Origin of the sequence: Massilia sp. CMS3.1 (genome assembly GCF_051262535.1) — a bacterium.
Taxonomy (GTDB): Bacteria; Pseudomonadota; Gammaproteobacteria; order Burkholderiales; family Burkholderiaceae_D; genus Telluria.
The window spans coordinates 1-57,671 of record NZ_JBIMES010000003.1; the positions used below are offsets into that span (position 1 = coordinate 1).

Here is a 57,671-nt window from a genome sequence, read left to right on the forward strand (position 1 = left end):
ACCGCTAACGGTGGCTTTGGAGAACGCTTCAGTACACATCCCTTCGGTAGCGGCCCTCGGCCGCCAGCGCATCGAGCGCGTCCACCCCGAGCGCAGCGCCGAGCGTCTCATGCACGCCACTGGCCATTCCCTGCAAACTGCCGCAGACATACACCGCCGCTCCGCGCGCGATCCAGTCGCGTAGCGCCTCACCCCGCTCGGCCAGCACATGCTGCACATAGCGCGGCGCGCTGCCGTCGCGCGAGAACGCGAGGTCCAGGCGCGCCAGGGCGCCGCGGTCGACCCAGCCTTCCAGCTCCTCGCGCAGCAGGAAATCGTGGCGCACGTTGCGTTCGCCGAAGACCAGCCAATTTTCCATCTCCCCAGCATCGATGCGTGCCTTCAACAGCGCGCGCAGGCCGGCCAGACCGGTACCGTTACCGATCAGGATCAGCGGGCGCGCCGCGTTTTCACCGAGGCGGAACCTGGCATGGGCGCGCACGCGCAGGTTGACCGTGGCGTCCACGCCAGCGTCGAGACAGAGCCAGCCCGAGGCGGCGCCGGCGCTGCCGTCGGCATGCTGCTGCAGGCGCACCAGCAACACGATGCGGCCTTCGCCCGGCACGGAAGCGATCGAGTATTCGCGCGGCTGCGCCGGGTCGCCCGGCGCGCGGACCTGCACCAGGTCGCCCGCTTCCCAGTCGGGTAGAGCGCCATCGCGCGGCTGCAGGGCGATGCGATACAGTGGCGCGCCGGCGCTGCCCGGATTGAGCCGGGTGCGTTCGACGATGCGCCACTCGCCATAGCTTGGCGCTTCCCAGTCGGGCGCGTCGCTGGTGCCGGCCAGGCGGCTCAGCTGGTGCTGCCAACCTGCGATCGCCTCCGGATCGCCGCGGTCGACGTCGATGCGCTTGAACAGGGCAGTGGCGCCGCGCGAGGCCAGCCAGCCGTCGAGGGCGCGCCCGAAGCCGCAGTAATTGGTATAGCTGCTGTCGCCCAGCGCCAGCACGGCGTAGTGCAGTTGCGAGAGGTCGGGCGCGCCCGCCATCGTCAGGCCGGCAAAGCGCGCGGCGCTGTCGGGGGAGTCGCCTTCGCCATAGGTGCTGGCGATGAAGAGGACGCGCGAGGCGCCGGCCAGCGTGTCGGCATCGAGGGCCGACATGCACATGGCACGCGCCGACAGCCCGCCGGTCGAGAGCGTGCTTGCGGTCTGCTGCGCCAGGTAGTCGGCGTTGCCGGTCTGGCTGGCGTGGACCACGAGCCAGTCGGCCTCGCCAGCCGCCGCGGCGGGTCTAGTATTGCGCAGCATGGCCGCGCACAGGCCGCCCCAGGCGAAGATCAATGCGATGGCGCTTCCCCAGCGCGCGGGATCGATCGTGAACATCATTGCAGCATGGCCTGCCAGGCGGTGGTAGTGCGTTCTTCGAGGCCGCCGGCGCGCCGCAACAGCAGGCGCGCGGCCAGCTGGCGCTCTTCGGCAAACGCCAGGCCGGCATCGGGGCCGAGCACCGTGATCGTGGTCGACAAGGCATCGGCCGCCATGCAGCTCGGGTGCAGGACGGTCACCGAGGCAAGGTCGTTCGCGATCGGATAACCGCTGCGTGGGTCGAGCGTGTGCGAAGCGCGTAGCGAACCGTGTTCGAAATAACGCCGGTAGTCGCCCGAGGTCGCGACCGCCAGGCCGTGCAGGGCGGCGACCGCCGGCGTGCTGTCCAGGCCGGGCACGCCCTCGAGCGTCACCCACCACGGCTGGCCATCGGGCTTCATGCCGGCCCCGCGCAATTCTCCGCCGATCTCGACCAAGTAATGCCGCACGCCGTGCCGTTCCAGGCACCAGCCCAGCCGGTCGACGGCATAACCCTTGGCGATCGAAGAGAAGTCGAGCAGAGCGCCGCCCGGTTGCAGCAGGCGCGCACCCGCGCGGTCAAACTCAGGCGACAGCGAGGCGCGCTGCGCCAGCCCGGACTGCACCGCGCCAGGTGCCGGCGCATAAAAGCCCGGCTGGTCATAGCGCCGCTCGGGACCGAAGCCCCACAGGTTCACCAGCGCGCCGGCGAACGGATCGTAGGCGCCGCCGCTCGCCTCGAAGACGCCAAGCGCATACTCGAGCACGTCGACGAAGCGCGGCGGCAGCGCATGCCAGCTGCCGCCTGCTGCCCGGTTGTAGCGCCCGAGCGTCGAGTCGGGATCCCAGTGGCTCATCTCGGCCACGATGCCATCGAGCTCAGCCTGCATCTGCTGGCCAAGATGGCTGCGCACGCCTGGCGGCTGCAGCAAGCGTGCCGACCAGCTTGTGCCCATCGTCGATCCGGACGCGTCATGCAGCACGCTGCCCTCGGGAACAAGGGCAGGATCGATAGCGAGGGGAACGAGGACCTGGCGCAACGGACTGCTTACTCGGGCAAGGCTTCGAGCGTGGCCGTGTAGGCGTAGCGGCGGGTCTCCGCCGGGCCATCCTCCGGTGCCGGGCCCTTGCCCGGGTTCGGCGGGTAAGCCGCGTTCATCCAGTACATGTTCGCGGACGGCAGCTTGAAGCTGGCCTCGCCCTTGGCATCGGTGGTCAGACGGATCTCGCCGGCCACGCCGCGGTAGCGCACGCCGCCCGGCACCAGGCTGAACGGTAAATTAGGCAGCGGTTTGCCATCCAACAGGAAGCGTACGCGCACGGTTTCGTTGGCGCGCAGGTCGTTCGGGTGGGTCAGCGGCACCATCTCCAGACCGGTGTTCGTCGGCTTCAAGGCGCCGTCGCTGGTCTTGTGGGCGGTGACGAAGGTTTCGATGCGCTGGTGGGTGAGCGTTTTGCGCACGTCAAGCGCGCCGGCCGGCACCTGCTTCGCAAAATCGGCCTCGCTGCCGCGGAAGCGCTTCACCTCATTGCCGACCTTGTAGCTGCCCATCGCATTGTTGCTCACCAGCGCGATGCGGTAAGTGCCTTCTTTCGGTAGTGGAATGTCGACCGAGGAGCGCATCTTGCCGGTCACGGCTTCCGGGGCCGGGGCGGTCGTGCCGTCCGGCGCTGTGACGGTCACCCCGTTCATGCGCAAGGGCATGTGGTCGAAATCGAACAGGCCTTCGGAGACGGCGCCGTCGATCATGACCCAGGCGTCCTTGTTCTCGACAATTGTCGCGCTCGGGAGCATCCACGGACGGTGGGCGCTGGCCGCGCCCGCAGTGGCAGCCAGGATCAGGGCCAGTACGCCATGCTTGATGAAGGAGTTATGCATGTTGGGTCTCTTTATTGGATGTTGATGGAAACGGCGCCGAGCTCTTCCTTGCCGTTGGCGCTGGCTGCGACCTTGCCCTTGGCCGGCAGCGTGAACGGCACGCGCACCAGTTCGCGCCCGCCCGCTTCGCGCGCCGCTTCCACGACCAGCTTGTAGTCGCCGGCCGGCAGCTTGTCGATGCCGGTGCGCGCCGGGCCGAAGCTGATCGTGTGGGTGCCGGCGGCACGGGTTGCGCCCGATACGCCGTCGATCGGCAATTGGGCTTCGCGTCCGGCCTTGCGCCACCAGGTGCGCATGTCCTTCACCCACTTTTCGCCGGCCTTGTCCTTCTTCTTGACGTCGTACAGCACGGCCAGGGTCGAGGCGATGGCGCCGTCGCCCTTTTCGATCCACATTGCGACATACGGCTTGTGGTACTCGGCGACGTTCAGCTGCGGCAATTCGAACTTCACCGACAGGTCGGCGGCCACGGCGCCGCCGGAGAGCAGGGTCAGCGGCAGGCTCAGTGCCAGCGAGGGAGACAGTTTCATGCAATGCCTTCTAGATAGAGGTAGACGAATTAGTGAACGAACAAGAGCGCGAGCACGGCCGGCAGCACAATGCCGAAGCCAATCACGGGCCAGGTCGACGGCCGGTTGGCCGCATGGATCTTCATGATCAGGAAACCGGTGATGCAAAAGACGAGGCAGGCAATGGCGAAGATATCGATGAACCAGCTCCACACCGGCCCGGTATTGCGGCCTTTATGCAAATCGTTGAGCCAGGAAATCGCGCCGCGCGAGGTGACTTCGTATTCGGCATTCCCGTCGAGGCTGACGCGCAGCCAGGCGTCGCCGCCAGGACGGGGCAAGGCCACATACGCGTCTTCCTCGCTCCATTCGGCGGTACGCCCGCGCAGGTCGACCGGAAACGCCTCGTTCGCCCACTGCGCCAGCTGCGTCGGCACCAGGGCCTCGCCATCGGCGTGTTTCTCGGCATGGCTGCGCAGCACCGGCAGCAAGGAGGGAGGCACGGCGGCCTTAATCCGCGTGACCTGCGGCTTCGATTCGATCTGCGCCGCATGATTGAGCGTGAACCCGGTGATGCTAAACAGCAACATCGCCATCAGACAGATGGCCGAACTGATCCAGTGCCACTGGTGCAGCGTCCTCAGCCAGAGCGAACGCCGCACGCCGGGCAGGGCGGCAGGCGCCACTTGAGGAGGCGGGACGGCTGGACCCGGCGGGTTCTGGACAGACATGCAAGCTTCCTGTTGAGTACATAACGCAAATGATAACCATTATCATTTAGGCGGTCAACAAAATTCAGCCCATCCCTTATGCGTCCGGTATGTTGCGTTACAATACCTCCCGCTATTGTGGAGAATCAGAGAGGTTCTCCGGAGTAACATGGGGTGGCAAGAAACCGTCGCCACCCCATCTGTCCTTCCCCACAACTTGATGTGCGATCCGCTAACCGGTCAGGCCGTGTCGCGGAAGGTTAGATTAACCCGCCATACTCGCGAAGCGCGAAGAAAAGGTGAGCAAGAATGAAGCAACAACAATCTGCGAACTCGTACCTGTTCGGCGGTAATGCGCCCTATGTGGAAGAGTTATACGAAGCCTACCTGAACAATCCAGGTTCGGTGCCCGACAACTGGCGCGCATACTTCGACAGCATGCAGAACGTGCCTGCGGTCGACGGCAGTGCCAGGCCCGACGTGATCCATTCGTCGGTCATCGCCTCATTCGCCGAACGCGCCAAGCAAGGCCCGATCCGCACCGTCAGCGCGTCCGCCGAAGCCGACCCGGAAATGGCCCGCAAGCGCGTCGCCGTGACCCAGCTGGTCGCCGCCTACCGCTACCTCGGTTCGCGCTGGGCCAACCTGGACCCGCTGCAGCGCCAGGAACGTCCGCCGATCCCGGAGCTCGATCCGTCGTTCTACGGCTTCACCGACGCCGACCTCGACACCAAGTTCAATATCTCGAATACCTATTTCGGCGGCGAGAGCGCCTCCCTGCGCGACCTGCTGCAAATGCTGCGCGACACCTACTGCCGCTCCATCGGTGCGGAGTTCATGTACGTCAGCGATCCGACCGAAAAGCGCTGGATCCAGGAGCGCCTCGAGTCGATCCGTTCGACCCCGACCTTCTCGGCCGACAAGAAGCGCCACATCCTCGAGCGCCTGACGGCTGCCGAAGGCCTGGAGCGTTACCTCCACACCAAGTACGTCGGCGCCAAGCGCTTCTCGCTCGAAGGCGGCGAGTCGTTCATCGCCGCGATGGACGAGACCATCCAGCGCGCAGGTGAGCAGGGCGTCCAGGAAATCGTCATCGGCATGGCCCACCGCGGCCGCCTGAACGTGCTGGTCAACACCCTGGGCAAGGCACCGGCGGAACTGTTCGAGGAATTCGAAGGCAAGCACGCCGACGACCTGCCGTCGGGCGACGTCAAATACCACCAGGGCTTCTCGAGCGACATCTCGACCCCGGGCGGCCCGGTCCACCTGTCCCTCGCCTTCAACCCGTCGCACCTTGAAATCGTCAATCCGGTCGTCGAGGGTTCGGTCAAGGCGCGCATGGAACGCCGTGGCGACCGCAAGGGCCGCGAAGTGCTGCCGATCCTGGTACACGGCGACGCCGCATTCGCCGGCCAGGGCGTGGTCATGGAAACCCTGAACCTGGCGCAGACCCGCGGCTACGGTACGGGCGGCACGATGCACATCGTGATCAACAACCAGATCGGTTTCACCACCTCCGACCCGCGCGACGCCCGTTCGACGCTGTACTGCTCGGACGTGGTCAAGATGATCGAGGCGCCGGTCTTCCACGTGAACGCCGACGATCCTGAAGCGGTCGTGCTGGCCACGCAAATGGCGATGGACTACCGCACCGAGTTCCACAAGGACGTCGTCGTCGACATCATCTGCTACCGCAAACTGGGCCACAACGAGCAGGACACGCCTGCGCTGACCCAGCCGCTGATGTACAAGAAGATCGCCAAGCACCCGGGCACCCGCAAGCTGTACGCGGAAAAGCTGTCCACGCAGGGCACCATTCCAGCGGACGAAGGCGACAAGCTGGTCGCCGCCTTCCGCGACGCCATGGATGCCGGCAAGCACACGGTCGATCCGGTCCTGACCGACTTCAAGAACAAGTACGCCGTCGACTGGGCGCCGTTCCTGAACAAGAAGTGGACCGACGCCTGCGATACCGCCGTGCCGCTGACCGAACTGAAGCGCCTGGCGGAACGCATCACCGTCGTGCCGGAAAACTTCAAGCCGCACTCGCTGGTCGACAAGGTGCTGAACGACCGCGCCACCATGGGCCGCGGCGAGATGAACCTCGACTGGGGCATGGGCGAACACCTGGCTTACGCCTCGCTGCTGTCGTCGGGCTATGCGATCCGCCTGTCGGGCCAGGACGCCGGCCGCGGTACGTTTGTCCACCGCCACGCCGTGCTGCACGACCAGAACCGCGAGCGCTGGGACCAAGGCATCTACCTGCCGCTGGCCAACGTGTCGGACAACCAGGCACAATTCACCGTGATCGACTCGGTGCTGTCGGAAGAGGCGGTGCTCGGTTTCGAGTACGGCTATTCGACCGCCGAACCGAACACGCTGACCATCTGGGAAGCCCAGTTCGGCGACTTCGTCAACGGCGCGCAAGTCGTGATCGACCAGTTCATCGCTTCGGGCGAAGTGAAGTGGGGCCGCGCGTCGGGCCTGGTCATGATGCTGCCGCACGGCTATGAAGGCCAGGGTCCGGAACACTCGTCAGGCCGTATCGAGCGCTTCCTGCAGCTGTGCGCGGACAACAACATGCAAGTTGTGCAGCCGACCACCGCTGCCCAGATCTTCCACCTGCTGCGCCGCCAGATGGTGCGCCAGTTCAGGAAGCCGCTGGTGATCTTCACGCCGAAGTCGCTGCTGCGCAACAAGGATGCCGGCTCCCCGCTGACCGACCTCGCCAAGGGTGCCTTCCAGACCGTCATCGGCGAGTGCGACAACAAGATCGAAGCCTCGAAAGTCAAGCGCGTGATCGTCTGCTCGGGCAAGGTGTATTTCGACCTGGTCAACGCACGCAAGGCGCGCGGCGTGAACGATGTCGCGGTCATCCGCATGGAACAGATGTACCCGTTCCCGCACAAGTCGTTTGCTGCCGAACTGAAGAAGTTCAGCAACGCGACTGAAATCGTGTGGGCACAGGACGAGCCGCAGAACCAGGGCCCGTGGTTCCAGATCCAGCACAACATCTTCGAAAACATGGACGAAGGTCAGCGCCTGGCTTACGCCGGCCGTCCGGCCTCGGCGGCTCCGGCTGTCGGCTACTCGGACAAGCACGTGGCACAGCAGAAGGAATTGCTCGATACGGCGTTCTCGAAGCTCAAGGGCTTCATCCTGACCAAATAAAAGTTCAGCGCAAACCGGTCGCCGCAAGGCGCCCGGTTTTTTTAAGCGTGTTTCTTAGATAGTTAATAAAGAATAATCAAACGGAGTTTTACATGGCACAAATCGAAGTCAAGGTCCCGCAACTGTCGGAATCGGTCGCTGAAGCAACCCTGCTGTCCTGGCACAAGAAGGTCGGCGAGTCGGTCGATCGCGACGAGAACATGATCGACATCGAAACCGACAAGGTGGTCCTTGAACTCCCGGCGCCAGGCGCTGGTGTGATCGTGCAACTGCTGAAAGCCGACGGCGCAACCGTCCTGGCCGGCGAAATCATCGCCATCATCGATACCGAAGCCTCGGCGCAAACCAGCCCGCTGCCGGTGAAAGCGATCCCGTCGGCTGCGCCGAACGCGCCGATCGATCAGCCAACCGCCGCTCCTGCCGCCGCAACGGGCGGCTCGATGTCCGGCGTGGCGATGCCAGCTGCTGCCAAGATCCTGGCTGACAACAACATGAGTGCCGCCGGCATGGACGGCTCGGGCCGCGACGGCCGCGTCACCAAGGGCGACGCCCTGAACGCGGTTGCCAACAAGCCAGCCCCTGCTCCTGCTCCAGCCGCCAAACCGGCACTGCAGCAAGTCGCCGCGCCGGTCGCCAACCTGGGCGACCGCCCGGAAGAGCGCGTGCCGATGAGCCGCCTGCGCGCCCGTATCGCCGAGCGCCTGCTGCAATCGCAGTCGACCAACGCCATCCTGACCACGTTCAACGAAGTGAACATGGCGCCGGTCATGGAGCTGCGCAACAAGTACAAGGACAAGTTCGAGAAAGAGCATGGCGTCAAGCTGGGCTTCATGTCCTTCTTCGTCAAGGCCGCCGTTGCCGCGCTGAAGAAGTACCCGATCATCAACGCGTCGGTCGACGGTAACGACATCGTCTACCACGGCTACTTCGACATCGGTATCGCCGTCGGTTCGCCGCGCGGCCTGGTGGTGCCGATCCTGCGCAACGCCGACCAGATGTCGATCGCCGAGATCGAAAAGAAGATCGGTGAATTCGGCGCCAAGGCCAAGGAAGGCAAGCTGACCCTGGAAGACCTGTCGGGCGGTACCTTCTCGATCTCGAACGGCGGCACCTTCGGTTCGATGCTGTCGACCCCGATCATCAACCCGCCACAGTCGGCGATCCTGGGCGTGCACGCGACCAAAGACCGCGCTGTCGTCGAAAACGGCCAGATCGTCATCCGTCCTATGAACTACCTGGCGATGTCCTACGATCACCGCATCATCGACGGCCGCGAAGCCGTGCTGGGCCTGGTCGCGATGAAGGATGCGCTGGAAGATCCGGCACGCCTGCTGCTGGACTTGTAATTTCGGCCGTAGAAGTCATCTCAGGAAGTGGACGCGCCCAATTGGCGGCGCTTCCACTCACACATTGGGAGTACTACCATGATTTCCGATGAAATCCGGCGCCTGCACGAACTGCACCAGGCCGGCGCGCTCACTACCGACGAATTCGAACGGGCCAAAGCGAAGGTCCTGGCCGGCGCCAGCCATGATGAGCGCGTCAGCCTGAACAAGGATGATGGCAGCACGGGCTACGGCTTCAATACACGGGGCGGTGCGGGCGACTTCAAGTCGCTGCGCCGCTCGCGTGCCGACCGCTGGCTGGGCGGCGTGTGTGGCGGGCTCGCCGGCACCCTCGGGCTTGACGCCTGGATCTGGCGCCTGCTATTTGCCGTGTTCACCATCCTCACCTCCGGGTTCGGAGCGCTGGTGTATCTCCTGATGTGGATTTTTGTCCCAGAAGAATAAATAAGGAATCATTCATGAGTAACGAGAAACAATTCGACGTCGTCGTGATCGGCGGCGGACCTGGCGGCTACATCGCGGCGATCCGCGCAGCCCAGCTGGGCTTCAAGGTTGCCTGTATCGACGAGTGGAGCAACGCTGCAGGCAAGCCTGCACCAGGCGGCACCTGCACCAACGTCGGCTGCATCCCGTCGAAAGCACTGCTGCAGTCGTCGGAACACTTCGAGCACGCCGGTCACGCGTTCGCCGAGCACGGCATCAATGTGTCGGGCCTGGAACTGAACCTGCCGCAAATGCTCAAGCGCAAGGACACCATCGTCAAGCAGAACAACGACGGCATCCTGTTCCTGTTCAAGAAGAACAAGGTTTCCTTCTTCCACGGCCGCGGTTCGTTCGCGGGCGCCGCTGAAGGTGGCTACACGATCAACGTGACCGGTCCGACGACCGACACGCTGACGGCTAAAAACGTCGTCGTTGCCACCGGCTCGAACGCACGCCAGCTGCCGGGCGCGGAATTCGACGAGCGCCTGATCCTGTCGAACACCGGCGCGCTGGCCATCGACGCCGTGCCAGGCAAACTCGGCGTGATCGGCGCCGGCGTTATCGGCCTGGAAATGGGTTCCGTGTGGCGCCGTGTCGGCGCCGACGTCACGGTGCTGGAAGGCCTGCCGACCTTCCTCGGCGCGGTCGACGAGCAGATCGCCAAGGAAGCCCATAAACTGTTCACCAAGCAGGGCCTGAAAATCAACCTGGGCTGCAAGATCGGCGCGATCACCAAGGGCGAGAACGATGTCACCGTGGCGTATGCCGATTCGACCGGCGCCGAGCAGGTGGCCACGTTTGACCGCCTGATCATCTCGATCGGCCGCGTGCCGAACACGACCGGCCTGGGTGGCGAATCGGTCGGCCTGCAGTTAGATGAGCGTGGCTTTGTGCTTGTCGACGACGAATGCCGCACCAGCCTGCCGGGCGTGTGGGCAGTCGGCGACGTCGTGCGCGGCCCGATGCTGGCGCACAAGGCCGAGGAAGAGGGCGTTGCGGTCGCCGAGCGTATCGCCGGCCAGCATGGCCACGTCAACTTCAACACGGTTCCATGGGTGATCTACACCTCGCCGGAAATCGCGTGGGTCGGCAAGACCGAGCAGCAACTCAAAGCCGAAGGCGTCGCCTACAAAGCCGGCACCTTCCCGTTCATGGCCAACGGCCGTGCACGCGCGCTGGGCGACACCTCGGGCATGGTGAAATTCCTGGCCGATGCCACGACCGACGAAATCCTGGGCGTGCACATCATCGGCCCGGTCGCTTCGGAACTGATCTCGGAAGCCGTCGTCGCGATGGAATTCAAGGCCTCGTCGGAAGACATCGCCCGCATCTGCCACGCGCACCCGTCGCTGTCGGAAGCCATGAAGGAAGCGGCGCTGGCGGTTGACAAGCGTTCGTTGAATTTCTAAGTAAAACCTGGGCGTACCTATCGCGGTACGTCTTTGTAGGGTGGGCACTTGCGCCCTCGCGGATTGGTAGGCATGCCGACCACCGCGTGGGCACAAGTGCCCTTTAAACATGTCATTGAGGCCATTGGCCTCAATGACCCCTACGTTAACCCAAGCATCGTATGAACGTCCAAGAGTACTACCAGCACGCCCTCACCGAGCGCGGCTTCACTTCCGACCCCGCCCAGCAGGCCGCAGTCGACCGCCTCCAGCAGGCGTACGACGACTGGGTCCAGTACAAGGCCCAGCGGTCGTCCGTCTTCAGGCGTCTCATCAACCGTCCCGACGTGCCGCGTGGCGTCTACATGTGGGGCGGGGTGGGGCGCGGCAAGTCCTTCCTGATGGACAGCTTTTATTCGGTGGTCCCGGTGGTGCGCAAGACGCGCCTGCACTTCCACGAATTCATGCGCGCCGTGCACGGCCAACTCGACGAACTCAAAGGCGTGGCCGATCCGCTCGACGAAGTCGCGAAGCGCATCGCCAAAAAATATCGCCTGATCTGCTTCGACGAATTCCACGTCTCCGACATCGCCGACGCGATGATCCTGTACAACCTGCTGACGGCCCTGTTCAATAACGGCGTGTCGTTCGTGATGACCTCCAATTACGAGCCGTCCACGCTGTACCCGGACGGGCTGCACCGCGACCGCATGCTGCCGACGATTGCGCTCCTGAAGGACCAGCTCGATGTGCTGAACGTCGATGCCGGTAACGACTACCGCAAGCGCGCCATGGAGCAGGTGCAAGCCTATTACACGCCGCTGAACGCCGTTTCCGACCACGCCCTGCGCGAAGCCTATGCGAAAGTCGCCGACACCGCCGACGAAAGCCCGATCGTCCACATCGAGAACCGCGAGATCCGCGCGCTGCGCCATGCGGGTGGCGTGATCTGGTTCGATTTCGCGACCCTCTGCGGCGGTCCGCGTTCGCAGAACGACTACCTGGAACTGGCCACGCGCTTCCACACCGTGGTCCTGTCCGGAATTCCCGCGATGTCGGCCGGCCAGTCGTCGGAAGCGCGCCGCTTCACCTGGCTGATCGACGTGTTCTACGACCACAAGGTCAAGCTCATCATGTCGGCCGCGGTCGAGCCGGAGCAGCTCTACACGCAAGGCATGCTGGCGAACGAATTCCACCGCACCGTCTCGCGTATCATTGAAATGCAGTCGCGCGAGTACATGCTGGCCGAACGGCGCGGCGCCGCCGACGCCATCGCTTAGAAAAAGAAGGAAGAAGATGACCAGAGCACAGTCCATGTTGCGCCACGCGGGCGCGGCAATCGTCGCCAGCCTGTTGGCTGCCTGCGCCGCGAACGGCCCCGCACCCGTGAGCGCATCCTTCGTGCCGACCACCTCGGTGGCCCAGGCCGACGAGCGCCTGGCCGCCGTGGCCCTCGAACGCGCCGCGATCGAATCGCGCTATGCCGCGCGCGAGGTGGTTTGCTACGAGAAATTCTTCGTCAACAACTGTCTCGACGAAGCCAAGGAGCGCCGCCGCGTGGCGCTGACCGCCCAGCGCGCGATCGAGGTCGAAGCCGAATACTTCATCCGCAAGAACAAAGTCGAGGAGCGCGACAAGGCGATGGCCGCGGCCGAGGCGAAGTACCAGGCCGAGGAAGCGACGGCAGCGGCCCAGCCGCCCGCGCCGCCGAAGGCGATCTCGCCGGTGCCGCCACCGCGTCCGTCCTCGGTGCCCGGCCGCATCGCCAAGCGCGACGCCCGCGCTGTCCAGGAAGCCGCCCAGGAACCGGCCAATGCCGCCACCCGCGCCGAGAATGCCGCCGCCTTCGAGGCACGGCGCCTCAAATCCGAAGAGCGCCAGCGCGAAGTCGCCCAGCGCAAAGCCGAACGCGCCGCCAAGCGCGCTGCCGGCCAGGCCGAGAAAGAGAAGGAAAAGGCTGCGGCTGCTGCAGCGGCCGCGCAGAAGGCGGCTGTGCCGGCCCGCTGAGCAAGGTCCCACAAATAAGCATGCTCCCCGGCGCTTGCGCCGGGTCGCGATTAACTGCGCAGCGCTCCTCCGAATGCCCCCGCACCCTCCGGCAGCGCCTTCACCAGTTTCACGATCACCATCGAACAGTTCCCCCCTTTACCCTGGGACCGTTCCGCTGCCTTGCTGATGAGCATCTCCGACGCCTGCCTCGGCGTCGACCGCGTCAGCGCCGCCCCCAGTTCCGCATCGGTAAAGAAATGCCACAAGCCGTCCGAGCAGAGCAGGAACTGGTCGCCCGGCGCCATCCCCATCTGCCAGCCGACCGTGACGTACGGTTCCTTGCGGCTGTTGCCCAGCACGTTGAGCAGCAGTTTCGAGCGCCGGTGATTGCGCGCTGCATCGAGCGCCAGCTTGTCAAGGCCGACCAGGTGCTCGATATACGCCTCGTCGTTCGTACGCAGCACCGGTTCGCCATTCTCGAACCGGTACAGGCGCGAGTCGCCCACATGCGCCCAGACCGCCTCGCCGTGGGGGGAGAGCAGCAGGCCGACAAAGCTGGCATGCGCCTCTTCGCCGGTGGTGACGGCATTCATCTTGATGACGAGGTGGGTCTCCTGCACGATGTCGCGCAGCAATTGCGCCAGGCGCTCGGGGTTCGGCGTGTCGCCCGGTTTGAAGGCGTCGAACACCTGCTTGGCCGTATGCAGCATCTGCTCGGCGCCTGCCGGGCCGTTCAGGCCATCGGACAGCAGCGCCAGTACGTGGCCGGGTGCGCGGGCGCCCGTCAGCAGGGCGACCCGGTCGTTTTGTCGCGGACGGTTACCGATGTGTTGCGCGGTACCCGCTTCGATCTTGAAGAGATTCATAAACTTTGATGCTTTCCGTGGCTCAGGGCCGATCTTTGTTGGCGGCAACCTCATGGTAGATTAAACTATGCACCCAGAAGCCCCAGTGTTGCAAGCCGTAAGGTTCATCCCGGTACAGCGCCAGCCCGCTGTTTCGCCACCGCCCCGTCTTCGTCCTTGAAAAACTCGTTTGGAACCGCCATCATGACCGATGTCCAAGACATCCAGCGCCGCATTATTGAACTCGACGTCGAACACCGCGACCTGGACGCAGTCATTGCCATGCTGACCGCGGACGGTCACGCCGACCAGCTCCAGCTGCGCCGCCTGAAAAAGCGTAAACTGCAGCTGAAAGACCATATCACCCTGCTGAAAATGCAACTCGTGCCGGACGTGCCGGCCTGATTGCCTTCGCACTCTAGAAGCGCCCAATTTTGACCGATCACCTCCCGCTGCCCGGCGCCGCCGGCGCCGACCTGCCTGCCGCTGACCTTCCTGCCGACGGGCTGCCCCTGGCGCCTGCCGGCAAGTACGATGCCGAGCTCGACCGCCTGTTCGGCGCCGGCGGCCCGCTTGCGCCTGCCGTCGGCACCTTCAAGCCGCGCACCTCGCAGACCGAAATGGCGAAAGCCATCGCGACCGCGATCGACGGCCAGAAGGTGCTCATGGCCGAGGCCGGCACCGGTACCGGCAAGACCTTCGCCTATCTCGTCCCGGCGCTGCTCTGGGGCGGCAAGACCATCGTCTCGACCGGCACCAAGAACCTGCAGGACCAGCTGTTTTTGCGCGACATCCCGACCATCCGCAAGGCCCTGAAAGCCCCGGTGTCGGTCGCCCTGCTCAAGGGCCGCTCGAACTACGTCTGCCACTACCACCTCGAGCGCACGCTGCAGAACGGTCGTTTGACTTCACGCGACGACGTCGGCCACCTGCGCGAGATCTCGCGCTTCATCAAGATGACCAATTCCGGCGACAAGGCGGAACTGGCCAAGGTGCCGGAAACCGCCTCGGTCTGGAATCTCGTCACGTCCACGCGCGACAGCTGCATGGGCGCCGAGTGCCAGTACTACCAGGATTGCTTCGTGATGAAGGCGCGGCGCGAAGCCCAGCAGGCCGACGTGGTCGTGGTCAACCACCACCTGTTCTTTGCCGACGTGGCCTTGAAGGACACCGGCGTGGCCGAGCTGCTGCCGTCGGCCAACACCATCATCTTCGACGAGGCACACCAGCTGCCCGACACGGCGACCCTGTTCTTCGGCACGTCGGTATCGACCTCGCAGGTGCTGGAACTGTGCCGCGACGTGCTGGCCGAAGGCCTGGCCCACGCGCGCGGCCCGGACTGGGCCAAAGTCGTGACCGTCGTGGAAAAGGCCGCGCGCGACCTGCGCCTGACTTTCCCGGAAGGCGGCACGCGCATGTCGCTGCCGCAGGTGCCGCCAACGTCCGCCTTCTTCCCGGCACTGCAGACCCTGAAAGACGAGCTCGACGGCATGATCGACGTGCTCGAGGAACAGGCCCAGCGCGCCGAAACACTGGAAGCCTGCCGCGTGCGCGCGGTCGAGCTGAAGGCGGCGTATGACGCCTGGAAGCTTGACGCGAAAGGCAAGGTGGTCGAGGGCGACCAGGCCGCCGTGCTGTGGGTCGAAGCGTTCAACTCGTCGCTGCAGCTGCACAAGACCCCGCTGTCGATCGCGCCGATTTTCCAGAATCAGCGCGAAGGCGCGCCGCGCACCTGGATTTTTACGTCGGCGACGCTGGCCGTCAAAAACGACTTCAAACACTTCGCCGACCAGATGGGCCTCACCGGCGAGCCGGCGCTCACCTGGCCAAGCCCGTTCGACTATGGCGCGCAGGGCGTGTTGTATGTCCCGACCGGGATGCCGGAACCGAACTCGATGGGCTATACCGATGCCGCCGTCGACGCCGCGCTGCCGGTGATCGAAGCGTCCGGTGGACGCGCCTTCTTCCTGTGCACGACGATCCGCGCCGTGAACCGCGTCGCCGAACGACTGCGGGTCGAGTTCACCGAGCGTGGCCTGGAATTCCCCCTGTTCGTGCAGGGCGAGCGCGGGCGTACCGAACTGCTGGATTCGTTCCGGAATGCCGGCAATGCCGTGCTGGTCGGCAGCCAGAGTTTCTGGGAAGGCGTCGATGTGCGCGGCGAAGCGCTCTCGCTCGTCATCATCGACAAGCTCCCCTTCGCCCCGCCCGACGATCCCGTGCTGGCCGCGCGCATCGAAGTGATGGAAAAGCAGGGCATGAATGGTTTCATGCACCATCAACTGCCCGAAGCGATCATCACCCTGAAGCAGGGTGCGGGACGATTGATTCGCGACGTCGATGACCGCGGCGTGCTGATGATTTGCGATCCGCGGCTGATCAGCAAGCCGTATGGGCGCAGGATCTGGCAGAGTTTGCCGCCGTTCAAACGGACGCGGGTGCAGGAAGAGGTGCTGGCTTTCTTCAAGCCTGCGGACGAATAGAAACAAGGATGGACGGCAAAGCCGTCCATCCTTGTTTCTATTGCGCTAACTCGTTCGGTTACGGCACGATCACGACCTTGCCCGTCACCTTGCGCTCGGCCATGTCATTCAAGGCCTGCGCCGTCTCCGCCAGCGCATAGCGCTTCGACACCAGCGGCTTTAATTTACCCTCAGCCATCCAGCCCAGCATCTCGCGCATCGCCGCCAGGTTTGCCTGCGGCTCGCGACGCGCGAAATCGCCCCAGAATACCCCAACCACCGACGCGCTTTTCAACAGCATCAGGTTCCACGGCAGCTTCGGGATATCACCCGCCGCAAAGCCGATGACCAGGTGACGTCCGCGATACGCGATCGAGCGCAGCGCCGGTTCGCTGTAGGCGCCGCCGACCGGATCGTAGATCACATCCGGACCCTTGCCGCCGGTCGCCGCTTTCAGCGCCTCGCGCAAGTCTTCCGTCGTGTAGTTGATCAGCACGTCCGCGCCATGCTCGCGGCACACCTCCAGCTTTTCCGCACTGGAAGCGGCCGCGATCACGCGCGCACCGAGCGCCTTGCCGATCTCGATCGCAGCCAGGCCGACGCCGCCGGCCGCGCCCAGCACCAGCATCGTCTCGCCCGCCTTCAACTGGCCGCGGTCGACCACCGCGTGGTGCGAGGTACCGTAGGTCAGGGTGATCGCCGCGGCGGTGTCGAAATCCATGCCAGGGGGCATCGGCATCAGCGCGGCGGCCGGTGCGATCGCCTGCTCGGCGAAGGCGCCGGTCTGGGTGAAGCCGATCACGCTGTCGCCGACTTTGACGTTGCGCACGCCTTCGCCGAGCGCGCGCACCACGCCGGCGAACTCGTTGCCGGGGGTGAAGGGCAGAGGCGGCTTCACCTGGTACTTGCCCTGGACTGTGAGCACATCGGGGAAATTCACCCCGGCCGCGCGTACGTCGATGGCGACTTCGCCCGGACCCGGCACCAGGTCGGGCAGGTCCTGCAGTTCGAGACTATCCGGTGGGCCCCATGCCTTGCATACGATCGCTTTCATCTCATCTCCTCCTGTTGGTTTTGTTCAATTATGCCTCACGGAATGCGAATGCTGGCAATGCGCCTGCGCGGCTGAACCGTTTGTGCGCCCGCAAAATGATGAGGGGGCAGGGCGCTAGAGTGATGGGTGCACAGGCGGGCCTGCGGCGTATTGACGAGGGGAATGGCAATGGCGATTCGGTACGGCTGTTTCTTCAGCTACGCCCACGGAAAACATGCGCTGATGCAGCGCTTCAAGACCGCGCTGGCGGAGGCGCTGCATTGCTATCTCGAGCCCTATTTCGACAATGAGGACGAACTTTTCGTCGACACCGAGCAGCTCGGCGGCGGAGATGACCTCGACCGGAAAATCGCGCGCGCGATGTGCGAGAGCGTGTGCATGGTCCTCATCTATACGCCCAAATACGAAGCGCATGCCTACACGCGGCGCGAATACGAAGCCATGCGCCTGATCGAGGCCGAACGCAGCCAGTGGTACACGCTGCCCAGCCACCTGATCATCCCGGTCATCATGACCCAGCATCCCGACCGGCTGCCGCCGCAGATCGCGTCCTCGACTTTTTATGTGGATTTCTCGCATTTCACGATGGCCACGGCCGACCTGAAATCGAACCCGGATTTTTTACCGGATATCGGCAAGATGGTGAAACGGATCGCCACCCATTACCAGTACCAGAAAATGTACATGCCGCCCGGGCATGACTGCAACCAATTCGTGCTCCCCGATGTCCCACCGGAGTGGCGTACCGTCCCGGATCTCACTTTCCCGAAAAAATGAGGAGCTCATGGAAATCAACCGTTTGACGCTGCCGCCCATCGGCGGCCCCGGCGAAGTCACCACCTTTTATTCGTTCGAAAGCGGCGCCGCGCGCAGCATTGCACTGGCCGACAGTGCCGTGTTGCTGGCGGGGCGCCAGAATGCAACCACGCCGGTGCTGATGATCGATTGGGATACCGAGGCGCCCGGCCTGCACCATCTGTTCCCGACGCGCGACGGGCGCTACGAGAATGCGCGTCCGGAGGCCGCGCGTCCGGGCCTGCTCGAATACTTCGAGGCCTGCCGCGAGCAGCTCAAGGCGCTCGGGCGCACCGGCGGCGACGAGCACGAGGAGCGCGCCCGGCTCGTGCTCGAGGCGATCGACTGGGAAGCCTATGTCGAACGGGTCGACCAGAGTCGCACGCTGTACCTGATGCGCGCCGGCTGCTTCGACGACAGTTTCGGCGAGCGCGCCGACCGCATGGACTGGGACGGCCTGTTCGCGGCCTGCCCGGCGCTGTACCGCGCATTCGCGGCCCACCTCACGCGCCACTTCCGCCACGTCCTCATCGACTGCCGGGGCGGGCGCTCGGCGGCGGTGAGCGTCTGCACGACACTGCTGCCCGACCGCGTGATCGGCCTGTTCACGCCGAACACCCGCAGCCTCGAAGGGCTGGCCGGCGTCGTCACGCGCGCCATCGAGTACCGCTGCAGCCACGAGGAAGCCCAGCGTCCGCTGCTGGTGTATCCGGTGCCCTGCGGCGTCGATGGTGTCGATACCGAGCGCCGCCTGCTGTGGCGCCGCGGCGACCCGCACAAGGGTGTGGCCGGCTACCAGCCGCGGCTCGAGCAACTGCTGCGCGACTGCTACGGCATGGCGCAGCTGTCGCTCGACAGCTATCTCGACGAAGTCCAGCTGCACGGTGCGCTGGCGGCCGGCGCCGCGCAGCATCTCGGCACGCTGCCGGAACGCGACGGCGACCGCCTGTCCCATACACGGGCCATCGAGGCGCTGCTCGGCTGGGCGGCGGCGGGTCGCTTCCCGTGGCAGTCGCGGTTTGAAATCGACCTGTTCGACGCGGTCGAGGCGGCGCGCGCGCGTCTGGCGCTGGGAGAACGGCACGGCGGCGCGCCATCTACTTTCGACCCGAACGCGGTGCTGCTGGCGCGCGAGCTGCTGCGCCTGGGCGAGTTGTACCTTCTCGGTGGACGCTCGCCGGGCGCTTGCGACTGCTTCGCCGAAAGCACCACGCTGCGCCAGCGCCTGCTGGGCGACGACCATCCGGACACCCGCGCCAGCCGCGCGGCGCTGGCAGGGCTCCTGCGCGACAGCGGACAGCTTCGTGAAGCACGCCAGCAGTACGAAGCGCTGCTCGAGGCTTGCCTGTGCGCGGCCGGGGCGGACCATCCGGAAACGCTCGCCGCGCGCTCGGGCCTGGCAGCCACGCTGGCGCGGCAAGACGAGTTCAGCGCCGCGCTCGGCCTGCACGACGCCGTTCTCGATGCCTGCGAGCGCCTCTACGGGCCGAACCACATCGCGACACTCGATGCGGTGGCCGGCCAGGCCCGTACCCTCGCGCTGCAGGGCGAGTATTCGCGTGCGCGCATGCTCTACGAGCGCGTGCTGGAGGGGCGCCAGCGCGTGCTCGGCACCGAACACGAAGACACGTTGCGCTGTACCCAGCAGCTGGCCACGCTGCTGCGCGACATGGGCGACCTTGGCAATGCGCGCAAATTGCAGGAAAGCGTGGTGCGGGTGCGTGACCGCCAGGCCGGGATGGATGCGGCGCTGACCTTGCAGGCGCGCGAGGCGCTGGCCGAGATCTTCGCCGCCCAGGGCGACCTGGGTGCGGTGCGCGACATGCAGCAGTCGCTCGCCCTGGCGCGCGAGCGGCGCCTCGGCTCCGAGCATCCCGACACCCTCGGGGTGCTGCTGCGTCTGGCCTCGACGCTGAGCCAGCAGGGCGAACTGGAAGAGGCGCGCCGCCTGCAGCAGCATGTGGTCAGCCTGCACGAGCGCTTGCGTGGCATGGACGACCATGAAACGCTGCGCAGCAAGCAGATGCTGGCCCAGACCCTGTCGAGTCAGGGCAACAGCGCCGCCGCCCGCCGTCTCGAGCAAAGCGTCGAGGAGGGCGGCAACCGCATGATGCAGTTGCGCGCAATGTCGGCCGGACCCTACGATGCGTTGGGCGAGGCTTCGCCAAACGGCATGCCGGCCCCGGTCCTGCCCGGCGCCATGGGCGCAGGCGCGGGCCGGCCGGCGGGTACGCGCGCCGGGTCCGGCCAGGCCGCGCCCCACGAGCCGCTCGAGCTCAAGCTCGGGCAATTGCACAAGGCGGTCGAAGGGGGCCGGACACGGGAGGCGCGCCAGCTGGCCGACAGCCTGCGCGAAATCATCCTGCGCCCGACGGTCGCCCAGCCGCTGCGCCGGCGCGGGGTGGCGCTGATCAAGCAGGTCTACCAGGACGACGGCGACAAGGATGCGCTGCTGGCCTTTGCCGAGGACGAAGTCGCATCGCTCGAAGGTGCGCTGATCGAGGCCGTCGGCGCACGTCCGTTGGCCCTGCGCTGATCTGCTTGCACGCCTGACAAGGAGGACGTGGCGTCGTGTCACAGCAACGCCGCCACGCAGCGCAGCCCACAATTTAAGTCCCCGGAATGCGCGTTAAAAGCGTTGCTTCAGGTAAAATCGGCGGATGCGAATTCTTATCAGTAACGACGACGGCTATCTCGCCCCTGGTATCAATGCCTTGGCGGAAGCCCTGGCGGGCATCGCCGAAATCATCGTGGTCGCACCGGACAGCAATCGCTCGGGCGCGTCGAACTCGCTGTCGCTCGACCGTCCGCTGACGGTCAACCGCGCCGCAAATGGTTTCTATTTCGTCAACGGCACGCCCACCGATTGCGTGCACATCGCCTTGACCGGCATGGGCGACGCGCTGCCCGACCTGGTCGTTTCCGGCATCAACAACGGCCAGAACATGGGCGACGACACCCTGTATTCCGGTACCGTTGCGGCCGCGACCGAAGCGTATCTGTTCGGCATTCCAGCCATCGCGTTCTCCCAGGTCAACCATGGCTGGGAGCACCTGGACGCCGCCGCCCGTGTCGCGCGCGATGTCGTCCAGCGCCGTTTCGACATGCTGCCGTCGCCGTTTTTGTTGAACGTGAACATTCCGAACCTGCCCTACGAAGCGCTCGGACCCTTGACCCCGACCCGCCTCGGGCGCCGCCACCAGGCCGAACCCGTGATTCGCTCGCAGGATCCGCGCGGGCGCGAGATTTTCTGGATCGGCGCGCCCGGCGCCTGCCGCGATGCCGGCGAAGGCACCGATTTCCACGCCACCTTGCAGGGGCAAGTCTCGATTACGCCGCTGCAGGTGGACCTGACGCACAAAACCCAGCTCGCGTTGCTGGAACAGGGGCTCGCATGACAGACCGCAGCAAGTCCCCTGAGCACAGGACGTTTCCCTTGCCCTTGTCCTCGGTCACTGGCGGCACGCGCAAGCCGCCGGCGCCGGCGCCGGTCGCCACGCCCCAGACCGCAACCCGCAACGCCGCGCATGCGGTCGGCGGCGCCAAGGCGCCAACGGCGCCGCAACCCGGCCCGAAGCTGCCCGGCTATGCGCCGCCCGCCACGCAGAGCATCCCCATCGCGCAGCGCTCGGACCTGATGGCCACCGAAGCGCTGCGCCGCGCGATGGTAGCGCGCGTTGCAGGGCAGGGCGTGCGTGATCCTCTGGTGCTGGCCGCACTGGAAGCGGTGCCGCGCCACCTGTTCATCGAGCCGGCGCTCTCCGCTCAGGCGTATATCGACGCCTCGCTGCCGATTGGCCACCACCAGACGATTTCCCAGCCCTACATCGTGGCCCGCATGATCGAAGTCATGCGCGACGGCAAAGCGCTGAACCGCGTCCTCGAGATCGGCACCGGCTGCGGCTACCAAGCGGCGGTGCTGGCCCGGGTCGCGCAAGACGTGTATTCGATCGAGCGCATCAAGCCCCTGCACGAGCTTGCCAAGGCCAATTTGCGCTCCCTGCGCCTGTCCAACCTGCGCTTGCACTACGGAGATGGTATGCTCGGGCTCGCACAGGTTGCGCCATTCGACGGTATCATCCTCGCCGCGGCCGGGATGGAAGTACCGCGCGCCCTGCTTGAACAGCTCGCCATCGGCGCGCGCCTGGTGGCCCCTGTCGGCGGCCAGGTTCAACACCTGCAGCGGATCACCCGCACCGGCAAGTCGGAGTGGACGGGCGAAACCCTGGAAGCCTGCCATTTCGTGCCACTGCGCCCGGGTACCGCGTGATCGCTGCAAAAAGCTGAAAATATTAGATGAGAATGAATCAAACACCCCGTTTAGTCCTGCTGACCCTCACGCTCGGCCTGGTTGCCGGCTGTTCCACCTCCCCCCGCAAAGTGCCGATCATCGAGCGTCCCGTTGGTTCCTCGAACGCCAAGGCGCGTCCGGCGCCTGCGCGCATCGAAGAGTCACGCCAGGATGCAAAAGGCAGCTATACCGTGCGCCGTGGCGACACGCTGCTGCGCATCGCCTTCGACCACGGCCAGAGCTACCGCGACCTGGTCACCTGGAACAACCTGGCTGACCCGGACGACATCAAGGTCGGCCAGGTGCTGCGCGTGGTGCCGAGCGAGCGTGCCGGCAGCACGGCCGTCGTGACCCAGCCGGTGCCGATGCCGCCGGACAGCCGTCCATCGGTGCCGCGCAAGACCATGCCGCGCGCCGACAAGAAGACCTTCGGCGACGACACGGCCGAGGCACCGCGCAGCGAGAAGGCCGGCGAGCGTGCCGAAGCAGTGGCTGCCGCGGCAGCGGCTGCCGCGCCATCTCCGGCGGCGGCTGCCGCGGCGGGATCGCGCGTCGGCAGCACCGTGACCGCCCTTGATGACGAAAAACTGAGCTGGATGTGGCCGTCGGATGGGCGCATCATCGCCACCTTCGATGAAGGCAAGAGCAAGGGCATCGATATCGCGGGCCGCGCGGGACAGCACGTCATGGCGGCGGGCGCCGGCAAAGTAATGTACGCTGGTAGCGGTATCCGAGGTTATGGTAACCTCGTCATCGTCAAACACAGCAACAGCTTGCTGTCGGCCTATGCCCATAACCGCGCGATCGTCGTCAAGGAAGGCGACAACGTGGCCAAGGGCCAGGTCATCGCCGAGATGGGCGATTCCGATGCCGAGACCGTGAAGCTGCATTTCGAGATTCGCCAGCAGGGCAAACCGGTCGATCCGTCGAGGTTCTTGCCCAGCCGTTAGAGAGGGCCAATGACGCTGCCGCCGCACTCCAGGGAAGACGAATTGCCTGACGAACTGGAGGGCGAGGGTGCGTCAGGCTACGCTGCCGGTTCGAGAGTGGACGGCGCCGAGGGCGATCCTCTGCTGCCGGGCGCCGCCGCCGAGGTCGACACCGTCGACGAACTCAAGAAAGTGCTCGCCGCCGAGCTTTCCACCGACACCACCCAGCACTACCTGAATCAGATCGGCACCCGGCCGCTGCTGACCGCCCTGCAGGAGTCGCACTATGCGACCCTGGCCAAGGCGGGCAACTTCGAAGCCCGCCAAAAGATGATCGAGCATAATTTGCGGCTCGTCGTCTCGATCGCCAAGCATTACATCAACCGCGGCGTGGTCCTGCTCGACCTGATCGAGGAGGGCAACATCGGCCTGATGCGCGCCATCGACAAGTTCGAGCCCGAGCGTGGTTTTCGTTTCTCCACCTATGCCACCTGGTGGATCCGCCAGAGCATCGAGCGTGCCATCATGAACCAGGCGCGCACCGTGCGCCTGCCGGTGCACATGGTGCGCGAACTCAATGGCGTGCTGCGCGCCAAATACCACCTCGAAGCCCAGCACCACGACGGCAAGGATGCCAGCATCGAGGACATCGCCAGCCTCGTCGGGCGAGCGCCGGAAGAGGTGCAGGACATCCTGGCCCTGTCCGAACATGCTGCCTCGCTCGACGCGCCGCTCGACAACGATCCCGGTTCCAGCCTGATGGACATGCTGCCGGGCGAATCGGACGATGGTCCGGACGCGCGCGCCGAGCAGCACGAGATGACCGAACTGGTGCGCGACTGGCTCACGCGCCTGCCGGAAAAGCAGCGCCTGGTCGTGATGCGCCGCTTCGGCCTCGACAACGACGATCCGGCCACGCTCGAAACCCTCGCCGAGCAGATGGGCGTGACGCGCGAGCGCGTGCGCCAGATCCAGCAGGAGGCGCTGGTCAAGCTGAAGCGGGCGATGGCGGCCCGTGGCGTGGTGCGCGATTCCTTGTTATGATGCCGCCGGTCTTCTGAGCCGAGCCGGTTCGCTTTTCGGTTTCCGCTTTCCTCTATTCACGCTTCCCGCGTGGGCACGCGTGCCCACCCTACTATGCAAGAAACTTTCATCGAAATTAAGTCCCTCGACGCGGACGCGCGCGGCATTGGCCACCTCGAGAACGAGGATGGTTCGCAGGGCAAGGTCGTCTTCGTCGAGGATGCCTTGCCGGGCGAACGCGTCAGCTACGAGGTCAAGAAAAAGAAGAAGAACTGGGAAGCGGGGCGCATGCTCACCCTCCAGCGTGCCACCTCGATGCGGGTCGAGCCGCGCTGCCAGCATTTCGGCTATTGCGGCGGCTGCTCGATGCAGCATCTCGAACCGGCGGCCCAGGTGGCGATGAAGGGGCGTACGCTGGAAGACAACCTCTGGCACCTGAGCAAAGTAAAAGCGGAAAACATCATGCGCCCGATGTTCGGGCCGACCTGGGGCTATCGCTTCCGCGCGCGCTTGTCGGTGCGCTGGGTGCCTAAGAAGGAAACCGTACTGGTCGGCTTCCACGAGCGCGCATCGGCCCTGGTGGCGGACATCACCTTTTGCCACATCCTGCCGCCGCATCTGGGCGCCATGCTGGTCCCGCTGCGCACACTGATCGGCGCGCTGTCGATCTACAATCAGGTACCGCAGATCGAGGTCGCGGTCGGCGAGGAGAGCACGGCGCTGGTCATGCGCATCATGGCGCCTTTGAGCCGAAAGGACGAGGCGCTGTTGAAAACCTTCGCCGACGAATGGGGCATCCAGTGGTGGCTGCAGCCGCAGGGCCCGGACACGGTCGCCCCGTTCTACCCCCTGAAGGGGGAGCTGAACTACAAGGAGCTGTACTACACGCTGCCCGAGTTCGGTGTGCGCATGCCGTTCAAGCCGACCGATTTCACCCAGGTGAACCACCAGATCAACCGCGCCCTCGTACACAAAGCGCTGACCCTGCTCGACGTACAGCCGGGCGAGCGCGTGGCCGACCTGTTCTGCGGCCTGGGCAACTTCACGCTGCCGCTGGCAACGCAGGCGCGCGAAGTCGTCGGCATCGAAGGCAGTACGACACTCACCACGCGGGCGCTCGACAACGCGAAAGCGAACGGCCTGTCGGACAAGACGACCTTCTACACCCGCAACCTGTTCGAAGCCACCGCTGCCGACCTCGTTGCGCTGGGACGTTTTGACCGCATGCTGATCGATCCGCCGCGCGACGGCGCGATCGCGCTGGCCGAGGCGCTGGCCGAATTGCGTGAATCAGGGAAGGCGCAGTATCTCCCGCAACGCATCGTCTACGTCTCGTGCAGCCCGTCGACGCTGGCGCGCGACGCCGGCGTGCTGGTGCACCGCGCGGGGTACGTGATGAAGAAGGCGGGCGTAGTGAACATGTTTCCACATACCTCGCACGTGGAGTCGATCGGCGTGTTCGAGCTGCCGGCGACCTGATTCCCATACGGAATTATCGTAGCGTGGGCACTTGTGCCCACGCTGGCTGATGGCTTGATTTTGTGGAATAGCCTGCTTTGTACCGCGTGGGCTCGAGAGCCCACCCTACCAAACTCAACAGACGCAAAAAAGCCGACCCGCAGGTCGGCTTTTTTATTCGTGCAACCATCCATGCAACCATCCATGCAACAACCGATCAGTCGTCGCCGCCCATGATGCCCAGCAAACGCAGCAGGGCAGTGAAGACGTTGAACACGTCCAGGTAGATCGCCAGGGTGGCCGTGATGTAGTTGGTCTCGCCGCCGTTCACGACACGCTGCACGTCGTACAGGATGAAGGCCGAGAAGACGCCGATCATCAGCACCGAGATGACGATCGTCAACACCGGCAGCTGCAGGAAGATGTTGGCGACGATGGCCAACAGGATCACGACGGCACCGGCCGTCAGCCAGCTGCTCATGCCCGAGAAGTCGCGCTTGGTCGTGGTGGCGATGCTGGCCATCACGGCGAAGACGACGGCGGTGCCGCCGAAGGCGGTCATGATCAGCGAGCCACCGTTGCTGTAGCCGAGCGTGTGGCGCAGCAGGGGCGTGAGCATCAGGCCCATGAAGAAGGTAAAGCCGAGCAGCACGAACACGCCGACCGCAGACTCCTTGGTTTTCTCGATCGCGTACATGAAGCCGAAGGCGATGGCCATGAAGATGACGAAGCCCATGAAGCCGGCTGGCATCGGTACGCCCATCGTCACGCCGACAAAGGCGCCCAGGACGGTTGGGATCATCGACAGCGCAAGCAGCCAGAAAGTGTTGCGCAGGACTTTGTTGCGCGCGACCTGGCCTACGGCCACGTCGTAAGCGGGTTGCTTTTGCAGACTAGGGTTCATGATGCCTCCGGTTGGATAAATGGTAATGCCAGTCAAGCATAGCATGGCGCGGCTTCACAGCGTACTGCCCTTAAGCGCCGCATAAGGGAGGCGCTGCAAGCTTGCCACGCTGGTTCGCAAGCGGTTCGCCGTTTGACAAGGCGGTTTTTCGCCGCCACTCTACCACTTTTGCCTCCACCGCCGCAATATGGGCTATATGGGACGAGGTATGGTAAAATCAAAGGTTGATTGAGTTCTTACTTTCTCGATTTAAACCTTTCTTTTTATTGGAGTTTTACATGGCAATCGAACGCACCCTGTCGATCATCAAACCAGACGCAGTTGCAAAAAACGTAATCGGCCAAATCTACAGCCGCTTCGAAGGCGCTGGCCTGAAGATCGTTGCAGCCCGTATGACCCAGCTGTCGCGCGAGCAGGCTGAAGGTTTCTACGCTGCCCACAAAGAGCGCGGCTTCTTTAAAGACCTGGTCGACTTCATGGTCTCCGGTCCTGTCATGATCCAGGCCCTGGAAGGCGAAAACGCCGTCCTGAAGCACCGTGACCTGATGGGCGCGACCGATCCGAAGAAGGCTGAAAAAGGCACGATCCGCGCCGATTTCGCCGATTCGATCGATGCCAACGCCGTTCACGGTTCGGACGCTGTCGAAGCTGCACAAGTGGAAATCGCTTACTTCTTCCCGGAAATGAAGTAATCGAAGTCAAGCATCAAGAACCGCTCGCCTGATGCCTCGGGCCCGGCGAGCGGGGTTCGCATCACTTTTTAGGTAACAAGAATATTATGACGACTCTCACCAACCTGCTGGACTTCGATCCCGCGCAACTCGTCGCTTACTGCGGCGAATTGGGTGAGAAGCCGTTCCGCGCCAAGCAGCTGCAGCGCTGGATCCACCAGTTCGGCGCCGCCAATTTCGACGACATGACCGATCTGGCCAAGTCGCTGCGCGAAAAACTGAAAACCCGCGCGACGGTAGCCGCGCCCGGCATCATCAGCGACAACACATCGAGCGACGGCACCCGCAAGTGGCTGATCGACGTCGGCGACGGCAATGCGGTCGAAACCGTGTTCATTCCGGAAGAAAACCGAGGTACGCTGTGCATCTCCACGCAAGCGGGCTGCGCCGTCAACTGCCGCTTCTGCTCGACCGGCAAGCAGGGCTTCAACCGCAACCTGACGGTTGCCGAAATCATCGGCCAGCTGTGGATGGCCGAGTTCGAACTGCGCCGCACCAAGGGCATCGAGCCCGGCCCGAAGGGCGAACGCCAGATCACGAATGTCGTGATGATGGGCATGGGCGAGCCGCTGCTGAACTACGAGCCGACCGCCACCGCGTTGAAACTCATGCTCGACGATAACGCGTATGGCCTGTCGCGCCGCCGCGTGACGCTGTCGACCTCGGGTGTGGTGCCGAACATCGACAAGCTGTCCCAGGACGTGCCGGTGGCGCTGGCCGTCTCGCTGCACGCCTCGAACGATGCGCTGCGCGACATCCTGGTGCCGCTGAATAAAAAATACCCGTTGCGCGAACTGATGGCGGCCTGCAAGCGCTATCTCGAATTTGCGCCGCGCGATTTCATCACCTTCGAATACTGCATGCTCGATGACTTCAACGACAGCGACGAGCATGCGCGCGAGCTGATCAAACTGGTGAACGACCCGGTGGTCGGCGTGAACTGCAAATTCAACCTGATTCCGTTCAACCCGTTCCCGGAGTCGGGTTTGTTCCGTTCGAAAAATCCGCGCATCAAGGCGTTTGCCCAGGTGCTGATGGACGCCGGCATCGTCACCACCGTGCGCAAGACGCGCGGCGACGACATCGATGCCGCCTGCGGCCAGCTGGCCGGAGAAGTGCAGGACCGCACCAAGGTGGCCCAGCGCATGGAAAAGATGGCCGAGTACCAGAAGAAATTCGGCGCCGATTTCGGGCGCATCGTGGAGATTCCTTCTTGAAAGACGGGATGCCAGGCCGGGTCATGGCAAGCCGCCTCGCGGCAGCGTGCGCGCTTGGCTTGCTGACGGCCTGCGCCACACCCGGCGACAGCAGCCGCGAACTGAAAACCGCGTCCGACCAGACGGCGTCGGAAAAGCGTGCCAACATCCGCCTGCAGCTGGCGGTCGGCTACTACCAGCAGGGCAAGTACGACATCGCCCTCGACGAAATCAAGCAGGCGATCGCGGCCGACCCAAGCTACGCCGACGCCTACGGCATGCGCGCGCTGATCTACACCGCGATGGGACAGGTGCCGCTGGCCGACGAGAATTACCAGCAGGCGCTGCGCCTGGCGCCGCGCAATCCGGAACTGGCCAACAATTACGGCTCCTTCCTGTGCCACACGGTGAACCGTCCGCTTGAAGCCATCCGCCAGTTCGATGCGGCGCTGCAGAACCCGACCTACACGACGCCGGTGAGCGCGCTCGTGAATGCGGGCATGTGCAGCCTGAAAACAAAAAATATCGATGCGGCCGAGCGCTACCTGCTCGACGCACTACGCTATAACCCCGAGCTGCCGGCCGTATCGAGCGGCCTGGCGCGGGTCTACTTCGAGCGGCGCGACTTCAAACGCGCCGGTTTTTTCATTAACCGCCTGACAGAGGTGTCGAAGCTCGACAACCTGTCCGCCGATGCGTTGTGGCTCGCCATGCGGGTGCAGCGCAAACTGGGCGATCGCTCGATGGAGGCCAGCCTGGTAGCGCAGTTGCGGCGACGCTTCCCCGGTTCGCCCGAATACCTGGCGTACGAGCGCGGGGCTTTCGATGAGTGAGACGACAATGACTTCAGAGCGCACGGACCAAAGCGCCACTTCGAACCAACACCACAGCAACCCGGGCGCGACCCTGGCGGCCCAGCGCGAAGCGATGGGCTGGACCGTCGAGCAGGCGGCAGAGCAGCTCAAGCTGGCCGTGCGCCAGGTAGTGGCGATCGAAGCGGCCGACTATGCGGCCCTGCCGAGTCCCGCCGTGACGCGCGGATTCGTGCGCGCCTATGCCAAGGTCCTGCGCCTCGATCCGGCGCCGCTGGTGGCGATGATTCCGATGGATAATCCGGCGCCTGCCGATTCCGGGGCCGCCGTGCGCCGCGACCTTCCGACCTCGCGCCCTTCCTCTTTTTCGCATTCGCGCTATCCGACCCACGGCAAGCGTTCCAGCCTGCCGCTGGCCTGGATCGCCGGCGTCGTGGTGGTGGCTGCCGCCGGCGCCGCGGCCTGGCATTTCGGCCTGGTCTCGATGCCCGGCAGCACGACTCCGACGAATGGCGACGCCGTCCTCAACGCCCCGGTCGAGATGACCACTACCACCGGAGCGGCTACTGCCGGTGCGCCAGCCGCCGATACGGTGCTCAACCCGAGCGTACCGCTGATCTCGGTCCCGGCCCCGGTCGATGCGAACGCCAATCCGGCAACGGGTGCGGCGACGACGGCTCCGGCTGCGGCTGGTACGCCTGCAACCAAGACCACGCTGGGCGTGACCACGGCAACGACGGTCCCGCCAACGGCGGCGGGCACAGCGCCTGCCGCGGCAGCGCCGGCCGGCGCCAACACCCTGGTGCTGAATGTGCGCGAGGATTCCTGGATCGAAGTCAAGCCGCAGGGAGGGCGCGCGCTGATCTCGCGACTGGTGCGCGCAGGCAGCACCGAGACGGTCGAAGTGCCGGGCACGGCGACCCTGGTGGTCGGCAACCCGACCGGCGTGTCGGCCACGCTGCGCGGCGCCGCCGTCGCACTGCCACCGGTGCCGGGCAAGACGATTTCGCGCGTCACCCTGAAATAAGGGACGGCCGTGCGCCCCGACACAAACGACAATGAGCAAAGAATGATTTCTACGAACCTGCCAATTCCTTCGGGCCCGATGGCGCGCCGCGCCAGCCGCCGCGTGCTGGTCCAGCACGGCGAACGCAAGGTCTGGATCGGCGGCGATGCCCCGATCGTGGTGCAGTCGATGACCAACACCGATACCGCCGACGTGATCGGCACGGCGATCCAGATCAAGGAGCTGGCGCGTGCCGGCTCCGAGATGGTGCGCCTCACCGTCGACAGGCCAGAAGCGGCGGCGGCCGTACCGGCGATCCGCGAACAGCTCGACCGCATGGAAGTCGATGTGCCGCTGGTCGGCGATTTTCATTACAACGGCCACATCCTGCTGCGCGATTTTCCGGAGTGCGCACGCGCGCTGTCGAAATACCGGATCAATCCGGGCAACGTGGGCCAGGGCGCCAAGCGCGACACCCAGTTCGCCCAGATGATCGAAGTGGCGATCCAGTACGACAAGCCGGTGCGCATCGGCGTGAACTGGGGCAGCCTCGATCAATCGCTGCTGGCGCGCATCATGGACGAGAACGCCGCACGTGCGAACCCGTACAGCGCGCAGGCCGTGATGTACGAAGCGCTGATCACCTCGGCCATCGATAATGCCGTGCGTGCCGAAGAAGTGGGCCTGGCGCGCGACAAGATCATCCTGTCGTGCAAGGTCTCGGCGGTGCAGGACCTGATCGCGGTCTACCGCGAACTGGCGCGCCGCTGCGACTATCCGCTGCACCTGGGCCTGACCGAAGCCGGCATGGGCAGCAAGGGCATCGTCGCCTCGACGGCGGCCTTGTCGGTGCTGCTGCAGGAAGGCATTGGCGACACTATCCGCGTGTCGCTCACGCCGGAGCCGGGTGGCGACCGCACGAAAGAAGTCATCGTCTCGCAGGAAATCCTGCAAACCATGGGCCTGCGCAAGTTCACGCCGATGGTGATCGCCTGCCCGGGTTGCGGCCGCACGACCTCGACCGTGTTCCAGGAGCTGGCCGACAACATCCAGACCTTCCTGCGCGATTCGATGCCGGAATGGAAGAAATCGTATCCGGGCGTGGAAGGCATGAACGTGGCCGTGATGGGGTGTATCGTCAACGGGCCGGGCGAATCGAAGCATGCGAATATCGGCATCAGCCTGCCGGGTACGGGCGAATCGCCGGCCGCGCCGGTGTTTGTCGACGGCCAGAAGGTGGCGACCTTGCGCGGCGAGCGCATCGTCGATGAGTTCCAGAATATTGTTTTGGAATACGTGAAGAAGAATTACGGTAAAACCACGGAAATCGCAATGTAGGGTGGGCATTGATGCCCACGCGGCCGTACCGATGCGTACCGTACCGCGTGACACAACCCGACCGATCGAATGGTGTACCGCGTGGGCATGAATGCCCACCCTACAAAAGCAGAAAACTTAGCTATGTCCAAACCAGAAAAAATCGTCGCCGTCAAAGGCATGAACGACATCCTCCCGGCCGACGCGCCGCTGTGGGAGCTGTTCGAAAACACCGCCGAAACGATCCTGAAAAGCTACGGCTACCAGAAGATCGTGACGCCCATCCTCGAGGACACCAGCCTGTTCGCACGCGCGATCGGCGCCGTCACCGACATCGTCGAGAAGGAAATGTATTCCTTCACCGATTCGATGAACGGCGACCAGCTGACGCTGCGTCCGGAAGGCACGGCCGGCGTCGTGCGCGCGGTGCTCGAGCACAACATGGTCTACGATGGCCCGAAGCGCCTGTGGTACAAGGGTCCGATGTTCCGCCACGAGCGTCCGCAGCGCGGCCGCTATCGCCAGTTCTTCCAGTTCGGTGCGGAAGCGGTCGGCTTTGCCGGCCCGGACATCGACGCCGAGCTGATCATGCTGTGCCGCCGCCTGTGGGACGACCTGGGCCTGCAGAATGTGCGCCTGGAACTCAATTCCATCGGCAACGCCGAAGAGCGCCTGCGCCACCGCGCCGACCTGATCACTTACTTTGAATCGCACGCCGAGATCCTCGACGCCGAGGCAAAGCGCCGCCTGCACAGCAACCCGCTGCGCATCCTCGACACCAAGAATCCTGCAATGCAAGAGGTGGTGAACGGCGCCCCGCAGTTGCTGACTTACCTGGGCGAGGAATCGCTGGCGCACTTTAACGGCGTCAAGCGCCTGCTCGACCGTAACAATGTGCAGTTCACGGTGAATCCGCGCCTGGTGCGCGGCCTCGATTACTACAACCGCACCGTGTTCGAATGGGTCACCGACGAGCTCGGCTCGCAAGGCACCATCTGCGCCGGCGGACGCTACGATCCGCTGATCGAGCAGTTCGGCGGCAAGGCGACGCCCGGCGTCGGTTTCGCGATGGGCATCGAGCGCATCATCGAGCTGATGAAGGGCCTCGGCGAGCCGGCAGCGCCAAGCCAGTGCGACGTGTACATGGTGCACCAGGGCGACGAAGCACAAGTGCAGGCCTTCATCCTGGCCGAACGCCTGCGTGATGCCGGCCTCGATGTTGTGCTACATTGCGCAACGCCGAGCGGCGCGGGCAGCTTCAAGAGCCAGATGAAGAAGGCCGACGGCAGCGGCGCGGCGTTCGCCGTGATCATGGGCGACGATGAAGTGGCGAACAAGGTGGCAGCGGTGAAATCGCTGCGCGGCGAGGCGGGCGAGCAGCAGCAGGCCAGCGTGGCCTTCGACGCCGTCGTCGATCATATCGTCGACCAGATCGTCGGCGACCATGACCACGACCACGAGCACGTGCATTACCATCCTTGAGCTCCCGAGCAATCCCACCGATCAACATCACTAGACGAACGACATGGCATACGACCTCGAAGAACAAGAACAGATCGCCACCTTCAAGGCATTCTGGAACAAGTACGGCAACCTGATCACCTGGGTGCTGATCCTCGCCCTCGGCTCCTTTGCTGCCTACAACTTCTGGAACTCGCATACGCGCAAGCAGTCGGTCGAAGCCTCGGCCCTGTACGACGAGCTGACCGACGCCGTCACGGCCAAGGACAATGCCAAGTCGCAGCGCATCGCGTCCGACATCCAGTCCAAATTCAAGCGCACGACCTACGCGCAGATGAGCGCGCTGGCCGCGGCCAAGACTGCCTTCGAAGCGAACGACCTGAAAACCGCGAAAACCCAGCTGCAGTGGGTGCTCGACAACGGCAACGACGAGTACAAGTCGGTGGCCCAGCTGCGCCTGGCAGGCGTCCTGCTCGACGAGAAGAATTTCGACGGTGCAATGAAGCTGCTGAACGATAAGTTCCTGCCGCAGTTCAGCGCCGACGTGGCAGACCGCAAGGGCGACGTGCTGGTCGCGCAGAACAAGATCGTGGACGCCAGGGCCGCTTACCTCGCCGCGCTCGCCGCCATGGGGCCGAAGCATCCGGGCAGCCAGCTGGTGCGCATCAAGCTCGAAGCGATCGGCGGCACGGCGCCCGCCGCGCCGAAAGCGGCCGCGTGATTTGGCCATTAAGCTGGCCATAAACTCATCAGTTAGTGACTGCCCACGCCCGCCGAAAGGCAGGCGTGGGCTTTGCCTCCTCTAAGACTCGGAACAAGGTAAAAGAAAAATGCGTATTACCCGTAAGCTGGTAGGTGTCGGTGTCCTGGCCCTGATGACGGGCTGCTCGACCTTGAGCTCGCTCAATCCGTTTGGATCGAAAAACAAGGGCGCCGAACCGGCCAAGCTCGTCGAACTGAAGGGCACGATGGCCGTGCGCACCGCCTGGAAACTCGATATCGGCAAGGCGCGCGGCTACCAGTTCTCGCCTGCGCTGGCCGGCAATACGGTGATCGTCGCCGGTGCCGGTGGCGACATCGCGCGCGTCGAGGCGCTTGATGGCCGCCAGCTGTGGCGCATCAAGGCCGGCACCGACCTGACCGGCGGCGTCGGCACCGACGGCAACGTGATCGTCGTCGGCGCGGCCGACGGCGTCCTGATGGCCTTCGACATGGACGGCAAGGCGCTCTGGAAGAGCCAGCTGTCGAGCGAATTGCTCTCGAGCCCGGCCATCGCCCAGGGCGTCGTCGTGGCGCGCTCGATTGATAACCGCATCGTCGGCATCGATGCCACCACCGGTCAAAAGAAATGGACCGTCCAGCGCACCGCGCCGGCACTGACCCTGCGCACGACGCCGGGCCTGGCCGTCTACGACAAGGATGTGATCATCGCCCAGCCGGCCGGTAAACTCGGCGCCTTCCTGATGGCAACCGGCGCTCCGCGCTGGGAAGTCGAAGTGGGCACCGCGCGCGGCGCCACCGAACTCGAGCGCGTGACCGACATCGGCGGCACGCCGACGATCTTCGAATCCGACGTCTGCGCGGTGGCCTACCAGGGCCGCGTTGCCTGCTACGATGTAGCCAGCGGCTCGGCGCGCTGGGCGCGCGACCTGTCGTCCACGGTCGGCGTCGCCGTCGACCAGCGCTTTGTCTTCGCCGCCGACGACAAGGGCGCCCTGAACGCCTTCAACCGCGATGGCGGCGCGAGCGCCTGGAAGAACGACAAGCTGGCCTTCCGCAGCCTGTCGACGCCGGTCTCGTTCGGCCGCGCAGTCGCGGTCGGCGATTTCGAGGGCTATGTCCACTTCCTGTCGCGCGAGGACGGTACGTTCCTCGCGCGCGCCGCGACCGATGGCAGCGCCATCAGCGGCACGCCTCTGGTTGCCGGATCGAACCTGATTTTTCAAACACAAAATGGAACTGTGACCGCCATCGCGGTCGAATAGAATAACAATATGAAGCCGGTAATTGCACTCGTTGGTCGCCCGAACGTCGGGAAGTCGACCCTATTCAACCGCCTGACCCGTTCGCGCGACGCGTTGGTGGCCGACCTCCCTGGCCTGACGCGCGACCGCCACTACGGCGAAGGGCGTATCGGCGAGCGGCCGTTCCTGGTGATCGACACGGGCGGTTTCGAGCCCGTCGCCAAGGAAGGCATCATGCACGAGATGGCACTGCAGACGAAGCAGGCCGTTGCCGAAGCCGACGTCGTCATCTTCATCGTCGACGGCCGCCAGGGCCTGACCCCGCACGACAAGACGATCACGGACTTCCTGCGAAAATCGGGCCGCCAGGTCATGCTGGTCGTGAACAAGTCGGAAGGCATGAAATACACCGCCGTCACCGCCGAGTTCTATGAGCTCGGCATGGGCGACCCGTACGTGATTTCCGCTGCCCACGGCGACGGCGTCACCGACCTCGTCATCGAAGCGCTCGACCAGGCCTTCGCCACGCGTCCGGACGCCGAAGAAGAGCTCGAGCCGCAAGACCGCGGCGTCAAGATCGCCATCGTCGGCCGTCCGAACGTCGGCAAGTCAACACTCATCAATACCCTGGTCGGCGAGCAGCGCGTGATCGCCTTCGACATGCCGGGCACCACCCGCGACTCGATCGAAGTGCCGTTCGAGCGCGACGGCAAGCAGTACACGCTGATCGATACCGCCGGTATCCGCCGCCGCGGCAAGGTGTTCGAAGCGATCGAGAAATTTTCGGTCGTGAAAACCCTGCAGTCGGTGACCGAGGCGAACGTCGTCGTGCTGATGCTGGACGCCCAGGAAAATATTTCCGAGCAAGATGCCCACATCGCCGGCTTCATCCTCGAGTCAGGCCGCGCCCTGGTGGTGGCGGTCAACAAGTGGGATGGCTTGACCTCCGACCAGCGCGACGAGATCAAGAACGACATGGACCGCAAGCTCGACTTCCTCGGTTTCGCCGAAACGCGTTTCATTTCCGCGCTGAAGGGCACCGGCATCAAGCAGTTGATGGCCTCGGTCGACACGGCGTACGCCGCAGCCACGGCCAACCTGTCGACGCCGCGCCTGACGCGTGCGCTGCAGGAAGCGGTCGAGAAGCAGGAACCGAAGCGCAAGGGCACCTCGCGCCCGAAGATGCGCTACGCCCACCAGGGTGGCCAGAACCCGCCGATCATCGTCATCCACGGCAATGCGCTCGACGGCATCACCGAGCCGTACAAGCGTTACCTGGAAAAGCATTTCCGCGAGACCTTCAACCTGATCGGCACCCCGCTGCGGATCGAACTGCGCAGCGGTAAAAATCCGTTCGCCCACGACAAGAACTGATGGCCTTGTAGCCTGTTGGGGCCGGCTCTTAATGGTCCCTTAAGCGTAGCAGTACGACAAGGACGCGTAAAACAGGTTACAGTAACTGCAGGCCATCGTTCGCAAAGCTGAATCTTGCCCCGTGCACTTGAAAAGGAGGCGTCTGCCTCCATTTTTTAAACTACAACAACATTACGGAGCTGTTATGAGCAACAAAGGGCAACTGTTACAAGACCCATTCCTCAATGCCTTGCGCAAAGAGCATGTCCCGGTCTCCATCTACCTCGTCAACGGGATCAAGCTGCAAGGCCATATCGAGTCGTTCGACCAGTACGTCGTCCTGCTCCGCAACACCGTGACCCAGATGGTATACAAGCATGCCATTTCGACTGTTGTGCCGGCCCGCGCCGTCAATCTCAACCTCGAAACCGAAGCTGAGTAAGGCCGATGGCTGACGCCCCCGGCACTATCAAAACGCGCGCCGTCCTTGTCGGCGTCGATTTGGGCGCGGTCGATTTCACGGCCAGCCTCGAAGAACTGGCCTTGCTGGCCAGCTCCGCCGGTGCCGAGCCGGTCGATACGATTACGGCCAAACGCAGCGCTCCAGACGCGGCCTACTTCGTCGGCAGCGGCAAGGCCGACGAAATCGGGGTCGCCGCCAAGGCGCTTGGCGCAGAACTCGTTATTTTCAATCACGCACTTTCCCCGGCGCAGCAGCGTAACCTCGAGCGGCGCCTGGAACTGGGCATCATTGACCGCACCAGCCTGATCCTCGACATCTTCGCCCAGCGTGCCCAGAGCCACGAGGGCAAGCTGCAAGTCGAACTGGCCCAGCTGCAGCACCTCGCCACGCGCCTGATCCGCGGCTGGACTCACCTCGAGCGCCAGAAGGGTGGTATCGGCCTGCGCGGTCCGGGTGAAACCCAGCTCGAGACCGACCGCCGCCTGATCGGCGAGCGTGTCAAGGCCTTGCGCGCGCGCCTGACCAAGCTCCGTAAGCAACACGAGACCCAGCGCCGCGCACGCGGACGCAACAACACGTTCTCGGTGTCGCTGGTCGGCTATACCAATGCCGGCAAGTCGACCCTGTTCAACACATTGACGAAAGCCGGCGTCTACGTCGCCAACCAGCTGTTCGCCACTCTGGACACCACCAGCCGCCGCCTGTACCTGGGCGAGGGCACCGGCAGCGTCGTTATCTCCGACACTGTTGGTTTTGTCAGGGAGCTGCCGCACCAGCTGGTTGCCGCTTTCCGTGCCACGCTGGAAGAAACCATCCACGCCGATGTGCTGCTGCACGTCGTCGACGGTTCCTCGCCGACGCGCATGGAACAGATCGAGCAGGTCAATGAAGTCTTGCGCGAAATCGGCGCCGACCATATCCCGCAGATCCTTGTCTGGAACAAGATTGATGCAGCCGACCTCCAGCCTGGGGTCGAACGTGATGAACATGATAAAATCAGCCGCGTTTTTATCAGCGCTAGGAGCGGCGCCGGCCTCGATCTGTTGCGCGAAGCAATTGTCGAGGCAGCCAGCGCGGCGCCAAATTCGCGCCCTAAGAACGAAGAGCAGGACGATGCAGCGCCGGAGTTTTCACTCGATGAAGACCACGGCGAAAGTAATCCAACCTCCACCCATGTCGGGCCACCTTGAAGCCTATGCTTGTTTCTTTACTTAAACGTTTCGGCCTTAAACTATCGCTGAACGACCCACGCTGGGGCAAAAATCCCGAAGGCGACCATAAAGCCCAGGAGGGCCGCCGTCCGGGCGAAGGCCCTCCCGACCTCGACCAGATGTGGCGCGACTTCAATGCGCGCCTGAATCGCCTGTTCGGCAGCCGCGGCAACAATGGCGGCGACGCCGGCGGTCCGTACCGCGGCGAAGGCCGCGGCGCCGGCATCACGGCTTCCGTCATCGGTTTCATCGTGCTCCTGATCTGGCTCGCCAGCGGCGCCTTCATCGTGCAGGAAGGGCAGGTCGGGGTGGTTACCACGTTCGGGCGCCTTTCACACACGACCGGCGCCGGTTTCAACTGGCGCTGGCCGGCGCCGATCCAGGCCCACGAAACCGTCAACATCTCGCAAGTGCGCACGGCTGAAGTCGGCTACCGCGACAACGTGCGCAACAAGCAGGCTGCCGAGGCGCTGATGCTGACCGACGACGAAAACATCATCGACATCCAGTTCGCCGTGCAATACACGCTGAAGGATCCGGTGGCATGGGTCTTCAATAATCGCGACCAGGACACCACCGTGCGCCAGGTTGCCGAGACCGCCATTCGCGAAGTCGTCGGCCGCAACAAGATGGACTTCGTACTGTACGAGGGCCGCGAAAAAGTGGCCCTAGACGTGCAGAACATGATCCAGCAGATTGTCGACCGCTACAAGCTCGGCGCCCTGGTCACCAACGTGACGATGCAGAACGTGCAGCCGCCGGAGCAGGTGCAAAGCGCGTTCGACGACGCCGTGAAAGCCGGCCAGGACCGCGCCCGTGCCCGCAACGAAGGCGAAGCCTATGCCAACGACGTGATCCCGCGTGCCCGTGGCGCCGCCTTCCGCCTGTTGCAGGATGCCGAAGCCTATCGCTCGATGGTGGTCGAAAACGCCACCGGTAACGCCTCGCGCTTCAACCAGGTCGTGACCGAGTACGCTAAGGCCCCGGGCGTGACCCGCGATCGCATGTACATCGACACGATGCAGCAGATCTTCAGCACCACCAGCAAGGTGATGGTCGACGCCAAGTCGGGCTCCAACCTGCTGTACCTGCCGCTCGACAAGCTGATCGCGCAAGTGGCCGCCAACGACGCCGCCGTCGGCAGCGCCCGCTCGGGCCCGGTGCAAACACCGCAGGAACAAGCCGCGTCTCCTTCGCAGGAAGCGATGCAAACCATTGAGCAGGTGCGCCAGCGCGACAGCCGCACCCGCGACACCTCACGTGACCGGGAGAGCCGCTGATGAACCGCCTCGTAACCATTTTCGTGGCGGGCTTCATTGCCCTGATGCTGCTGTCGTCGACCGTGTTTGTCGTCGACCAGCGCCGCTTTGCCATCGTCTTCGCACTCGGTGAAGTGCGCGAGGTGATTTCCGAGCCGGGCCTGCACTTCAAGCTGCCGCCGCCGTTCCAGAACGTCGTCTATCTCGACAAGCGCATCCTCACCCTCGATACGCCCGACGCCGACCGCTTCATCACGGCCGAGAAGAAGAACATCCTGGTCGACGCCTTCATGAAATGGCGCATCGTCGAGCCGCGCCTGTACTACGTCAGCTTCAGCGGCGACGAGCGCGCCGCGGCGAACCGCATGTCGCAGATCATCAAGGCGGCCCTGAACGACGAGATCACCAAGCGCACCGTGCGCGAAGTGATTTCCGGCCAGCGCGGCAATGTGATGGAGGCGGTACGCAGCAAGGTCGTGGCCGAGGCCAAGCAGATTGGCGTGGGCATCGTCGACGTGCGCCTGAAGCGCGTCGATTACATCGAGCAGATCAACGCCTCGGTCTACGACCGCATGCGCGCCGAGCGGGTACGCGTTGCCAATGAACTGCGTTCGACCGGTTCGGCCGAAAGCGAGAAGATTCGCGCCGACGCCGACCGCCAGCGCACGGTGATCCTGGCCGAGGCCTTCCGCGAAGCCGAGAAGATCAAGGGCGAAGGCGATGCCAAGGCGTCGGCGATTTACGCCGAGTCGTTCGGCAAGAACCCGGAGTTCTATAAGTTCTACCGGTCGCTCGAGGCCTACCGCGCCAGCTTCAAGGCGCATGGCGATGTGATGGTGATCGATTCGAATTCGGAGTTCTTCAAGTACTTCAAGGGTTCAGGTAGCAAATAGCCGACCGTCAGCAATCCAGAGACGCCGCGATGATCGCGGCGTTTTTTTTTGGCGCAATGCGGTTTGCATGCGTCCGTTGAACGGGTGGGCGGGAGACGCGCCCACCCTACCTGACCCATTTTCGGGTAAAATTGCCGATTCGGCGCTGACTTCGTGCTGCACGAGCGCGCCATGTTGCCTCATTTCTAACAATCCCATCGTTGTTGCCCATGCCGAACTGGCTTTTGCCTGAGAATATCGCCGACGTTTTGCCGTCGGAAGCGCGCAAGATCGAAGATCTGCGGCGCCAGATGCTCGATACCTTCCGTCTGTACGGCTACGAGCTGGTCATGCCGCCGCTGCTCGAATATGTCGAGTCGCTGCTGGCCGGCGCCGGCGCAGATACCGACTTGCGTACCTTCAAGCTGGTCGACCAGCTCTCCGGACGCCTGCTCGGTCTGCGCGCCGACATGACGACGCAGGTCGCGCGCATCGACGCGCACCTCTTGAATCGCGACTCGATCACCCGCCTGTGCTATTGCGGCAGCGTCCTGCATACCCGTCCATCGGGCCTGCACGCGACCCGCGAGCCGATCCAGATCGGCGCCGAGATCTACGGACATGCCGGCCTGGAGGCCGATGCCGAGATCCAGGAACTGGCGCTCGCATCCGTCGCCATGGCCGGTTTCACCGAAGTGCGCCTCGACATGGCCCACGTCGGCGTGCTGCGCGCGCTGCTCGAGCAGGACCCGGCGGCGAGGCGCGACGAAGCCCAGCTCTACGCACTGCTGCGCGCGAAAGACACGCCCGGCATCGGCGAGATCACCCGCCATTACGATCCGGTGACGCGCGCTGCCTTGCTGGCACTGCCGAACCTGTACGGCGACGTCGAGGTGCTGGGGCGCGCGCGCGAAGTGCTGCCTGCGCTGCCCGGCGTCACGCGCGCGCTGTCCGAACTGGCTGCGCTGGCGGCAGGCGTTATCGGGCGCGCCGACGTGGCAATCGACCTGGCCGACCTGCGCGGCTACCAATACGAAAGCGGTGCCATGTTCGCGCTGTATGTCCCGGGCCTGCCGAATGCGGTGGCACGGGGCGGACGCTACGACCACGTGGGCGAAGCCTTCGGCCGTGCGCGTCCGGCAACCGGCTTCTCGCTCGACTTGCGCGAACTGTCGCGGCTGCTGCCGACCGCCGAGCGCAAGCACTCGATCCGCGCCCCGTGGGGCAATGCGCCCGAGCTGCGCGAAAAAATCGCTGACCTGCGCAAGGCAGGCGAAGTCGTGATCCAGTCCATGCCGGGTCACGACAATGTTCAGGACGAGTTCGAGTGCGACCGCGTGCTCGTGCTCGAAGATGCAAATTGGATTCTCAAAAACTTAGGTTAAGTGATGTCAAATACAAACGTGGCAAAGAACGTCGTTGTCATCGGCACCCAGTGGGGCGATGAGGGCAAGGGTAAGATCGTTGACTGGTTGACCGATCATGCAGCGGGCGTCGTCCGTTTCCAGGGCGGCCATAACGCCGGCCATACGCTGGTCATCAAGGGCCAGAAGACGGCATTGCAGCTGATCCCATCGGGCATCATGCGCGAAGGCGTGGCCTGCTACATCGGCAATGGCGTCGTCGTCTCGGTACCGGACGTGATGCGCGAGATCGACAAGCTGGCCGCGGCCGGCGTCGAAGTCGTGTCGCGCCTGAAAATCTCGGAAGCCTGCCCGGCGATCCTGCCGTACCACGTCGCCATCGACGTCGCACGCGAGGTCAAGCGTGGCGCCAACAAGATCGGCACCACCGGCAAGGGCATCGGCCCGGCCTACGAAGACAAGGTCGCACGCCGCGCGATCCGCATCGCCGACATGCTCAACGAGACCCGTTTCGCCGAGAAGCTGCGCGAGAACCTCGATTACCACAACTTCGTGCTGACCAATTACCTGGGCGCCGAAGCGATCGATTTCCAGAAGACCTTCGACGACGCGATGGCCCTGGTGCCGCGCCTGCGCCCGATGGTCGGCGACGTTTCCTCCGCACTCTACGCTGCGCATAAAGCCGGCGGCAGCCTGCTGTTCGAAGGCGCGCAAGGATCGCTCCTCGACGTCGACCACGGCACCTATCCGTTCGTCACTTCGTCGAACTGCGTGGCCGGTAACGCCGCAGCCGGCGCCGGCGTCGGTCCTGGCATGCTGCACTACATCATGGGCATTACCAAGGCCTACACCACGCGCGTCGGCTCGGGCCCGTTCCCGGCGGAACTGCCAACCGATGCAGGCGTCGGCGAGCACCTGTCGCGCGTTGGCCATGAATTCGGCACCGTCACCGGCCGTGCCCGCCGCTGCGGCTGGTTCGACGCCGCGCTGCTGCGCCGCTCGGTCCAGATCAACGGCGTCTCGGGCATGTGCCTGACCAAGCTCGACGTGCTGGACGGCCTGGAAACGCTCAAGCTGTGCACCGGCTACAAAATCGACGGCCGCGAGGTCGACATCTTCCCGGTCGGCGCCGAAGAAGCGGCCCTGTGCGAGCCGGTCTACGAAGAAATGCCGGGCTGGACCGAAACGACTGTCGGCGCCAAGTCGATGGACGAACTGCCGGCCGCTGCCCGCGCCTACATCAAGCGCATCGAAGAACTGGTCGGCATTCCGATCGACATGGTCTCGACCGGTCCTGACCGCGAAGAGACGATCGTCCTGCGCCACCCGTTCGCCGCTTAAATAATAATAGGAGTTACTGCAATGACCACCCCTCCAAGCACCGACAAAGACCTCTGGGTATCCTGGGACGAATACCATCGCCTGATCGAGCGCCTGGCGCTCAAGGTCTATGAATCCGGCTGGAAGTTCGACCAGGTGCTGTGCCTGGCTAGAGGCGGCGTGCGTCCGGGCGACGTTTTCTCGCGCATCTTCGACGTGCCGCTGGCGATCCTGTCGACCAGCTCGTACCGCGAAGAAGCCGGCACCAAGCAGGGCGACCTCGACATCGCCAAGTACATGACGATGACCAAGGGTCCGCTGGCCGGCCGCGTGCTGCTGGTCGACGACCTCGCCGATTCGGGCGTCACGCTGCGCAAGGTGAGCGAGCACCTGAGCCAGAACTTCCCCGAAGTTACTGAAGTGCGCTCGGCCGTAATCTGGGTGAAGGGCACCTCGTCGCTGCGTCCGGACTACTTCCTGGACGACCTGCCGCACAATCCGTGGATCCATCAGCCGTTCGAGGATTACGACGGCCTGCGTCCGCATCAACTGGCGGCATGGATGAAGAAGTTCGAGAAGTAATCGTCGCTGCGGCCCAGGGCCGACGGTGTTGATCAAGGCCAGAGCGTCCCGATGCTCTGGCCTTTTTCTTGCCTAAAACCATCGTGCTACGGCGAGCCTGTGAATCGGTTAAGATTGCCCAAATGCTTTATTGCTGCACATCCCAGAACAAAAAAAACCATGACCCAAAGTTTTTTCCAGACCTTCATCCTGCTCATCCTCGTCACTGACCCCTTCGGCAACGTCCCCCTGTTTGCCACCGCCCTGAAGGAAACGCCGCCCCACCGCCGCTCGCGCGTCGTCGTGCGCGAGTGTGCGATCGCCTTCCTGCTGCTGCTGGTATTCATGTTCTTCGGCCAGCATTTCCTGGCTGCTTTGCACCTGAGCCCGGTTGCGCTGCGGATCGGCGGCGCCGTGATCCTCTTGATCATCGCCATCCGCATGATCTTTCCGCACCCTGATGGCGTGCTGGGAAAAAGCGAGCATGGCGAACCCTTTATCGTGCCGCTGGCGATCCCCGCACTGGCCGGGCCGTCGGCGCTGGCGACCGTGCTGCTGTTCAGCGCCGACACGCTGTCCGAAACCATGGTCCACGTGGCCGCGCTGGCGGCGGTCGGCGTGGTCTGGCTGGCCGTGTTCCTCAGTGCCGAGCGCCTGCAGCAGAAGCTGGGGCCGCAAGTGATGACGGCCTTCGAGCGCCTGATGGGCTTGATCCTGACCGCAATGTCGGTCGAGATGCTGCTGGGCGGCATCCGCGAATTCGTGAAGACGCTCTGATATGACCAATCCCGACGCACCAGCCGGCGCGCCGGCCGATACCTCGCCGATGTTCCTGAGTGGCGGTGGCAGCGTCGGCGGGCTGATGCGTTCGCATGACTGGTCGCGTTCTCCACTAGGCGATCCGTCCGGCTGGCCGCAGGCCTTGCGCACGGTTGTCTCCTTGATGCTGGGCTCGAAGTTTCCGATGTTCTGTGCCTGGGGGGAGGAGCTGGCATTCCTGTACAACGACTCTTACCGTGAGATCCTGGGCGACAAGCACCCGGCGTCGATGGGAGCACCGTTCAAGGAAATCTGGTCCGAGATCTGGAGTGACATCTATCCTTTCGTCGAGCGAGCACTCGCCGGCGAAGGGACCTATCTGGAAAAGCTGCCGCTGGTGATACATCGGAGGGGCTTCGACGAACAGACTTGGTTCACATTCTCGTACTCGCCGGTGCGCGACGACTGCGGCAAGGTAGCGGGTATGTACTGCGCCTGCGTCGAGGCGACCGGTCAGGTGCTGGCCGAGCGCTACCGCGACGAGGAAAACAAGCGTCTTGTCACCTTGTTCGAGCAGGCGCCCGGCATCATCGCCGTGCTGCGTGGGCCCGAGCACAGGTTTGAACTTACCAATAAAAGTTACATGGAGATGGTCGGGCGGACCGATCTGGTTGGTAAAACGGTGCGCGAGGGGCTACCTTATATCGAAGGGCAGGGCTTCTTCGAATTGCTCGACCAGGTCTACACCAGCGGCATTCCATTTGTCGGCCATGCCGTGCCCTTCGATCTGGCGCGCGAGCCCGGTGCGCCGATCGAGCGCCACTATCTCGACTTCATCTACCAGCCGATCCGCGACCCGGATAGCAACGTAGCCGGCATTTTCGTCGAGGGCAGCGACGTCACGGTGCGCAAGCAGGTCGAGGACGAGTTGCGCGCCGCAAACCGTCAGAAGGACCAGTTCCTGGCCATGCTGGCGCACGAGCTGAGGAACCCTCTGGCGCCGATCACGACCGCCGCCCACCTGCTCAAATTCGGCAACCTCGAGCCGAAGGCGGTACGCAACGCCAGCGAAATCATCGCACGCCAGGCCGAGCACATGACCGATCTCGTGAACGACCTGCTCGACGTCTCGCGCGTTACGCGCGGCCTCGTCACGCTGGAAAAGGAAGAGATCGACGTCAATGCCGTCGTGGCCGGCGCACTGGAGCAGGTGCGCCCGCTGATCGAATCGAAGCGCCACTCCCTGACGATGCAATTGTCGGGCGAGCCGGTACACGTGCTGGGCGACCGCACGCGCCTGGTGCAGGTGCTGTCGAACATCCTGAACAACGCCGCCAAGTACACGCCGCCGGGCGGCCAGCTGGTGCTGCGCGTGACGGCGCACGGCGACCAGGTGGTCGTCGTCGTGAGCGACAACGGAATCGGCATCGAGCCCGACGTCCTGAAGTATATCTTCGACCTGTTTACCCAGGCCGAGCGTACGCCGGACCGCTCCCAGGGCGGTCTGGGGATTGGCCTGGCGCTGGTGAAAAGCCTGGTCGCGCTGCATGGCGGCAGCGTCGAGGCGCGCAGCCCGGCGCCGGGGCAGGGCAGCGAGTTCGAGATCCGCCTGCCGCGCATCGATGCGGCCGGCGGGTTGACCGGCGACGCCTCACGCGATGCCGGCGCGGCACGGGTCGAACCCTTGCGCATTCTGGTGGTCGACGACAACCAGGATGCGGCCCAGATGCTGGCCACGCTGCTGGAAGTGCAGGGCCATGCCGTCACGGTCGAGTACGACGGCCGCGGCGCCCTGCAGCGCGCGCGGCTTGAACGGCCGCAGGTGATGCTGCTCGATATCGGCCTGCCCGATACCGACGGCTACGCACTGGCGCGCCAACTGCGCGCGATCCCCGAACTGCAGGGCGCGACTCTTGTGGCGCTGACCGGCTACGGCCAGAACGAAGACCGTCGCCTGGCCGAGGAAGCCGGCTTCGACCATCACCTGGTCAAGCCGGCCAACCTGGAGCGGGTGGGCGAGATCCTGGCCCAGGTCCAGCAGGCGAACCGCTGAGCTGCTTCGTCTTGTGCGAATCTATTGATTCGGCAATACTGCTGCACGGCGACATACTCAATAAAGGTAAAAACATGAACCAAGCAATCTCGGCCCTCGGGCTGGCCCTCGCATTGTCCCTGCCATTGGCTGCCGGCACTGCCGCCGCCGCTCCCGCTGCCCCGGCAGCATCCGCCGCCCGCGCACAGCAGTTGCAGACGATCGACACCGTCGTCGGCAAGGGCAAGCAGGCGGTCAGCGGCAACACCGTCCGGGTCCATTACACCGGCTGGCTGCACGCACCAAAGGCCCCAAAACAGCGCGGCAAGCAGTTCGACAGCTCGGTCGGCGGCGAACCGTTCACCTTCCCGCTGGGCATGGGCGCGGTCATCAAGGGCTGGGACCAGGGCGTGGCCGGCATGAAGGTCGGCGGCAAGCGCACCCTGATCATCCCGTCGGAACTGGGCTATGGCGCACGCGGCGCGGGTCCGATTCCGCCGGGCGCGACCCTGATGTTCGATGTCGAGCTGATCGACGTGAAGTAAGTCGCGCCGCAACAGCGTGTCATCAGAAAACGGCCTGCGGGCCGTTTTTTTTGATTCTCCGATCCGTGCGCGGGAGACAAGCGGCCTCATTGTATGCTGCGCGCATGATCTTGTTGACATGACGGAGGCAGGTGCGGCGCAAAGACTTGGCCGAGGGCTGGGACAGCCTGAACGACGGCGGCAGCGCCATGGCATTCGGCACGGCCTTCCTGACGCGGCGCGATTACCTGTACCTGTGCGTGCCGTCGGTGATCGTGGGGGAGGGGGTTACTCTGGTGATCAATCCGGCGCACCATGCGTATGGAGCGGTGAAGCTCAGTACTGCGCGGACGTTCAGGTTTGATGAGAGGATGTTCAAGCGTTGACACAGTAGGAAACGGCGCAGGGTTTCAGCCCGTAAAACCGCGTGGGCTCTCGAGCACACGCGGTTACATCAGCCGAATCGGGGCGCCGTTCTTTTACTTCCCCAACATCGACACCACATTGTCCGTCCCCGGCGCCCCAAACGCCTGCTGCTTGAGGACATGCAACTGGTCGCGCACCTGCGCCGCCTTTTCGAACTCGAGGTTCTTGGCGTGGTCGACCATGAGTTTCTCGAGGCGCTTGATCTCCTTGCTGATCTGCTTCTCGCTCATCGACTCGACCTTCGCTGTCGCCTCCGCCTCGGCCACGCCCTGCGCACCCTCGAGCATGGCTTTCTGCGCCGCGTTGCTGTAGACGCCGTCGATCATTTCCTTGATCTTCTTCTGCACGCCCACCGGGGTGATGCCGTTCGCCTCGTTGTAGGCGATCTGCTTGGTGCGGCGCCGTTCGGTTTCGTCGATTGCGCGGCGCATCGAGTCGGTGACATGATCGGCGTACAGGATCGCCACGCCGTTCAGGTTACGCGCGGCGCGCCCGATGGTCTGGATCAGCGAGCGCTCGGAACGCAGGAAACCTTCCTTGTCGGCGTCAAGGATGGCGACCAGCGACACTTCCGGCAAGTCGAGGCCCTCGCGCAGCAGGTTAATGCCGATCAGTACATCAAACGTACCGAGTCGCAGGTCGCGCAAGATTTCCACGCGCTCGACCGTCTCGATATCGCTGTGCAGGTAGCGCACCTTGACGCCGTGGTCGGACAAATACTCCGTCAGCTGCTCGGACATGCGCTTGGTCAGCGTGGTGATCAGCACGCGCTCGTTCTTCTTCACGCGGTCGTTAATCTCGCTCATCACGTCGTCGACCTGCGACAGGGCAGGGCGCACGATGATGATCGGGTCGACCAGGCCGGTCGGTCGCACGAGCTGCTCGACGACGTTGTCGGCATGCGAATTCTCGTATTCAGCCGGCGTGGCCGAGACGAAAATCGTCTGGCGCATCTTGCCTTCGAACTCTTCGAACTTCAACGGCCGGTTGTCCAGCGCCGACGGCAGGCGGAAGCCGTAGTCGACCAGGTTGGTTTTACGCGAACGGTCGCCGTTGTACATGGCCGAGAGCTGGCCGACGAGCACGTGCGACTCGTCCATGAACATCAGCGCGTCCTTCGGCAGGTAATCGATCAACGTTGGCGGCGGTTCGCCCGGCATGGCGCCGGACAGGTGGCGCGAATAGTTCTCGATGCCCTTCGTGAAACCGATCTCGGCCATCATTTCGAGGTCGAAGCGGGTGCGCTGCTCGAGGCGCTGCTCTTCGATCAGTTTATTCTGCTGACGGAATTCCTCGAGGCGGTCTTTCAACTCGGCCTTGATCGATTCGACCGCGCGCAGCACGGTGCTGCGCGGCGTGACGTAGTGCGAACCCGGATACACGGTGAAACGCGGGATCTTCTGGCGCACGCGGCCGGTCAGCGGGTCGAACAGCTGCAAGGATTCGATCTCGTCGTCGAACATCTCGACGCGGATCGCCAGCTCGGCGTGCTCGGCCGGGAAGATGTCGATCGTGTCGCCGCGCACGCGGAAGGTGCCGCGGCTGAAGTCCATTTCGTTGCGCGAATATTGCATCTGGATCAGGCGCGCGATGATGTCGCGCTGGGCCACTTTGTCCTTGTGGCGCAGAGTCAGGATCATCTTGTGGTATTCGTTCGGATTACCGATACCGTAGATCGCCGAGACGGTCGCGACGATGACGACGTCGCGCCGCTCCATCAGCGACTTGGTGCACGACAGGCGCATCTGCTCGATGTGCTCGTTGATCGACGAGTCCTTTTCGATAAACAGGTCGCGCTGCGGCACATAGGCTTCCGGCTGGTAGTAATCGTAGTAGGAGACGAAGTACTCGACCGCGTTTTGCGGGAAGAATTCGCGGAACTCCGAATACAGCTGGGCAGCCAGCGTCTTGTTTGGGGCGAAGATGATCGCCGGACGGCCGGCACGGGCGATCACGTTCGCCATCGTGTAAGTCTTGCCGGAACCGGTCACGCCAAGCAGCGTCTGGTACATCAGGCCGTCGTCGATGCCCTCGATCAGCCCGGCGATCGCGGTCGGCTGGTCCCCTGCGGGTGCGAAGGGCTGGTGCAGTTTAAAAGGGGAATCCGGGTAAGTGATCACCGTCGGTTCCGGGGCATTTGCGATGGATAAATCAGCCATACTTTCAGACCTTTGCTAAAATAAGGGTTCGTTTGCGGCGCTGCAACACGAGTGTCGCTGTCTATACAACCGCTGCGAACCCACCGACAATTCAGTTTATCACGATGACTTCCACAGCCTCCGCCAGCCTCTTCGGCGCCATCGACATGGCCCCGCGCGACCCGATCCTGGGCATCACCGAAGCATTCAACGCCGATACCAACCCGGCCAAGATCAACCTGGGGGTCGGCGTCTATTACGACGATCATGGCAAGGTGCCTTTGCTGCAGTGCGTGCAGCGGGCCGAGGCGAAATTGATGGAACAGTTGGCGCCGCGCACTTATCTGCCCATCGAGGGCCTGGCTGCGTACGACAAGGCTGTACAAGAGCTGGTATTTGGGGCCGGCAGCGCGGTAATTCAAGAGAAACGTGCGGTGACCGTGCAGGCCATCGGCGGCACCGGCGCACTTAAAATCGGCGCCGATTTCCTGAAGCGCTTTTCGCCGGATTCGCAGGTGTTCATCAGCGACCCGAGCTGGGAGAACCACCGCGCCCTGTTCGAGAGCGCCGGCTTCATCGTCAACAACTACACGTATTACGACGCGGCGACGCAGGGCGTGAACTTCGACGGCATGCTGGCCTCGCTGCGCAAGATGGATGCCGGCTCGATCGTCGTGCTGCACGCCTGCTGCCACAACCCGACCGGTGCCGACCTGACCCAGGAGCAATGGGGCCAGGTAATCGAGGCAGTGCAACAGGGCGGTTTGGTTCCCTTCCTCGACATGGCCTACCAGGGCTTCGGCGCGGGCATCGAGGAAGACGGCGCCGTGGTGCGCCGCTTCGTCGAAGCCGGCGGCCCGCTGCTGGTGTCGAACTCGTTCTCGAAATCGTTTTCGCTGTATGGCGAACGCGTCGGCGCCCTGTCGGTCGTCGCGTCCAGCAGCGACGAAGCGGCGCGCTTGCTGTCGCAACTGAAACGCGTGGTGCGCACCAACTACTCGAACCCGCCACTGCATGGCGGCAAGGTGGTGGCGACCGTCCTCGCGACGCCGGAGCTGCGCCAGTTGTGGGAAGACGAGCTGGCCGGCATGCGCGTGCGCATCAAGCAGATGCGCGAAGCGCTGGTGCAAAAGCTGGCCGAAAAAGCACCGCAGCGTGACTTCGCTTTCGTACGCGAGCAGGTCGGCATGTTCTCGTACTCGGGCCTCACCAAAGAGCAAGTCGGCAAGCTGCGCGACGAATCGATCTACGCTGTGGACACCGGCCGCATCTGCGTGGCCGCGCTGAATTCGAAGAACATCGATCTCGTCGTTGACGCAATCGCCAAAGTCCTCTAAAATCTTGGCTCTTCGCACTTGAACTTGTTTCAGGTGCAAGAGTAGGACAATTCCCTGATAGCTCAGTTGGTAGAGCGACGGACTGTTAATCCGCAGGTCCCTGGTTCGAGTCCAGGTCGGGGAGCCAGAATAGTAAAAAAAAGAGCGTCGAAAAATCGGCGCTCTTTTTTTTCGTTCAGCCTTTTATCGGCTTGCACTGTCGGCTTTTCTTACACAAGCACGGATGTAGCAATGTGTACTAAAGGCAAGTTATTGATTATCAATATATATTTCCTTGTGGCACATTATTTGCTATGTGGTTGATTGAAACTCCTCAACCATAAAAGGACATACCATGCCAAAACTCGTCAATCACGCACCATCGCTTCGTCGCAGCGCCGCTGCAGTCCTGTTTGCCCTGTCGTCCGTCGCCGCCGCAAGTGCCGGCGCAAGCGTACTGGACTGGACGATCAGCGGTCCGGGCAGCGTGACGGAGCAGGAACAGGGCACGACCTCGACTCTCGGGTATAGCCTGCAAGGCCTGGATGTGTATTCGCCCCAGGTCTGGAACGCGGTCGCTGTCGCCGACAAGGCTGGCGATTATAGCGTCGACTGGAATTACAGCGGCTATCACGCCTTCTTTTTGGTGACTGCCTTCCTGAATGCGACTGGTCCGTCGGGTTCGGCGCAGCTGGTCAACGCAGGCCCTGCATTCTGCTGTTCGGCGCCATCGGGTGGCTTTAACTACGCAGGCACGTACACCTTTACCAACGTCAACGCCGGCGACGCGCTGCGCTTCAGTTTCGGCGGCAGCAATGGCGATTCCGATGCACGCCTGCTTGGAACCCTGGTGCTGGAGCAGCAGGGAGGCGAGGTGCCGGAGCCGGCGTCGATCGCACTGTTCGGCCTGGGCCTGGCGGGCGTGGCGGCACTACGTCGGCGCAAGGCCAACTGACACCATTTTAATTATGGTCCGGCCCTTTGCTGATTTCAGCTGAGCCGTTATAATGCGGGTCTCAATTCCCTGATAGCTCAGTTGGTAGAGCGACGGACTGTTAATCCGCAGGTCCCTGGTTCGAGTCCAGGTCGGGGAGCCAGAACAGAGAAAAAGGCCGCGTCGATGACGCGGCCTTTTTCGTTTCTGCCGCGCAGGAAGCTTATCCCTGACCCGCCACCGGCTTTACCTTCGACGCCGCCAGCAATGCCCGTTCGCGCGCCGTGTCGACATCACTGGCCGTCGCCAGCGCCACCCCCATGCGTCGACGTGCGAACGACTCCGGCTTGCCGAACAAGCGAATGTCGGTGTCGGGCACCTGCAAGGCCTCGGCCACGCCTTCGAAGGCGATGCCCTTCCCGTCGAGCTGGCCGTAGATCACTGCCGAGGCGCCCGGCGCGCGCAGCGCCGTGTTCACCGGCAGGCCGAGCACGGCCTTGGCATGCAGCTCGAATTCGCTCTGCACCTGGGTCGCCATCGTCACCATGCCGGTGTCGTGCGGGCGCGGGCTCACTTCCGAGAACCAGACCATATCTCCCTTGACGAACAGTTCGACGCCGAACACGCCGTAGCCGCCGAGGTTGCTCGTGACTTTTTCCGCTATTTCGCGCGAACGCGCCAGGGCCAGCGGCGCCATCGGATGCGGCTGCCAGGATTCGACGTAGTCTCCCTGCACCTGTTTGTGGCCGATCGGCTCGCAGAAACCCGTCTGCGTCGTACCATCCGCGCCGCGCGAGCGCACCGTCAGCAGCGTGATCTCGTAGTCGAAATCGATGAAACCTTCGGCGATCACGCGTCCGGCGTCGACCCGTCCGCCGGCGGCCGCGTAATCCCAGGCGGCTTGCACGTCAGCGGCGCTGTCGAGTTTCGACTGGCCTTTTCCCGACGACGACATCACCGGTTTCACCACGCACGGAAAGCCGACAAAGGCGCAGGCTTCCTGCAGCTCGGCCAGGCTGCTGGCAAAGCGGTAGGGCGAGGTTGCCAGGCCCAGTTCCTCGGCGGCGAGGCGGCGGATGCCTTCGCGGTTCATCGTCAGCTGCGTGGCGCGCGCGGTCGGGATGCAGGTGATCGTCCCGGCCGCTTCCAGCGCGGCCAGGGTGTCGGTGGCGATCGCCTCGATTTCGGGAATCACCAGGTGGGGCTGCTCCTGTGCGATCAGTGCGGCAAGGGCCGCGCCGTCGGTCATGTCGATCACATGGGAGCGGTGCGCCACCTGGTGGCCCGGCGCATTCGGGTAGCGGTCGACGGCGATGACCTCGACGCCGAGGCGCTGCAGGGAGATGATGACTTCCTTGCCGAGTTCGCCGGAACCGAGCAGCATCACGCGCGTGGCCGAGGGGGAAAGGGGAGTTCCTAAGATGCGGGGAGTTGTCATGGTGTTGTCGAAGAAAAGAGCGCCGTGCGGCAGGGTGCTGCGACTATAGCAAAGGCGCGCGGTGCAGGTGAAAAGCCGTGGAAAAATTCAGGCGAGATTGAAATTTCGTACAGGACTCGCCAAACCACGATCCGCCCGCTATAATGTTGCCTCAATTCCCTGATAGCTCAGTTGGTAGAGCGACGGACTGTTAATCCGCAGGTCCCTGGTTCGAGTCCAGGTCGGGGAGCCAGAATAATCGAAGGGCAACGTGAAAACGTGGCCTTTTTCGTTAACGGCAACCCGCTTGCCCGCTCGTCTGCAAGCACCTCGAAAGACTGCTACGATCAGTTTTTCTCCCCACAGGTGCTCACATGACCCGTAGTTTCAAGATCGCCGCGATTGCCGGCGATGGCATCGGCAAGGAAGTTTTGCCGGAAGGCCTGAAAGTCCTCGAAGCCGCCGCCAGGCGCTTCAACATCGACATCGAATTCACCCACTTCGAGTGGGCCAGCTGCGACTATTACCTGAAAACCGGCGACATGATGCCGCCCGACTGGAAAGAGCAGCTCTCCAGCATGGACGCCATCTATTTCGGCGCCGTTGGCTGGCCGGCCACCGTCCCGGATCATATTTCGCTGTGGGGCTCGCTGATCAAGTTCCGGCGCGAGTTCGACCAGTACATCAACCTGCGTCCGGTGCGCCTGTTCGAGGGCGTGCCGTGCCCGCTGGCCAACCGCAAGCCGGGCGACATCGATTTTTACGTGGTGCGCGAAAACACCGAGGGCGAGTACACGAACCTGGGCGGCATCATGTTCCCGGGCACCGAGCGCGAAGTGGTGATCCAGGAATCGGTCTTCAGCCGCCATGGCGCCGACCGCGTGCTGAAATACGCGTTCGAACTGGCCCGCTCGCGCGAGCGCAAGCACCTGACGGTGGCCACCAAGTCGAACGGCATCGCAATCAGCATGCCGTGGTGGGATGGGCGCGCCGATGCCATGGCCGAGGGGTATCCCGAGATCACGGTAGACAAGCAGCACATCGACATTTTGACCGCCCGCTTCGTGCTGCAGCCGCAGCGCTTCGACGTGGTGGTGGCCTCGAACCTGTTCGGCGACATCCTGTCGGACCTCGGGCCGGCCTGCACCGGCACGATCGGTCTTGCGCCGTCGGGCAACCTGAATCCCGAGCGCACCTTCCCGTCCCTGTTCGAGCCGGTGCACGGCTCGGCGCCTGACATCGCCGGCAAGGGCATCGCGAATCCGATCGCCATGATCTGGTCGGGTGCGATGATGCTGGGCTTTTTGGGCGACGCACCGGATGCGCCGGCGGGCTGCCGTGAGGCACACGATGCGATCGTGGCGGCGATCGAGCAGGTGCTGCGCGATGGACCCCGCACGGGCGACCTGGGTGGTAAAGCCACGACCGTCGAGATTGGCGACGCGATCGCGAACTTGTTGGGCTGAGAAGTGGCGTTGGAGCCTGGATCTGACGTTTGATCCGCCGAGCTCGTAGGGTGGACACAAGTGTCCACCCTACGATTCTCGCTAGGCCGGCACCGCGTCTCGCTTGACTGACAAACCCTCACGCGCGAGCGGCGACAGCCGATCAAACCACGGCGCCGCCCCCTCCAGCTGCTGCGCCAGCTGCAACAGCATATCTTCGCTCCCGAACCGCCCCACGAACTGCACGCCCAGCGGCAAGCCCGCCGCGGTCCAATGCAGCGGCACCGACATCGCCGGTGTGCCGGTGAGGTTGGCCAGCTGCGTGAACGGCACATAACGCAGGTTGTCGCGCGCGATCTTGTTGACGGTGCTTTCCAGTAAACCCAGGCGCGCCAGGATGCCCAGCACACCGGTGCGCTGCAGCAGGTCGAGCACGAATTGCTCGCCGCGCGGCGGGTCGCCCTGGCCATGGCGGATCGGGGGATGGGCCAGCGTCGGCGTCAGTTGCAGGTCGTAGCGCGCATGAAAGCGGGCGAGGGCGCGCGCAAAATCGTTCCATGTCGCCAGCTGCGTGGTGAGACGCCCGGCCGACACGCTGCCGCCCAAGGTCAGCAGCAGGCGGCTCATCAGCTCGACGTCGCCCGAGCGCCCCCCCAGTGCGCGGCCGCGCGCGACCATCGCCGGCACCTGTCCGAAATACATGTGGAGAAAACTTTCGGCCAGCGCCGCGCCGTCAATCTCCGGTGCGGCTTCCTCGACCTCGTGGCCGAGCCCGCGCAGCAGGTCGACCGTCCTGTGCACGGCCGCGACCGCCTCCGGATGCACCTCGGTGCCGATCGGCGAGACTGTCGAGAAGCCGATGCGCAATTTGCCCGGGTCGCGCAGGACCAGCTCGCGCCAGGGCGCCGCCGGCGGCGCGAGGTCGAACGGATCGCCCGGCTCGCGCCCGGCCAGGATGTCGAGCGCCAGCGCCGAATCGCGCACGCTGCGCGACAGCACCCCTTCACTCGACGCCCCGAACCAGACTTCGCCGATGGCCGGTCCCGACGAGACCCTCCCGCGCGACGGCCGCAGCGCGAACAGGCCGCAGCAGGCGGCCGGGATGCGCAGCGAGCCGCCGCCGTCGTTGCCGGCTGCCATCGGGACGATACCGGCCGCGACCGCCGCCGCCGCGCCGCCGCTCGAGCCGCCCGGCGTGTGGCCGAGGTTCCAGGGATTGCTGGTGCGGCCATACAGCACCGGGTCGGTGACCGCCTTGAGCGCAAACTCGGGGAGATTGGTCTTGCCGAAGATGACGAGACCGGCGTCCATGTAGCGCCGCACGACGGCCGCGTGTTCTGTCGGGACATAATTGCGCATCGAACGGCTGCCGAAGCTGGTCGGCACGCCGGCATAATCCTGCACGCAATCCTTGATCAGGAAGGGCACGCCGGCCAGCGGTCCGTGCGGCCGATGCAGGAGCTGCTTCCTCGCCTGCGGTTCGAGCAGCCGGCACACGGCATTGATGCGTCCATGAACTGCGGCGTTGCGTGCCAGCGCCAGGTCGAGCAGTTCGGCCGGGGTCGTATCGCCTCGTGCGACCAGGGCGGCGAGGGCGGTGGCGTCGTGTTGCAGGTAATGCGCGAAGTCCATGGGCATCCTTCAAGGTGTTGCCCAACATGAAATAGTTTTAACTCAGCATTGTCAAGTCAAAATTAATCCGTCATTTCCGGTGCTTCTTGTCGTTCGACGTATAGGTGCGCGTGTAGAAGTCCGGCGGCTTCTTCGCCACCCAGTCGATGAAGGCGCGGATCTCCTCGTGACCGCGCAGCGCCTCCCAGGTATGGTAGGTGCGCAGCAGTTCGCGCTCGGTGAAGGCCGAGTGGATCTTGCGATGGCAGATCTTATGGATCGGGAACTGTTCCTTGCCTTTGAACGTCTTCGGCACCAGGTGGTGGCGGTCGATATTCGCGGTGCCCAGTTCGCGGCCGCACAGCGGGCATGTTCCGTTTTGCACGTCGTTCTCGAATGGCAAAAAAGCCTGTCAGGACAGCGTTATTCTAGCGTGACAGGCCAGGGGCGGCGCCACCCGTTTCTCCCTGCGCCAGGTGCTGCGCACGGGGCAGTCGAGCGGCAATGTGTTTGAGGCAATACGTGCTTTACCTTTTTTGGAATGCATGATTGGTTGGCATGCTCGCCTGGCCGGCACGAGCGGTTTCCGTTTATGATATGCGCTAATCCGCTACTGCCCGCCACGTGTCCATGACTAATCGAGTCGCCCCCACGAAGAAGCTGACTGAAGAGCAGCGCTTCCAGTACCTGATCTCCGGCATCAGCGACTACGCGATCTACATGCTCGACCCGGACGGCCACGTCAGCAGCTGGAACGCCGGCGCCCAGCGCTTCAAGGGCTACCTGGCGCCGGAAATCCTGGGCGAACATTTCTCGCGCTTCTACACCCCCGAAGACCGGGCCAGCAACCTGCCGGCACGCGCGCTGTCCACGGCCCTGGTCGAGGGCAAGTACGAGGCCGAAGGCTGGCGCGTGCGCCAGGACGGCACGCGTTTCTGGGCCAGCGTCGTGATCGACCCGATCTACGACGAACTCGGCACGCTGCTGGGCTACGCCAAGATCACGCGCGACATCACCGACAAGCGCCAGGCCGAGCAGGCGCTGCGCGCCAGCGAAGAACGCTTCCGCCTGCTGGTGCAGGGCGTGACCGACTACGCCATCTACATGCTCTCGCCCTTGGGCGAAGTGAGCAACTGGAACGTCGGCGCCGAACGCATCAAGGGCTACCTGGCCGACGAGATTGTCGGCCAGCATTTCTCGCGCTTTTATACCGAGGAAGACCGCGCCGGCGGCATGCCGCAACGCGCGCTCGACACCGCCGCGCGCGAGGGCCGCTTCGAAGCCGAGGGCTGGCGCCTGCGTCAGGACGGTACCCGCTTCTGGGCCCACGTCGTGATCGACGCCATCCACGACGACATGGGCTCACTGATCGGCTTTGCGAAGATCACGCGTGACCTGACCGAGAAAAAGAAGGCCGACGCCGCGCTGGCCGAGGCGAACGCGGCGCTGTTCCAGGCGCAGAAGATGGAATCGATCGGCCAGCTCACCGGCGGCATCGCGCACGACTTCAACAACCTGCTGTCGGTGCTTGCCAGCGGCCTCGAAGTGCTCACGCTGGGGCGCGGCGGCAGTGCCGATGCCAAGACATTCGACAGCATGCGCCGGGCGGTCAACCGCGG

51 protein-coding genes and 3 tRNA genes (1 of these 54 running past the window's edge) are annotated in these 57,671 nt (G+C 64.1%); 42 read left to right on the plus strand and 12 right to left on the minus strand.

Annotated features, from left to right (window positions below; translation table 11 throughout):
- Positions 1-28 precede the first annotated feature (28 nt).
- From ACHAC9_RS05910 to ACHAC9_RS05930, 5 genes are read right to left on the minus strand one after another with little or no spacing between them, the layout of a single operon-like run.
- Positions 29-1,366, minus strand: a complete 1,338-nt coding sequence (locus ACHAC9_RS05910; RefSeq protein WP_435758112.1) for a sulfite reductase subunit alpha — start codon at positions 1,364-1,366, stop codon at positions 29-31.
- Positions 1,363-2,364 carry an FAD:protein FMN transferase gene (locus ACHAC9_RS05915; RefSeq protein WP_435758114.1) on the minus strand — a complete coding sequence of 334 codons (1,002 nt, stop codon included), beginning with the start codon at positions 2,362-2,364 and terminating at the stop codon, positions 1,363-1,365. The genes ACHAC9_RS05910 and ACHAC9_RS05915 overlap by 4 nt, the downstream gene beginning before the upstream one ends.
- An 8-nt stretch (positions 2,365-2,372) precedes the next feature.
- Positions 2,373-3,203 carry a DUF4198 domain-containing protein gene (locus ACHAC9_RS05920; RefSeq protein WP_435758116.1) on the minus strand — a complete coding sequence of 277 codons (831 nt, stop codon included), beginning with the start codon at positions 3,201-3,203 and terminating at the stop codon, positions 2,373-2,375.
- An 11-nt stretch (positions 3,204-3,214) separates the two neighbouring features.
- Entirely contained in the window at positions 3,215-3,733 is a 519-nt protein-coding gene (locus ACHAC9_RS05925; RefSeq protein WP_435758118.1) for a DUF2271 domain-containing protein, read from the minus strand.
- 29 nt (positions 3,734-3,762) lie between these two features.
- A complete protein-coding gene (locus ACHAC9_RS05930; protein ID WP_435758120.1) occupies positions 3,763-4,443 on the minus strand; it encodes a PepSY-associated TM helix domain-containing protein in 681 nt (226 codons plus the stop codon).
- Positions 4,444-4,731: 288 nt separating this feature from the next.
- Here ACHAC9_RS05930 and ACHAC9_RS05935 point away from each other — a divergent pair, with 288 nt between their 5' ends.
- From ACHAC9_RS05935 to ACHAC9_RS05960, 6 genes are all read left to right on the plus strand, one after another.
- Positions 4,732-7,593, plus strand: coding sequence for a 2-oxoglutarate dehydrogenase E1 component (locus tag ACHAC9_RS05935; RefSeq protein ID WP_435758122.1), 2,862 nt, complete (start codon positions 4,732-4,734; stop codon positions 7,591-7,593).
- A 92-nt stretch (positions 7,594-7,685) separates the two neighbouring features.
- Positions 7,686-8,939, plus strand: a complete 1,254-nt coding sequence (odhB, locus tag ACHAC9_RS05940; RefSeq protein ID WP_435758124.1) for a 2-oxoglutarate dehydrogenase complex dihydrolipoyllysine-residue succinyltransferase — start codon at positions 7,686-7,688, stop codon at positions 8,937-8,939.
- A 78-nt stretch (positions 8,940-9,017) separates the two neighbouring features.
- Positions 9,018-9,383: a PspC domain-containing protein gene (locus ACHAC9_RS05945; protein ID WP_435758126.1), complete on the plus strand. Its 366-nt coding sequence runs from the start codon at positions 9,018-9,020 to the stop codon at positions 9,381-9,383.
- A 14-nt stretch (positions 9,384-9,397) separates the two neighbouring features.
- Positions 9,398-10,831: a dihydrolipoyl dehydrogenase gene (lpdA, locus tag ACHAC9_RS05950; RefSeq protein ID WP_435758128.1), complete on the plus strand. Its 1,434-nt coding sequence runs from the start codon at positions 9,398-9,400 to the stop codon at positions 10,829-10,831.
- A gap of 161 nt (positions 10,832-10,992) precedes the next feature.
- A complete protein-coding gene (gene zapE / locus ACHAC9_RS05955) occupies positions 10,993-12,090 on the plus strand; it encodes a cell division protein ZapE (protein ID WP_435758130.1) in 1,098 nt (365 codons plus the stop codon).
- A gap of 16 nt (positions 12,091-12,106) precedes the next feature.
- A complete protein-coding gene (locus ACHAC9_RS05960; protein WP_435758132.1) occupies positions 12,107-12,817 on the plus strand; it encodes a hypothetical protein in 711 nt (236 codons plus the stop codon).
- Positions 12,818-12,867: 50 nt separating this feature from the next.
- Here ACHAC9_RS05960 and ACHAC9_RS05965 read toward each other — a convergent pair whose 3' ends face one another.
- A complete protein-coding gene (locus ACHAC9_RS05965) occupies positions 12,868-13,665 on the minus strand; it encodes a PP2C family protein-serine/threonine phosphatase (protein WP_435758134.1) in 798 nt (265 codons plus the stop codon).
- 183 nt (positions 13,666-13,848) lie between these two features.
- Between ACHAC9_RS05965 and ACHAC9_RS05970 the strand changes: the two genes are divergently transcribed.
- On the plus strand, positions 13,849-14,049 hold the full coding sequence (locus ACHAC9_RS05970) for a YdcH family protein (RefSeq protein WP_056333185.1): 201 nt from the start codon (positions 13,849-13,851) through the stop codon (positions 14,047-14,049).
- A 29-nt stretch (positions 14,050-14,078) separates the two neighbouring features.
- Entirely contained in the window at positions 14,079-16,127 is a 2,049-nt protein-coding gene (locus ACHAC9_RS05975; RefSeq protein ID WP_435758136.1) for an ATP-dependent DNA helicase, read from the plus strand.
- A 58-nt stretch (positions 16,128-16,185) separates the two neighbouring features.
- On the opposite strand, the gene ACHAC9_RS05980 is transcribed toward ACHAC9_RS05975, so the two are convergent.
- The gene (locus ACHAC9_RS05980; protein WP_435758138.1) at positions 16,186-17,160 is read right to left on the minus strand and encodes an NADPH:quinone oxidoreductase family protein; all 975 of its coding nucleotides are present in this window, start codon (positions 17,158-17,160) and stop codon (positions 16,186-16,188) included.
- Between the two features lie 168 nt (positions 17,161-17,328).
- On the opposite strand from ACHAC9_RS05980, the gene ACHAC9_RS05985 reads away from it, so the two are divergent.
- From ACHAC9_RS05985 to rlmD, 7 genes are all read left to right on the plus strand, one after another.
- On the plus strand, positions 17,329-17,937 hold the full coding sequence (locus tag ACHAC9_RS05985) for a toll/interleukin-1 receptor domain-containing protein (protein ID WP_435758140.1): 609 nt from the start codon (positions 17,329-17,331) through the stop codon (positions 17,935-17,937).
- 7 nt (positions 17,938-17,944) lie between these two features.
- On the plus strand, positions 17,945-20,491 hold the full coding sequence (locus ACHAC9_RS05990; protein ID WP_435758142.1) for a tetratricopeptide repeat protein: 2,547 nt from the start codon (positions 17,945-17,947) through the stop codon (positions 20,489-20,491).
- A 124-nt stretch (positions 20,492-20,615) separates the two neighbouring features.
- Positions 20,616-21,353 (plus strand): 5'/3'-nucleotidase SurE, encoded by a 738-nt coding sequence (surE, locus tag ACHAC9_RS05995; RefSeq protein WP_435758144.1) that lies wholly within the window; start codon positions 20,616-20,618, stop codon positions 21,351-21,353.
- Complete coding sequence (locus tag ACHAC9_RS06000; protein WP_435758146.1) at positions 21,350-22,225, plus strand: protein-L-isoaspartate(D-aspartate) O-methyltransferase; 876 nt, start codon at positions 21,350-21,352, stop codon at positions 22,223-22,225. Before surE ends, ACHAC9_RS06000 begins: the two co-directional genes overlap by 4 nt.
- 32 nt (positions 22,226-22,257) lie before the next feature.
- A complete protein-coding gene (locus ACHAC9_RS06005; protein ID WP_435758148.1) occupies positions 22,258-23,196 on the plus strand; it encodes a peptidoglycan DD-metalloendopeptidase family protein in 939 nt (312 codons plus the stop codon).
- Positions 23,197-23,205: 9 nt separating this feature from the next.
- Positions 23,206-24,219, plus strand: a complete 1,014-nt coding sequence (rpoS, locus tag ACHAC9_RS06010) for an RNA polymerase sigma factor RpoS (RefSeq protein WP_435758150.1) — start codon at positions 23,206-23,208, stop codon at positions 24,217-24,219.
- A 69-nt stretch (positions 24,220-24,288) separates the two neighbouring features.
- A complete protein-coding gene (rlmD, locus tag ACHAC9_RS06015) occupies positions 24,289-25,677 on the plus strand; it encodes a 23S rRNA (uracil(1939)-C(5))-methyltransferase RlmD (protein WP_435758152.1) in 1,389 nt (462 codons plus the stop codon).
- Between the two features lie 196 nt (positions 25,678-25,873).
- Here rlmD and ACHAC9_RS06020 read toward each other — a convergent pair whose 3' ends face one another.
- Entirely contained in the window at positions 25,874-26,560 is a 687-nt protein-coding gene (locus ACHAC9_RS06020; RefSeq protein WP_435758154.1) for a Bax inhibitor-1/YccA family protein, read from the minus strand.
- Between the two features lie 278 nt (positions 26,561-26,838).
- Here ACHAC9_RS06020 and ndk point away from each other — a divergent pair, with 278 nt between their 5' ends.
- The 20 genes from ndk to ACHAC9_RS06120 all read left to right on the plus strand — a co-directional run bounded on the left by ndk (position 26,839) and on the right by ACHAC9_RS06120 (position 47,151).
- Positions 26,839-27,252, plus strand: coding sequence for a nucleoside-diphosphate kinase (ndk, locus tag ACHAC9_RS06025; protein WP_435758156.1), 414 nt, complete (start codon positions 26,839-26,841; stop codon positions 27,250-27,252).
- An 86-nt stretch (positions 27,253-27,338) separates the two neighbouring features.
- Entirely contained in the window at positions 27,339-28,508 is a 1,170-nt protein-coding gene (gene rlmN, locus ACHAC9_RS06030) for a 23S rRNA (adenine(2503)-C(2))-methyltransferase RlmN (protein ID WP_435758158.1), read from the plus strand.
- 23 nt (positions 28,509-28,531) lie between these two features.
- Complete coding sequence (pilW, locus tag ACHAC9_RS06035; protein WP_435758160.1) at positions 28,532-29,320, plus strand: type IV pilus biogenesis/stability protein PilW; 789 nt, start codon at positions 28,532-28,534, stop codon at positions 29,318-29,320.
- Between the two features lie 7 nt (positions 29,321-29,327).
- Entirely contained in the window at positions 29,328-30,326 is a 999-nt protein-coding gene (locus tag ACHAC9_RS06040; RefSeq protein WP_435758162.1) for a helix-turn-helix domain-containing protein, read from the plus strand.
- Positions 30,327-30,368: 42 nt separating this feature from the next.
- Entirely contained in the window at positions 30,369-31,643 is a 1,275-nt protein-coding gene (gene ispG / locus ACHAC9_RS06045) for a flavodoxin-dependent (E)-4-hydroxy-3-methylbut-2-enyl-diphosphate synthase (RefSeq protein ID WP_435758164.1), read from the plus strand.
- 123 nt (positions 31,644-31,766) lie between these two features.
- Positions 31,767-33,104, plus strand: a complete 1,338-nt coding sequence (hisS, locus tag ACHAC9_RS06050; protein WP_435758166.1) for a histidine--tRNA ligase — start codon at positions 31,767-31,769, stop codon at positions 33,102-33,104.
- 43 nt (positions 33,105-33,147) lie between these two features.
- Positions 33,148-33,804, plus strand: coding sequence for a YfgM family protein (locus ACHAC9_RS06055; protein WP_435758167.1), 657 nt, complete (start codon positions 33,148-33,150; stop codon positions 33,802-33,804).
- 109 nt (positions 33,805-33,913) lie between these two features.
- Positions 33,914-35,068, plus strand: coding sequence for an outer membrane protein assembly factor BamB (bamB, locus tag ACHAC9_RS06060; RefSeq protein ID WP_435758169.1), 1,155 nt, complete (start codon positions 33,914-33,916; stop codon positions 35,066-35,068).
- A gap of 9 nt (positions 35,069-35,077) precedes the next feature.
- Entirely contained in the window at positions 35,078-36,421 is a 1,344-nt protein-coding gene (gene der / locus ACHAC9_RS06065) for a ribosome biogenesis GTPase Der (protein WP_435758170.1), read from the plus strand.
- Positions 36,422-36,605: 184 nt separating this feature from the next.
- The gene (hfq, locus tag ACHAC9_RS06070) at positions 36,606-36,842 is read left to right on the plus strand and encodes an RNA chaperone Hfq (protein ID WP_211463703.1); all 237 of its coding nucleotides are present in this window, start codon (positions 36,606-36,608) and stop codon (positions 36,840-36,842) included.
- A 5-nt stretch (positions 36,843-36,847) separates the two neighbouring features.
- Positions 36,848-38,053, plus strand: a complete 1,206-nt coding sequence (hflX, locus tag ACHAC9_RS06075; RefSeq protein WP_435758173.1) for a GTPase HflX — start codon at positions 36,848-36,850, stop codon at positions 38,051-38,053.
- A 5-nt stretch (positions 38,054-38,058) separates the two neighbouring features.
- On the plus strand, positions 38,059-39,354 hold the full coding sequence (gene hflK, locus ACHAC9_RS06080) for an FtsH protease activity modulator HflK (protein WP_435758175.1): 1,296 nt from the start codon (positions 38,059-38,061) through the stop codon (positions 39,352-39,354).
- Positions 39,354-40,226 carry a protease modulator HflC gene (gene hflC, locus ACHAC9_RS06085; RefSeq protein ID WP_435758177.1) on the plus strand — a complete coding sequence of 291 codons (873 nt, stop codon included), beginning with the start codon at positions 39,354-39,356 and terminating at the stop codon, positions 40,224-40,226. Before hflK ends, hflC begins: the two co-directional genes overlap by 1 nt.
- Positions 40,227-40,435: 209 nt before the next feature.
- Entirely contained in the window at positions 40,436-41,590 is a 1,155-nt protein-coding gene (locus ACHAC9_RS06090; RefSeq protein ID WP_435758179.1) for an ATP phosphoribosyltransferase regulatory subunit, read from the plus strand.
- Positions 41,591-41,593: 3 nt separating this feature from the next.
- The gene (locus ACHAC9_RS06095; RefSeq protein ID WP_435758181.1) at positions 41,594-42,910 is read left to right on the plus strand and encodes an adenylosuccinate synthase; all 1,317 of its coding nucleotides are present in this window, start codon (positions 41,594-41,596) and stop codon (positions 42,908-42,910) included.
- A gap of 21 nt (positions 42,911-42,931) precedes the next feature.
- Positions 42,932-43,471 carry a phosphoribosyltransferase gene (locus tag ACHAC9_RS06100; RefSeq protein ID WP_435758183.1) on the plus strand — a complete coding sequence of 180 codons (540 nt, stop codon included), beginning with the start codon at positions 42,932-42,934 and terminating at the stop codon, positions 43,469-43,471.
- Positions 43,472-43,630: 159 nt separating this feature from the next.
- Positions 43,631-44,227, plus strand: a complete 597-nt coding sequence (locus ACHAC9_RS06105) for a MarC family protein (RefSeq protein ID WP_435758184.1) — start codon at positions 43,631-43,633, stop codon at positions 44,225-44,227.
- A 1-nt stretch (position 44,228) separates the two neighbouring features.
- The gene (locus tag ACHAC9_RS06110) at positions 44,229-46,262 is read left to right on the plus strand and encodes a hybrid sensor histidine kinase/response regulator (RefSeq protein ID WP_435758186.1); all 2,034 of its coding nucleotides are present in this window, start codon (positions 44,229-44,231) and stop codon (positions 46,260-46,262) included.
- Between the two features lie 74 nt (positions 46,263-46,336).
- Positions 46,337-46,786, plus strand: a complete 450-nt coding sequence (locus tag ACHAC9_RS06115; protein WP_435758188.1) for an FKBP-type peptidyl-prolyl cis-trans isomerase — start codon at positions 46,337-46,339, stop codon at positions 46,784-46,786.
- Positions 46,787-46,917: 131 nt separating this feature from the next.
- Positions 46,918-47,151 (plus strand): RES family NAD+ phosphorylase, encoded by a 234-nt coding sequence (locus tag ACHAC9_RS06120; protein ID WP_435758190.1) that lies wholly within the window; start codon positions 46,918-46,920, stop codon positions 47,149-47,151.
- 93 nt (positions 47,152-47,244) lie between these two features.
- Here ACHAC9_RS06120 and uvrB read toward each other — a convergent pair whose 3' ends face one another.
- Complete coding sequence (uvrB, locus tag ACHAC9_RS06125; protein ID WP_435758191.1) at positions 47,245-49,350, minus strand: excinuclease ABC subunit UvrB; 2,106 nt, start codon at positions 49,348-49,350, stop codon at positions 47,245-47,247.
- Positions 49,351-49,454: 104 nt separating this feature from the next.
- Between uvrB and ACHAC9_RS06130 the strand changes: the two genes are divergently transcribed.
- The 4 genes from ACHAC9_RS06130 to ACHAC9_RS06145 all read left to right on the plus strand — a co-directional run bounded on the left by ACHAC9_RS06130 (position 49,455) and on the right by ACHAC9_RS06145 (position 51,742).
- Entirely contained in the window at positions 49,455-50,666 is a 1,212-nt protein-coding gene (locus tag ACHAC9_RS06130; RefSeq protein ID WP_435758192.1) for an aromatic amino acid transaminase, read from the plus strand.
- 51 nt (positions 50,667-50,717) lie between these two features.
- Positions 50,718-50,793, plus strand: a tRNA-Asn gene (locus tag ACHAC9_RS06135).
- 207 nt (positions 50,794-51,000) lie between these two features.
- Positions 51,001-51,600, plus strand: a complete 600-nt coding sequence (locus tag ACHAC9_RS06140) for a PEP-CTERM sorting domain-containing protein (protein ID WP_435758193.1) — start codon at positions 51,001-51,003, stop codon at positions 51,598-51,600.
- 66 nt (positions 51,601-51,666) lie between these two features.
- Positions 51,667-51,742 (plus strand) — tRNA-Asn (locus tag ACHAC9_RS06145).
- Positions 51,743-51,802: 60 nt separating this feature from the next.
- Here the strand turns inward: ACHAC9_RS06145 and purT are convergent.
- The gene (purT, locus tag ACHAC9_RS06150; protein WP_435758195.1) at positions 51,803-53,017 is read right to left on the minus strand and encodes a formate-dependent phosphoribosylglycinamide formyltransferase; all 1,215 of its coding nucleotides are present in this window, start codon (positions 53,015-53,017) and stop codon (positions 51,803-51,805) included.
- A 156-nt stretch (positions 53,018-53,173) separates the two neighbouring features.
- On the opposite strand from purT, the gene ACHAC9_RS06155 reads away from it, so the two are divergent.
- Both ACHAC9_RS06155 and ACHAC9_RS06160 read left to right on the plus strand, forming a co-directional pair.
- A tRNA-Asn gene (locus ACHAC9_RS06155) sits at positions 53,174-53,249 on the plus strand.
- Positions 53,250-53,370: 121 nt separating this feature from the next.
- Positions 53,371-54,462: a tartrate dehydrogenase gene (locus ACHAC9_RS06160; RefSeq protein WP_435758197.1), complete on the plus strand. Its 1,092-nt coding sequence runs from the start codon at positions 53,371-53,373 to the stop codon at positions 54,460-54,462.
- A gap of 81 nt (positions 54,463-54,543) precedes the next feature.
- Here ACHAC9_RS06160 and ACHAC9_RS06165 read toward each other — a convergent pair whose 3' ends face one another.
- Both ACHAC9_RS06165 and ACHAC9_RS06170 read right to left on the minus strand, forming a co-directional pair.
- Positions 54,544-56,073, minus strand: a complete 1,530-nt coding sequence (locus ACHAC9_RS06165; protein WP_435758199.1) for an amidase — start codon at positions 56,071-56,073, stop codon at positions 54,544-54,546.
- Positions 56,074-56,143: 70 nt separating this feature from the next.
- Positions 56,144-56,437 (minus strand): hypothetical protein, encoded by a 294-nt coding sequence (locus ACHAC9_RS06170; RefSeq protein ID WP_435758201.1) that lies wholly within the window; start codon positions 56,435-56,437, stop codon positions 56,144-56,146.
- Positions 56,438-56,682: 245 nt separating this feature from the next.
- Between ACHAC9_RS06170 and ACHAC9_RS06175 the strand changes: the two genes are divergently transcribed.
- A protein-coding gene (locus ACHAC9_RS06175) for a PAS domain S-box protein (RefSeq protein ID WP_435758203.1) crosses the window boundary here: on the plus strand, positions 56,683-57,671 show its 5' portion. It continues 922 nt past the right edge of the window; only the first 989 of its 1,911 coding nucleotides appear in the window; it begins with the start codon at positions 56,683-56,685; its stop codon lies beyond the right edge, outside the window.

Coding starts and splice junctions, on each gene's coding strand:
- ACHAC9_RS05910 (WP_435758112.1), bottom strand. CDS start 1,366: ATGATGTTCACGATCGATCCCGCGCGCTGGGGAAGCGCCATCGCATTG.
- ACHAC9_RS05920 (WP_435758116.1), bottom strand. CDS start 3,203: ATGCATAACTCCTTCATCAAGCATGGCGTACTGGCCCTGATCCTGGCT.
- ACHAC9_RS05925 (WP_435758118.1), bottom strand. CDS start 3,733: ATGAAACTGTCTCCCTCGCTGGCACTGAGCCTGCCGCTGACCCTGCTC.
- ACHAC9_RS05930 (WP_435758120.1), bottom strand. CDS start 4,443: ATGTCTGTCCAGAACCCGCCGGGTCCAGCCGTCCCGCCTCCTCAAGTG.
- ACHAC9_RS05935 (WP_435758122.1), top strand. CDS start 4,732: ATGAAGCAACAACAATCTGCGAACTCGTACCTGTTCGGCGGTAATGCG.
- odhB (WP_435758124.1), top strand. CDS start 7,686: ATGGCACAAATCGAAGTCAAGGTCCCGCAACTGTCGGAATCGGTCGCT.
- ACHAC9_RS05945 (WP_435758126.1), top strand. CDS start 9,018: ATGATTTCCGATGAAATCCGGCGCCTGCACGAACTGCACCAGGCCGGC.
- lpdA (WP_435758128.1), top strand. CDS start 9,398: ATGAGTAACGAGAAACAATTCGACGTCGTCGTGATCGGCGGCGGACCT.
- zapE (WP_435758130.1), top strand. CDS start 10,993: ATGAACGTCCAAGAGTACTACCAGCACGCCCTCACCGAGCGCGGCTTC.
- ACHAC9_RS05960 (WP_435758132.1), top strand. CDS start 12,107: ATGACCAGAGCACAGTCCATGTTGCGCCACGCGGGCGCGGCAATCGTC.
- ACHAC9_RS05965 (WP_435758134.1), bottom strand. CDS start 13,665: ATGAATCTCTTCAAGATCGAAGCGGGTACCGCGCAACACATCGGTAAC.
- ACHAC9_RS05970 (WP_056333185.1), top strand. CDS start 13,849: ATGACCGATGTCCAAGACATCCAGCGCCGCATTATTGAACTCGACGTC.
- ACHAC9_RS05980 (WP_435758138.1), bottom strand. CDS start 17,160: ATGAAAGCGATCGTATGCAAGGCATGGGGCCCACCGGATAGTCTCGAA.
- ACHAC9_RS05985 (WP_435758140.1), top strand. CDS start 17,329: ATGGCGATTCGGTACGGCTGTTTCTTCAGCTACGCCCACGGAAAACAT.
- ACHAC9_RS05990 (WP_435758142.1), top strand. CDS start 17,945: ATGGAAATCAACCGTTTGACGCTGCCGCCCATCGGCGGCCCCGGCGAA.
- surE (WP_435758144.1), top strand. CDS start 20,616: ATGCGAATTCTTATCAGTAACGACGACGGCTATCTCGCCCCTGGTATC.
- ACHAC9_RS06000 (WP_435758146.1), top strand. CDS start 21,350: ATGACAGACCGCAGCAAGTCCCCTGAGCACAGGACGTTTCCCTTGCCC.
- ACHAC9_RS06005 (WP_435758148.1), top strand. CDS start 22,258: ATGAATCAAACACCCCGTTTAGTCCTGCTGACCCTCACGCTCGGCCTG.
- rpoS (WP_435758150.1), top strand. CDS start 23,206: ATGACGCTGCCGCCGCACTCCAGGGAAGACGAATTGCCTGACGAACTG.
- ACHAC9_RS06020 (WP_435758154.1), bottom strand. CDS start 26,560: ATGAACCCTAGTCTGCAAAAGCAACCCGCTTACGACGTGGCCGTAGGC.
- ndk (WP_435758156.1), top strand. CDS start 26,839: ATGGCAATCGAACGCACCCTGTCGATCATCAAACCAGACGCAGTTGCA.
- rlmN (WP_435758158.1), top strand. CDS start 27,339: ATGACGACTCTCACCAACCTGCTGGACTTCGATCCCGCGCAACTCGTC.
- pilW (WP_435758160.1), top strand. CDS start 28,532: ATGGCAAGCCGCCTCGCGGCAGCGTGCGCGCTTGGCTTGCTGACGGCC.
- ACHAC9_RS06040 (WP_435758162.1), top strand. CDS start 29,328: ATGACTTCAGAGCGCACGGACCAAAGCGCCACTTCGAACCAACACCAC.
- ispG (WP_435758164.1), top strand. CDS start 30,369: ATGATTTCTACGAACCTGCCAATTCCTTCGGGCCCGATGGCGCGCCGC.
- hisS (WP_435758166.1), top strand. CDS start 31,767: ATGTCCAAACCAGAAAAAATCGTCGCCGTCAAAGGCATGAACGACATC.
- ACHAC9_RS06055 (WP_435758167.1), top strand. CDS start 33,148: ATGGCATACGACCTCGAAGAACAAGAACAGATCGCCACCTTCAAGGCA.
- bamB (WP_435758169.1), top strand. CDS start 33,914: ATGCGTATTACCCGTAAGCTGGTAGGTGTCGGTGTCCTGGCCCTGATG.
- der (WP_435758170.1), top strand. CDS start 35,078: ATGAAGCCGGTAATTGCACTCGTTGGTCGCCCGAACGTCGGGAAGTCG.
- hfq (WP_211463703.1), top strand. CDS start 36,606: ATGAGCAACAAAGGGCAACTGTTACAAGACCCATTCCTCAATGCCTTG.
- hflX (WP_435758173.1), top strand. CDS start 36,848: ATGGCTGACGCCCCCGGCACTATCAAAACGCGCGCCGTCCTTGTCGGC.
- hflK (WP_435758175.1), top strand. CDS start 38,059: ATGCTTGTTTCTTTACTTAAACGTTTCGGCCTTAAACTATCGCTGAAC.
- hflC (WP_435758177.1), top strand. CDS start 39,354: ATGAACCGCCTCGTAACCATTTTCGTGGCGGGCTTCATTGCCCTGATG.
- ACHAC9_RS06090 (WP_435758179.1), top strand. CDS start 40,436: ATGCCGAACTGGCTTTTGCCTGAGAATATCGCCGACGTTTTGCCGTCG.
- ACHAC9_RS06095 (WP_435758181.1), top strand. CDS start 41,594: ATGTCAAATACAAACGTGGCAAAGAACGTCGTTGTCATCGGCACCCAG.
- ACHAC9_RS06100 (WP_435758183.1), top strand. CDS start 42,932: ATGACCACCCCTCCAAGCACCGACAAAGACCTCTGGGTATCCTGGGAC.
- ACHAC9_RS06105 (WP_435758184.1), top strand. CDS start 43,631: ATGACCCAAAGTTTTTTCCAGACCTTCATCCTGCTCATCCTCGTCACT.
- ACHAC9_RS06110 (WP_435758186.1), top strand. CDS start 44,229: ATGACCAATCCCGACGCACCAGCCGGCGCGCCGGCCGATACCTCGCCG.
- ACHAC9_RS06115 (WP_435758188.1), top strand. CDS start 46,337: ATGAACCAAGCAATCTCGGCCCTCGGGCTGGCCCTCGCATTGTCCCTG.
- uvrB (WP_435758191.1), bottom strand. CDS start 49,350: ATGGCTGATTTATCCATCGCAAATGCCCCGGAACCGACGGTGATCACT.
- ACHAC9_RS06130 (WP_435758192.1), top strand. CDS start 49,455: ATGACTTCCACAGCCTCCGCCAGCCTCTTCGGCGCCATCGACATGGCC.
- ACHAC9_RS06140 (WP_435758193.1), top strand. CDS start 51,001: ATGCCAAAACTCGTCAATCACGCACCATCGCTTCGTCGCAGCGCCGCT.
- purT (WP_435758195.1), bottom strand. CDS start 53,017: ATGACAACTCCCCGCATCTTAGGAACTCCCCTTTCCCCCTCGGCCACG.
- ACHAC9_RS06160 (WP_435758197.1), top strand. CDS start 53,371: ATGACCCGTAGTTTCAAGATCGCCGCGATTGCCGGCGATGGCATCGGC.
- ACHAC9_RS06165 (WP_435758199.1), bottom strand. CDS start 56,073: ATGGACTTCGCGCATTACCTGCAACACGACGCCACCGCCCTCGCCGCC.